The 55,200-nt window shown below is 63.5% G+C and carries 56 protein-coding genes and 1 tRNA gene (2 of these 57 only partly in view); 31 read left to right on the top strand and 26 right to left on the bottom strand.

Annotation, left to right across the window (positions count from 1 at the left end; translation table 11 throughout):
- Positions 1–101, top strand: the end of a protein-coding gene (locus AAFG13_RS33455; protein WP_342713444.1) for a heavy metal translocating P-type ATPase. It extends 2,200 nt beyond the left edge of the window; 101 of the gene's 2,301 nt are visible here — the last part of the coding sequence; its start codon lies beyond the left edge, outside the window; the stop codon is at positions 99–101.
- A 174-nt stretch (positions 102–275) separates the two neighbouring features.
- Here AAFG13_RS33455 and AAFG13_RS33460 read toward each other — a convergent pair whose 3' ends face one another.
- The gene (locus AAFG13_RS33460; RefSeq protein ID WP_212313384.1) at positions 276–1,190 is read right to left on the bottom strand and encodes a 4-hydroxy-tetrahydrodipicolinate synthase; all 915 of its coding nucleotides are present in this window, start codon (positions 1,188–1,190) and stop codon (positions 276–278) included.
- A 178-nt stretch (positions 1,191–1,368) separates the two neighbouring features.
- Between AAFG13_RS33460 and AAFG13_RS33465 the strand changes: the two genes are divergently transcribed.
- On the top strand, positions 1,369–1,536 hold the full coding sequence (locus AAFG13_RS33465; protein ID WP_342709423.1) for a hypothetical protein: 168 nt from the start codon (positions 1,369–1,371) through the stop codon (positions 1,534–1,536).
- Positions 1,537–1,768: 232 nt separating this feature from the next.
- On the opposite strand, the gene AAFG13_RS33470 is transcribed toward AAFG13_RS33465, so the two are convergent.
- Both AAFG13_RS33470 and trxB read right to left on the bottom strand, forming a co-directional pair.
- Complete coding sequence (locus AAFG13_RS33470) at positions 1,769–2,689, bottom strand: LysR family transcriptional regulator (protein ID WP_029081982.1); 921 nt, start codon at positions 2,687–2,689, stop codon at positions 1,769–1,771.
- 2 nt (positions 2,690–2,691) lie between these two features.
- Positions 2,692–3,657, bottom strand: coding sequence for a thioredoxin-disulfide reductase (gene trxB / locus AAFG13_RS33475; protein WP_342709424.1), 966 nt, complete (start codon positions 3,655–3,657; stop codon positions 2,692–2,694).
- A gap of 283 nt (positions 3,658–3,940) precedes the next feature.
- Here trxB and AAFG13_RS33480 point away from each other — a divergent pair, with 283 nt between their 5' ends.
- A complete protein-coding gene (locus AAFG13_RS33480; RefSeq protein WP_029081984.1) occupies positions 3,941–4,420 on the top strand; it encodes an Lrp/AsnC family transcriptional regulator in 480 nt (159 codons plus the stop codon).
- 71 nt (positions 4,421–4,491) lie between these two features.
- On the opposite strand, the gene AAFG13_RS33485 is transcribed toward AAFG13_RS33480, so the two are convergent.
- On the bottom strand, positions 4,492–5,691 hold the full coding sequence (locus tag AAFG13_RS33485) for an alpha/beta hydrolase (RefSeq protein WP_212313376.1): 1,200 nt from the start codon (positions 5,689–5,691) through the stop codon (positions 4,492–4,494).
- A gap of 281 nt (positions 5,692–5,972) precedes the next feature.
- Between AAFG13_RS33485 and AAFG13_RS33490 the strand changes: the two genes are divergently transcribed.
- The 4 genes from AAFG13_RS33490 (at position 5,973) to AAFG13_RS33505 (ending at position 8,654) form a co-directional block, all read left to right on the top strand.
- Positions 5,973–6,515, top strand: coding sequence for a GDSL-type esterase/lipase family protein (locus AAFG13_RS33490; protein WP_342709425.1), 543 nt, complete (start codon positions 5,973–5,975; stop codon positions 6,513–6,515).
- A gap of 375 nt (positions 6,516–6,890) precedes the next feature.
- The gene (locus AAFG13_RS33495) at positions 6,891–7,475 is read left to right on the top strand and encodes a protein-S-isoprenylcysteine O-methyltransferase (protein WP_212313374.1); all 585 of its coding nucleotides are present in this window, start codon (positions 6,891–6,893) and stop codon (positions 7,473–7,475) included.
- Positions 7,476–7,661: 186 nt separating this feature from the next.
- Positions 7,662–7,862 (top strand): hypothetical protein, encoded by a 201-nt coding sequence (locus AAFG13_RS33500; RefSeq protein ID WP_212313372.1) that lies wholly within the window; start codon positions 7,662–7,664, stop codon positions 7,860–7,862.
- Positions 7,863–7,943: 81 nt separating this feature from the next.
- A complete protein-coding gene (locus tag AAFG13_RS33505; RefSeq protein WP_249131892.1) occupies positions 7,944–8,654 on the top strand; it encodes a hypothetical protein in 711 nt (236 codons plus the stop codon).
- 386 nt (positions 8,655–9,040) lie between these two features.
- On the opposite strand, the gene AAFG13_RS33510 is transcribed toward AAFG13_RS33505, so the two are convergent.
- From AAFG13_RS33510 to AAFG13_RS33530, 5 genes are all read right to left on the bottom strand, one after another.
- Positions 9,041–9,445, bottom strand: a complete 405-nt coding sequence (locus AAFG13_RS33510) for a DoxX family protein (RefSeq protein ID WP_212313370.1) — start codon at positions 9,443–9,445, stop codon at positions 9,041–9,043.
- A 343-nt stretch (positions 9,446–9,788) separates the two neighbouring features.
- Positions 9,789–10,262 carry a transcription elongation factor GreA gene (gene greA / locus AAFG13_RS33515; protein WP_092124135.1) on the bottom strand — a complete coding sequence of 158 codons (474 nt, stop codon included), beginning with the start codon at positions 10,260–10,262 and terminating at the stop codon, positions 9,789–9,791.
- 197 nt (positions 10,263–10,459) lie between these two features.
- On the bottom strand, positions 10,460–13,924 hold the full coding sequence (carB, locus tag AAFG13_RS33520) for a carbamoyl-phosphate synthase large subunit (RefSeq protein WP_212313368.1): 3,465 nt from the start codon (positions 13,922–13,924) through the stop codon (positions 10,460–10,462).
- A gap of 338 nt (positions 13,925–14,262) precedes the next feature.
- Positions 14,263–14,338 (bottom strand) — tRNA-OTHER (locus tag AAFG13_RS33525).
- Positions 14,339–14,415: 77 nt separating this feature from the next.
- Complete coding sequence (locus tag AAFG13_RS33530) at positions 14,416–15,105, bottom strand: class I SAM-dependent methyltransferase (protein WP_212313361.1); 690 nt, start codon at positions 15,103–15,105, stop codon at positions 14,416–14,418.
- A 125-nt stretch (positions 15,106–15,230) separates the two neighbouring features.
- Between AAFG13_RS33530 and AAFG13_RS33535 the strand changes: the two genes are divergently transcribed.
- A complete protein-coding gene (locus AAFG13_RS33535; protein ID WP_212313359.1) occupies positions 15,231–15,770 on the top strand; it encodes a DNA starvation/stationary phase protection protein in 540 nt (179 codons plus the stop codon).
- Between the two features lie 170 nt (positions 15,771–15,940).
- Here AAFG13_RS33535 and AAFG13_RS33540 read toward each other — a convergent pair whose 3' ends face one another.
- From AAFG13_RS33540 to carA, 4 genes are all read right to left on the bottom strand, one after another.
- Complete coding sequence (locus tag AAFG13_RS33540; RefSeq protein ID WP_342709427.1) at positions 15,941–16,462, bottom strand: hypothetical protein; 522 nt, start codon at positions 16,460–16,462, stop codon at positions 15,941–15,943.
- Between the two features lie 62 nt (positions 16,463–16,524).
- The gene (locus tag AAFG13_RS33545) at positions 16,525–17,625 is read right to left on the bottom strand and encodes a mandelate racemase/muconate lactonizing enzyme family protein (RefSeq protein WP_342709428.1); all 1,101 of its coding nucleotides are present in this window, start codon (positions 17,623–17,625) and stop codon (positions 16,525–16,527) included.
- Positions 17,626–17,765: 140 nt separating this feature from the next.
- On the bottom strand, positions 17,766–18,263 hold the full coding sequence (locus tag AAFG13_RS33550) for a PaaI family thioesterase (protein WP_212313353.1): 498 nt from the start codon (positions 18,261–18,263) through the stop codon (positions 17,766–17,768).
- Positions 18,264–18,430: 167 nt separating this feature from the next.
- Positions 18,431–19,624 carry a glutamine-hydrolyzing carbamoyl-phosphate synthase small subunit gene (gene carA / locus AAFG13_RS33555; protein ID WP_212313351.1) on the bottom strand — a complete coding sequence of 398 codons (1,194 nt, stop codon included), beginning with the start codon at positions 19,622–19,624 and terminating at the stop codon, positions 18,431–18,433.
- 161 nt (positions 19,625–19,785) lie between these two features.
- Between carA and AAFG13_RS33560 the strand changes: the two genes are divergently transcribed.
- From AAFG13_RS33560 to AAFG13_RS33585, 6 genes are all read left to right on the top strand, one after another.
- Complete coding sequence (locus AAFG13_RS33560; RefSeq protein ID WP_342709429.1) at positions 19,786–20,487, top strand: alpha/beta hydrolase; 702 nt, start codon at positions 19,786–19,788, stop codon at positions 20,485–20,487.
- Positions 20,488–20,545: 58 nt separating this feature from the next.
- Positions 20,546–21,001, top strand: coding sequence for a GatB/YqeY domain-containing protein (locus tag AAFG13_RS33565; RefSeq protein WP_092124143.1), 456 nt, complete (start codon positions 20,546–20,548; stop codon positions 20,999–21,001).
- Between the two features lie 15 nt (positions 21,002–21,016).
- On the top strand, positions 21,017–21,484 hold the full coding sequence (locus AAFG13_RS33570; protein ID WP_212313347.1) for a hypothetical protein: 468 nt from the start codon (positions 21,017–21,019) through the stop codon (positions 21,482–21,484).
- A gap of 83 nt (positions 21,485–21,567) precedes the next feature.
- A complete protein-coding gene (locus tag AAFG13_RS33575) occupies positions 21,568–23,088 on the top strand; it encodes an FAD-dependent oxidoreductase (protein ID WP_342709430.1) in 1,521 nt (506 codons plus the stop codon).
- A gap of 57 nt (positions 23,089–23,145) precedes the next feature.
- Positions 23,146–24,756, top strand: coding sequence for an acyl-CoA synthetase (locus tag AAFG13_RS33580; RefSeq protein ID WP_342713445.1), 1,611 nt, complete (start codon positions 23,146–23,148; stop codon positions 24,754–24,756).
- An 84-nt stretch (positions 24,757–24,840) separates the two neighbouring features.
- Positions 24,841–25,644 carry a DUF2189 domain-containing protein gene (locus tag AAFG13_RS33585; RefSeq protein ID WP_212313337.1) on the top strand — a complete coding sequence of 268 codons (804 nt, stop codon included), beginning with the start codon at positions 24,841–24,843 and terminating at the stop codon, positions 25,642–25,644.
- 1 nt (position 25,645) lies between these two features.
- On the opposite strand, the gene AAFG13_RS33590 is transcribed toward AAFG13_RS33585, so the two are convergent.
- The 4 genes from AAFG13_RS33590 to AAFG13_RS33605 are packed head-to-tail and all read right to left on the bottom strand — an operon-like array spanning position 25,646 to position 27,425.
- Positions 25,646–26,161 carry an SRPBCC family protein gene (locus AAFG13_RS33590; RefSeq protein ID WP_212313335.1) on the bottom strand — a complete coding sequence of 172 codons (516 nt, stop codon included), beginning with the start codon at positions 26,159–26,161 and terminating at the stop codon, positions 25,646–25,648.
- A 32-nt stretch (positions 26,162–26,193) separates the two neighbouring features.
- Complete coding sequence (locus AAFG13_RS33595) at positions 26,194–26,661, bottom strand: SRPBCC family protein (RefSeq protein WP_342709431.1); 468 nt, start codon at positions 26,659–26,661, stop codon at positions 26,194–26,196.
- On the bottom strand, positions 26,654–27,118 hold the full coding sequence (locus AAFG13_RS33600) for an SRPBCC family protein (RefSeq protein ID WP_342709432.1): 465 nt from the start codon (positions 27,116–27,118) through the stop codon (positions 26,654–26,656). The genes AAFG13_RS33595 and AAFG13_RS33600 overlap by 8 nt, the downstream gene beginning before the upstream one ends.
- On the bottom strand, positions 27,111–27,425 hold the full coding sequence (locus AAFG13_RS33605) for a metalloregulator ArsR/SmtB family transcription factor (protein ID WP_028333124.1): 315 nt from the start codon (positions 27,423–27,425) through the stop codon (positions 27,111–27,113). The genes AAFG13_RS33600 and AAFG13_RS33605 overlap by 8 nt, the downstream gene beginning before the upstream one ends.
- Positions 27,426–27,545: 120 nt before the next feature.
- On the opposite strand from AAFG13_RS33605, the gene AAFG13_RS33610 reads away from it, so the two are divergent.
- The 3 genes from AAFG13_RS33610 to AAFG13_RS33620 all read left to right on the top strand — a co-directional run bounded on the left by AAFG13_RS33610 (position 27,546) and on the right by AAFG13_RS33620 (position 30,368).
- Positions 27,546–28,985, top strand: coding sequence for a hypothetical protein (locus AAFG13_RS33610; RefSeq protein WP_342709433.1), 1,440 nt, complete (start codon positions 27,546–27,548; stop codon positions 28,983–28,985).
- Positions 28,986–28,992: 7 nt separating this feature from the next.
- Positions 28,993–29,535, top strand: coding sequence for a hypothetical protein (locus AAFG13_RS33615; RefSeq protein ID WP_342709434.1), 543 nt, complete (start codon positions 28,993–28,995; stop codon positions 29,533–29,535).
- 215 nt (positions 29,536–29,750) lie between these two features.
- Positions 29,751–30,368 (top strand): LysE family translocator, encoded by a 618-nt coding sequence (locus AAFG13_RS33620; RefSeq protein ID WP_092126760.1) that lies wholly within the window; start codon positions 29,751–29,753, stop codon positions 30,366–30,368.
- A 9-nt stretch (positions 30,369–30,377) separates the two neighbouring features.
- Here AAFG13_RS33620 and AAFG13_RS33625 read toward each other — a convergent pair whose 3' ends face one another.
- Genes AAFG13_RS33625 through AAFG13_RS33635 form a run of 3 tightly spaced genes read right to left on the bottom strand, consistent with a single transcriptional unit; the run spans position 30,378 to position 34,662 of the window.
- The gene (locus tag AAFG13_RS33625; protein WP_342709435.1) at positions 30,378–31,301 is read right to left on the bottom strand and encodes an FAD binding domain-containing protein; all 924 of its coding nucleotides are present in this window, start codon (positions 31,299–31,301) and stop codon (positions 30,378–30,380) included.
- Positions 31,298–33,979 (bottom strand): molybdopterin-dependent oxidoreductase, encoded by a 2,682-nt coding sequence (locus AAFG13_RS33630; protein ID WP_342709436.1) that lies wholly within the window; start codon positions 33,977–33,979, stop codon positions 31,298–31,300. Before AAFG13_RS33630 ends, AAFG13_RS33625 begins: the two co-directional genes overlap by 4 nt.
- Entirely contained in the window at positions 33,976–34,662 is a 687-nt protein-coding gene (locus AAFG13_RS33635; protein WP_342709437.1) for a helix-turn-helix domain-containing protein, read from the bottom strand. Before AAFG13_RS33635 ends, AAFG13_RS33630 begins: the two co-directional genes overlap by 4 nt.
- A gap of 179 nt (positions 34,663–34,841) precedes the next feature.
- On the opposite strand from AAFG13_RS33635, the gene AAFG13_RS33640 reads away from it, so the two are divergent.
- The 5 genes from AAFG13_RS33640 to AAFG13_RS33660 all read left to right on the top strand — a co-directional run bounded on the left by AAFG13_RS33640 (position 34,842) and on the right by AAFG13_RS33660 (position 37,539).
- Entirely contained in the window at positions 34,842–35,075 is a 234-nt protein-coding gene (locus AAFG13_RS33640) for a hypothetical protein (RefSeq protein WP_097671814.1), read from the top strand.
- A gap of 9 nt (positions 35,076–35,084) precedes the next feature.
- Positions 35,085–35,264: a hypothetical protein gene (locus AAFG13_RS33645; RefSeq protein WP_212313319.1), complete on the top strand. Its 180-nt coding sequence runs from the start codon at positions 35,085–35,087 to the stop codon at positions 35,262–35,264.
- Positions 35,265–35,544: 280 nt separating this feature from the next.
- A complete protein-coding gene (locus AAFG13_RS33650; protein ID WP_342713446.1) occupies positions 35,545–36,633 on the top strand; it encodes a PepSY-associated TM helix domain-containing protein in 1,089 nt (362 codons plus the stop codon).
- A 7-nt stretch (positions 36,634–36,640) separates the two neighbouring features.
- On the top strand, positions 36,641–36,823 hold the full coding sequence (locus AAFG13_RS33655; protein WP_176529339.1) for a hypothetical protein: 183 nt from the start codon (positions 36,641–36,643) through the stop codon (positions 36,821–36,823).
- A 587-nt stretch (positions 36,824–37,410) separates the two neighbouring features.
- Positions 37,411–37,539, top strand: coding sequence for a hypothetical protein (locus AAFG13_RS33660; protein WP_342709438.1), 129 nt, complete (start codon positions 37,411–37,413; stop codon positions 37,537–37,539).
- 66 nt (positions 37,540–37,605) lie between these two features.
- Here the strand turns inward: AAFG13_RS33660 and AAFG13_RS33665 are convergent, their stop codons facing one another.
- The 3 genes from AAFG13_RS33665 to AAFG13_RS33675 all read right to left on the bottom strand — a co-directional run bounded on the left by AAFG13_RS33665 (position 37,606) and on the right by AAFG13_RS33675 (position 41,647).
- Positions 37,606–39,015, bottom strand: a complete 1,410-nt coding sequence (locus AAFG13_RS33665; protein ID WP_342709440.1) for a DUF1254 domain-containing protein — start codon at positions 39,013–39,015, stop codon at positions 37,606–37,608.
- 39 nt (positions 39,016–39,054) lie between these two features.
- Complete coding sequence (locus AAFG13_RS33670) at positions 39,055–40,491, bottom strand: DUF1254 domain-containing protein (RefSeq protein ID WP_342709441.1); 1,437 nt, start codon at positions 40,489–40,491, stop codon at positions 39,055–39,057.
- A 358-nt stretch (positions 40,492–40,849) separates the two neighbouring features.
- Complete coding sequence (locus tag AAFG13_RS33675) at positions 40,850–41,647, bottom strand: N-formylglutamate amidohydrolase (RefSeq protein WP_342709442.1); 798 nt, start codon at positions 41,645–41,647, stop codon at positions 40,850–40,852.
- A 102-nt stretch (positions 41,648–41,749) separates the two neighbouring features.
- Here AAFG13_RS33675 and AAFG13_RS33680 point away from each other — a divergent pair, with 102 nt between their 5' ends.
- The 3 genes from AAFG13_RS33680 (at position 41,750) to AAFG13_RS33690 (ending at position 43,973) form a co-directional block, all read left to right on the top strand.
- On the top strand, positions 41,750–42,652 hold the full coding sequence (locus tag AAFG13_RS33680; RefSeq protein WP_342709443.1) for a transglutaminase family protein: 903 nt from the start codon (positions 41,750–41,752) through the stop codon (positions 42,650–42,652).
- Positions 42,653–42,654: 2 nt separating this feature from the next.
- Positions 42,655–43,464: a transglutaminase family protein gene (locus tag AAFG13_RS33685; RefSeq protein ID WP_212313305.1), complete on the top strand. Its 810-nt coding sequence runs from the start codon at positions 42,655–42,657 to the stop codon at positions 43,462–43,464.
- 110 nt (positions 43,465–43,574) lie between these two features.
- Positions 43,575–43,973 (top strand): gamma-glutamylcyclotransferase family protein, encoded by a 399-nt coding sequence (locus AAFG13_RS33690; protein WP_342709444.1) that lies wholly within the window; start codon positions 43,575–43,577, stop codon positions 43,971–43,973.
- Positions 43,974–44,025: 52 nt separating this feature from the next.
- Here the strand turns inward: AAFG13_RS33690 and AAFG13_RS33695 are convergent, their stop codons facing one another.
- Positions 44,026–44,580, bottom strand: coding sequence for a chlorite dismutase family protein (locus tag AAFG13_RS33695; RefSeq protein WP_342709445.1), 555 nt, complete (start codon positions 44,578–44,580; stop codon positions 44,026–44,028).
- Between the two features lie 209 nt (positions 44,581–44,789).
- Between AAFG13_RS33695 and dnaG the strand changes: the two genes are divergently transcribed.
- Both dnaG and rpoD read left to right on the top strand, forming a co-directional pair.
- Positions 44,790–46,802, top strand: a complete 2,013-nt coding sequence (gene dnaG, locus AAFG13_RS33700; RefSeq protein WP_342709446.1) for a DNA primase — start codon at positions 44,790–44,792, stop codon at positions 46,800–46,802.
- A gap of 253 nt (positions 46,803–47,055) precedes the next feature.
- On the top strand, positions 47,056–49,188 hold the full coding sequence (gene rpoD / locus AAFG13_RS33705; protein ID WP_092124161.1) for an RNA polymerase sigma factor RpoD: 2,133 nt from the start codon (positions 47,056–47,058) through the stop codon (positions 49,186–49,188).
- Positions 49,189–49,461: 273 nt separating this feature from the next.
- On the opposite strand, the gene AAFG13_RS33710 is transcribed toward rpoD, so the two are convergent.
- A complete protein-coding gene (locus AAFG13_RS33710) occupies positions 49,462–49,698 on the bottom strand; it encodes a hypothetical protein (RefSeq protein ID WP_212313298.1) in 237 nt (78 codons plus the stop codon).
- Positions 49,699–50,063: 365 nt separating this feature from the next.
- Here AAFG13_RS33710 and AAFG13_RS33715 point away from each other — a divergent pair, with 365 nt between their 5' ends.
- Positions 50,064–50,933 (top strand): DUF4268 domain-containing protein, encoded by an 870-nt coding sequence (locus AAFG13_RS33715; RefSeq protein ID WP_342709447.1) that lies wholly within the window; start codon positions 50,064–50,066, stop codon positions 50,931–50,933.
- 157 nt (positions 50,934–51,090) lie between these two features.
- On the opposite strand, the gene AAFG13_RS33720 is transcribed toward AAFG13_RS33715, so the two are convergent.
- Positions 51,091–53,832, bottom strand: a complete 2,742-nt coding sequence (locus tag AAFG13_RS33720; protein WP_342709448.1) for a CHAT domain-containing tetratricopeptide repeat protein — start codon at positions 53,830–53,832, stop codon at positions 51,091–51,093.
- 157 nt (positions 53,833–53,989) lie between these two features.
- On the opposite strand from AAFG13_RS33720, the gene AAFG13_RS33725 reads away from it, so the two are divergent.
- The 3 genes from AAFG13_RS33725 to AAFG13_RS33735 form a co-directional block, all read left to right on the top strand.
- Positions 53,990–54,268 (top strand): hypothetical protein, encoded by a 279-nt coding sequence (locus AAFG13_RS33725; RefSeq protein WP_212313294.1) that lies wholly within the window; start codon positions 53,990–53,992, stop codon positions 54,266–54,268.
- A 91-nt stretch (positions 54,269–54,359) separates the two neighbouring features.
- On the top strand, positions 54,360–54,770 hold the full coding sequence (locus tag AAFG13_RS33730; RefSeq protein ID WP_342709449.1) for an ester cyclase: 411 nt from the start codon (positions 54,360–54,362) through the stop codon (positions 54,768–54,770).
- A 271-nt stretch (positions 54,771–55,041) separates the two neighbouring features.
- Positions 55,042–55,200 carry the start of a DUF4231 domain-containing protein gene (locus AAFG13_RS33735; RefSeq protein ID WP_212313290.1) on the top strand. 735 nt of this gene lie beyond the right edge of the window, so only the first 159 of its 894 coding nucleotides appear in the window; it begins with the start codon at positions 55,042–55,044; its stop codon lies off the right edge, out of view.

Below are 55,200 nucleotides of genomic sequence, written 5' to 3' on the forward strand. Positions count from 1 at the left end.
GCATCCTGCTGTCGCCGATGGTCGGCGCCGCCGCGATGGCGCTGTCCTCGGTCAGCGTGATCGGCAACGCGCTGCGGCTGTCGAGGGTGCAGCTGGACTAGGCGTCTCTTACCTCGCCCCGCCTGCGGGGAGAGGTCGGATCGCATCGTAAGATGCGATCCGGGTGAGGGGGACTCTCAGCGAATCCATCTCCCTCCGATATTGCGGAAGCGGCCCCTCACCCCAACCCTCTCCCCGCAAGAGCGCGGCGAGGGAGCAGAGTGTGGCCGCGGCCTTCACGCCGGCAGCAGAAGCTGTGCGCGCCGCTCCATCTCGGCATCGAGCCAGGTTGCGAGATCCTCGCTGACTTCGACCATCGGCAGCCGCACCTCGGGGCTGTCGATTAGCCCCTGCCGCCACAACCAGTGCTTGGCCGGCGCGGGGCTTGGTTCCGCGAACAGCAGCCGGGTCAGGCCGACGACGCTCTGCCAGGCCGCCAGCGCCGCGTCGCGCTTACCCTGCCGCAGCAGCGTGCGGATCGAAGCGAAGGTGTTGGTTTCCAGATGCGCGGACAGCAGGATCGCGCCGTCGGCGCCGTCCGAGAGCGCATCGAATGTCTGCGCGTCCTCACCGGTCAGCACGCGGAAGCCGGCGGGCCGGCGGTTGAGGAAGTCGATCGACTGCGCGCGGTCGGCACAGCAATCCTTCATGCCGACGATGTTGGGATGTTCCGCGAGCGTCAGCAGCGTCTCGTTCGTCAGGTTCACCGCTGTGCGATACGGAATGTTGTAGAGCACGACCGGCCACGACGCGTGATCGGCCAGCGCGTTGAAGTGCTGCACGAGCCCGCGTTGCGAGGGCCTGATGTAATAGGGGCTCGCGATCAGGTAGCCGTTGATCGGCCAGTCGGCCGTATCATCCAGCGCATCCTTCATCCTGGCCGTAGAGGCGCCGGAGAGCCCGAGGCAGACCGGCAAATGGCGGGAGTTGGCACTGAGCTCGTCGAGCACGACGCTGACCAGGCCCTCCAGCTCATCGGTGCTGAGCGCCATGCCTTCACCGGAGGTTGCACCGAGGATGAAGCCGTCGACGGGGCCGTCGGCATAGTGCCGCACGAGGCGGCGCAGCGAGGTGACGTCGAGTTCGCCGTCGCGGAACGGCGTGATCAGGGGCAGCCAGAGGCCCTGCAATTGCTGGTGTAGTTCAGTCATGTTCCATCTCCTCAGGGGGCAAAGCCGGAGACGGGACCAACAAAAAAACCCCGTCCAGGCGGCGGGGTTTCGGGATCGGTTGAATGCGAAGGTGATCTTATCGCGCGCGATCTCGTGTCCCCGGGAGGGGAGCTTTTTTCGACGACAGAACGGCGCACGAAGTCGTGATCATTGGACAATGATGCTGCGCTGCGAGGTTGTTGTCAATCCGCTGACCGTGACGTGCGGCACGTTCGAGCATGACATCAAGGTGAGAGACGTAGAGGTGAAAGACATGCAGGTGAAAGACATGCAGGTGAAAGACTTGGAGATGAAAAAAAGCCGGGCTCGCGTGAGCCCGGCTTAAGGTATTGGCCACGTGAGGCCGACACAATCACCTTCCAAGAGGGATTACTGAACTTCCGCGCCACTGGAGGAGGGGGACATATGCGCGACGCGACCGCTCAGCGTGTAAGCACTATGATCCCCATCGACGCCCTGCAGCAACTATCCAGGTCGCATGTCAGTCATGCGGAGATTCAGGGGCCTCTTCGGGCAGCGCGGAAGGCCTATAAACCAGCCCTATAAGGGCGGCTTAATCAGGACGGCCAGCGCTGCGCCTTGCTGACCACGAAATCGCGGAACACCTGCACCCGGGCCACTGTCTTCAGCTCTTCCGGATAGACGAAGTAGGTGTCGAGTGCGATCGAGTCGGACTCGCCGAACAGCTGTACGAGGTTGTTCTGTTCGACCAGATAGTCCGGCAACGCTGCGATGCCGAGGCCCTGCTGGCAGGCGCGCACCAGGCCAAGGATGTTGTTGACCTTGAAGTAGGGTTCGCGCGGACCGGAGCCGTTGCGGCCGGCATCGATCAGCCAGCTGCGGTTCTGCAGATGCGGCGGCACCTGCGAGTCGCCGAGCATGATGATGCGGTGCGAGTCGAGATCATCCAGCGTCCGCGGCGTGCCGAAGCGCTTGATGTATTCCGGCGAGCAATAGGCATGGAAGCCGATCGAGAACAGCTTGCGCTGGATCAGGTCCGGCTGGGTCGGCTTGCGGGTGCGGATCGCAACGTCGGCCTCGCGCATCGACAGGTCGAGATCCTCGTCGGTGACGATCAGCGAGATCCGGATGTCCGGATAGAGCGCGACGAACTCGTCGAGCCGCGGGATCAGCCAGTTGATGCCGAGCGCCGGCGGCGTCGTGATCTTGAGATCGCCGCTCGGCCGCTCGCGGCTGTCGGTGAGCTTTGCGCGCGCCGCCTGCAGCTGCATGAAGACGTCATGCGCGGTGCGGAACAGCAGGTCGCCCTGCTCGGTGAGGATCAGGCCGCGCGCATGGCGGTGAAACAGCGAGACCGAGAGCTCCTGCTCCAGTGCGCTGACCTGGCGGGAGACCGCCGATTGCGACAGGCCGAGCTGCTCGCCGGCATGCGTGAAGCTGCCAGCCTCCGCCGCCGCGTGAAAGACCTTCAGCTTGTCCCAATCCATATCCGTAAATCCGTCGCGAGAGCGTGCCATGATTATTCCGCCGCTGCGCGATCGCTCGCGCGAAGAGCAATGAAGCGTTCCGCCTCGAGCGCCGCCATGCAGCCGAGGCCGGCGGCGGTGACCGCCTGCCGAAAGGTTTCATCCGCCACGTCGCCCGCGGCGAACAGGCCGGGCATCGAGGTCGCCGTGGAGTTCGGCGCCACCTCGACATAGCCCGACGGTTTCAGCTTGATCTGGCCTTTGACGAGCTCCGTCGCCGGCGCATGGCCGATTGCGACGAAGACGCCGTCGGTCTTGAGGTCGGTCAGCGCACCGGTCTTGACGTTCTTCAGCCGCACATGGGTGACCTTGTTCGGGTTCTCCGTGCCGCAGATCTCGTCGATCGCGGAATCCCACACCACCTTGATCTTGGGATGCTTGAACAGCCGCTCCTGCAGGATGCGCTCGGCGCGGAAATGATTGCGGCGATGCACGATGGTGACTTGCGAGGCATGATTGGTCAGATACAGCGCTTCCTCGACCGCGGTGTTGCCGCCGCCGACCACCACGACCTCCTTGCCGCGGTAGAAGAAGCCGTCGCAGGTCGCGCAGGCCGACACGCCGCCGCCCTGGAACTTCTCTTCCGAGGGCAGTCCGAGCCAGCGCGCCTGGGCGCCGGTGGCGAGGATGACCGTCTCGGCGAGATAGACGTCGCCGGAATCGCAAGTCAGACGAAACGGGCGGTGGCCGAGCTCCAGCTTGTTGACGAGATCGGTGACGATCTTGGTGCCGACGTGGGCCGCCTGCTTCTCCATCTGCTCCATCAGCCAGGGGCCCTGGATCACATCGGCGAAGCCGGGGTAGTTCTCGACGTCGGTGGTGATGGTGAGCTGCCCGCCCGGCTGAATGCCCTGGATCAGGATCGGTTCGAGCATCGCGCGCGCCGCGTAGATCGCTGCGGTGTAACCGGCGGGGCCGGACCCGATGATGACGACCTTGGCATGGGTAGGCGCGGGCATTGTGAGATCCCTCTGTTTTGGGGATTTTGATCAAGGACTTGTGCGGGAAGCGCCCCGGAAACGCGTCACGGCGGCGCCAAAAGTGTCAAATCCAAGTCTAGGATATCTGGGAAGCTATGCAAGATTTGCAATCCATGGCAGCGATTTTTCCCCGGAACTGAAGTCACATTCGCGAAATCGTGCGCTGCACGCGCAATAAAATTGCGCAATGCCGGCTGCCTGCGCTATGAGAGTTGCCGGCAGACCTGCCAAACCTTCCGAACCCTGAGGGAACCCAAGTCGCGTGTCGAAGAACCTTGACGAGATCGACCTCAAAATCCTCGCCGAGATCCAGGCCGATGGCCGAATCACCAATGTGGAACTCGCCAAACGCGTCGGGATCTCGCCGCCGCCCTGCCTGCGCAGGGTCCGGGCGCTGGAGGAGGAGGGCTACATCCAGGGCTACCGCGGCCTGCTCGATCCGCGCCGCCTCGGCTACGACGTCACGGTGTTCGCTTCTGTGCATCTGTCGAGCCAGGCCGACGCCGACCTCCGCGCGTTCGAGAATTTCGTGCGCGCCGAGCCGTTGGTGCGGGAATGCTGGATGCTGTCGGGCGAAGTCGATTTCATCCTCAAATGCGTCGCTCCCGACATGGCGACCTTCCAGGATTTCGTCACCCACCTGACGGCCGCGCCGCATGTGCGCAACGTCAGGACGTCGCTGGTGCTGCACAATTCGAAATACGAAGCGGCGGTGCCGTTGGGGCTGAAGGCGGCGGGGTAGCGCGCCGTGGCGCGTCATTTCGGGCGATGCGCTGGCATCCGATGTTTGAGCTGGGGTGAAGAGGCTCCTCGTCAACTTCGGGCAGTCATCGCCGAACCGTCTGCCTCGAATAGTTCAACTGCCCCGGATGGTGAGGTCGCGACGTCGAACTCGAGCGGCCCGCAAGTAATCATGCAATAGTCGTAAACCGAGCGCTGATCGTTCCCCATCAAGAACTGATAGTGGATCTGCATGAAGTCGAATCGATGACGTCTGAAGCGGATCGGACTTATCATCGAGTGTATTTGGACGCGCCGAATCTTGGGGTGCACTCCTGAGTAGTCCCGGCTGGTACGTTTCAGCGTGACGGGGTCGAAGCGATAGAAGCTGATCGCGTCATCTCGTGCCTGGTATTCGACCCAGTCGATGGCAGACGTTCCGGCCACAAGTTGTGCCGCTTCCCGAATTTGGCCGCCCATCGGATGCAATGCGAATTTGGGAATAGTGGCGCCCACTGTGAGAACGCACAGCTTCGGTCCGCGCGTTTCAAGCAGGGGATCCAATTTTAGCGCGCGCGCGACCGCCGCTATTGTGAGTGCGGCGCCAAGAGAATGGCCAACAACGAGAATTTCATCAACTTTTGCAGCCTGAGCTGTCTTTGCGATCAGCTCCGCAAAGTCGTCGAGTCGCGCATCAAGTTCGCTTCTGCGCCCGTAAAGGAACTCGTGGGAGAAAATGGCATCATCGAGAATGTGGTTTATGCGACCCTTCGGTCCGATCCAGAGTACAGCGCTGACGAAGATGGCAAGCGACAAAAAACTGCCAAGCAGCAGTTCCACCCAAAGTGTAGCGTGTAAGGGCCCGATCACCAGATACGATAGCCCAGCGCTGCACAATGCGATCAGCAGCAAACAACAATATGGAAAGACGAAAAAGAGGGCGTACTTCCAACTCGCCATCGCATATCTGAACAGTGTTCCCGTTATCATGAAGTCGAACAGCGCTTTCGCGGACTGTACAAGACGAGGCACGAGCCCGACTTTCGAATCGCACCGAATGAGATCATCCCAGCGCAGCATCTCGAAGGTAATGCTGGTTTTCCAGTTTGGACCCCACGCCTCCACGTTGCATGAAGCATCGATTGCAGATGTGTTCGAGGTTTCCGACAGCCGTGAAGAAGCGCCCCAAATCCTATCGAAGCTCGATAGCGAGCGGCGCAGGCGTTCGACCTGCTGTTCCGGAGTGACGGGATCGTAACCGCCAACGTGGAAGACGTGCCGTCGTCGAATCATCTAGCAACTCGAAATCTGCATGGACTGGTTGCCACTCATTCTGGGAAATCGAATAGACACTGTACTAGGGAACTCGGACCACGTTGATCCCGAATCCTTGGTGGACCTGACATGGATGAGGCCGATATACCTTATTAAATTACCACTCTGCCGTGATGGTCGCACTCATTGAGATTGGCTTTGATCAACAAAATGCGGAGGACAGGTCCAGGGCTCTGGGCTGCGCCTTGGGGCCCGGTGTCCGTGTTATTCTTGTTCGCACTTCAGTCCGGAGGGCGCTGGTGACGACGTTTAGAAAATTCTCAATCACTATAGCGATGTGTATCTTTGCGACCGTGTGCGCCGCCTTTACAAAGCCGATTCATATCGTCGCGGTCGGCGCAAGCAACACGCAAGGTTGGTACCTTGGGAAGCAAGGCGCTTACCCAGCTAAGTTGGAAGTCCTGTTGAGAGAGAAGGGCGTCAATGCGAACGTCGTCAACGCCGGCGTTCCCTTCGATACCACGGCCGGCATGCTCAAGCGCATTGATAGCGACGTGCCAAAGGGAACCGACATCGTGATCTTGCAGCCTGGAGGCAATGATAGGCGTTTCTTTGTGACGAAGGAGCAGCGGGCGGCCAACATCGCGGCGATGGAGCGGCGGTTGCGTGACCGCGCCATCAAAAGCATCGTGTACGACGAAGAGATTCCTCCGCGCTATTACGCTTTTGACTTCATTCACCTCACGGCTGACGGTCATGCTTTCATAGCGTCGCAGTTACTCCCGCGAGTGTTGGCGATGATAGACCAGAGAGCCATCGTGACTTCGCCGCGTGCGAGATAGAAAAAGCCTTGCTATGGCAACCGGTCGGCGCTCGCAATCCTGTCGATCGCAGACTATGGCCGGACACGGGGAAGAATGTCTCGTCAATGTCTTTCTCAGCGGGTGCTATTTGAGACAGTTCCAGCAAGAGTACGGCCAATGCGATTACACCCGCCCACGCGTTGTGCCATCCTCTCACAAGAGCGCCCAGCCACGCAGCCACCTTGGATTCTGCCGGTCGCACTGCCAATTTATCAGTGGAAACGATCCGCACGCCTTGTATCATTGATTCATGCTGATCTGTGGATCAGTCTAGTCTCTAACGCTCGCTAAGGTTGGCGCTCTTTCAATGTTCGGCAAAGATGACGCGCCAGCGAAACTAGCGTTTGGCCCACGATGACACCTGACATTGCCAAGTTCGTATTTGTCATGATGGCGGTCGGTTGGTACCTCATCCGCTACCGATACGCACGTCGTGCTCGCCGTGAAAAGGTCTTGAGGAGCGCGCGAGGTCCTCGCGAAAACACCCTGCTGCTAATATCGCTCACGGGTCTCGGTGTTGTGCCATTCATCTACATTGTAACGACCCTGCCTCATTTCGCATCGTACGTGTTCCGGCCGGTTCAAGCCTGGCTGGGCGTTTTCGTGGCGGTTGCGGCGCTGGTCATGTTCCGGCTAACCCATCGGGCCCTGGGTCGGAATTGGTCGTTAAGTCTCGACGTGCGGGAAAATCACCGCCTGATCACGGATGGAATCTATCAAAAAATCCGGCACCCCATGTATTCCGCATTCTGGCTTTGGGCTGTCGCTCAAGCATTGCTCTTGCCGAATTTGGTAGCCGGTTTCGCTGGACTGATCGGATTTGGAACGTTGTTTTTCGGCCGGGTTGCCAGAGAAGAACAGATGATGCTGGAAACGTTCGGCGACGAGTATCGCGAATATATGGCGCGGACCGGACGCATTATACCGGGGCCGTTCTGAGCCGGCTGTACGAGATCGGTCTCGCCGTCCATATCCAACACCACGCAAAGCAATCGCTCCGTGTCGTTTTTGTCACATCCGGCAAAGAAACGATGGCAGGAGCACCAGCTTAGATACAGCGTTAATTGCGTCGCAGCCATTAGAGGGTAAGCTGTTCGTGCTCAGCTACCCATATCGGAGATCACTATGTTGAAGTTTCTGGTTGTTGGAGTTGCGACTTTCGGGTTCATGGCCGCTGCCAGCGCCGCCGACCTTCCTCATCCGCAGCCGGTCGCTGAAACTGCTCCGATTGGCAAGATGCCAATCGGCAAGTATCCGGTTGGCAAGTACCCGGTCGGCAAGTACCCGGTTGGAAAGGCGCCTGCTCCGATCGTAACGAAGGGTTAGCTCAAGGATCGCCTAGAGCGCGCCCCCTTCAGTTTTCGCTGAAGGCGCTGCTTGGGGCTGACGTCTTGCCCTGGTGAGGGTTTGAAGGTGCCTGAAGTGAATCGGAAACGGAGCGGCCTGAGGCTGCTTGCCGGAGTTGGTGTTATTGTGGCTTCCGTGACTCTGGAAGCCGGCATCAGTCATGCGCAGCAATTGGCTGCGCAGACCGATCAAGCCCCGCTGCAACAGGATAAGCCGCTTAAGCCGTCGTCAAGGTCGGTTATGGCAGCGGCCGCTGCTGGACCGAGCGCTTCCGCTTCTGGAGCAGACGTGAAACCGGTTCGAAGGTCCATGGCCAAAGGGCCGTATTACGTGGACTTTCGTGCCCGCACAGCAGCTTCTTATGGGCATGCGTTTGTCTGGTACGGCAAGTCAAGCCAGAAGCAGGTCGAAGTTGCGGGGTTGCACCCGGCAGGCGACGTCCTGCCTTACGTGCTTGGCCATCTTACGTGGGTACCTTCCGAGACGGGCGCCAGCTACGGCGATCTTGACGAGCAGTACTTAACGGCCAGCTATCGCGTGTACTTGAGTGAGGCCGACGCGAAGAAGGTCTTTGCATATATCAAGGAGCTTCAGGCGAGTTCACCTGTTTGGAACGCGGAAACGACCAATTGTACGGCTTTTATTGGTCGTATTGCCAACTTCATGGGTTTGAAGGCTCCGTTCCATTTGCTGAAGCCTGAGGAATACGTAAATCAGTTGAGAGACATGAACGGCGGGCGCCAAACGGTGCAACTCGCTTCGGATCGTTAGTTTTCCCACCAAGGACCACCTAGCGGCTGCACTTGGGCAAAGCCGCTATCGGGAACGCTTCCGAGATTTCTTCAGATGAAGGGGCAGATGGTTGCATTGGCATCCAATGCGAACAGGTACGGAATACAAGTTCGAGCCCACCAAAACGTATTTAAACTGGGCTGATGCTGGACTTTCTCGCAAAGCAGCCAGAAACTGCGAGCAGCAACTGACCTTCAGTATGTAGCGGGCTTCAGATGCCTTTTTTGGACCGCTAGGAAGATCGTCCACCGGACCCGCGCCTCTTCCATCTTTGCAACGCTCTTCGGGTTTGTCCCATCGCGCTCGGACAGCGTCCCCATGCTCTCCGACTATCCTCCCGGTTGAACGGGACGGGCTCAGCGTTGTTACTTCTTGCCCATCGCCGCGTCGACGCTGATCGGGCCGGGGCCCGAGGTCGCGAGGTAGAGGCAGGCGAAGCAGAACAGGATCGCTGCGGTGCCGTTGTTGAGCAGCGGCAGCAACACCGGCTCGGCCGGGTTCTTCAACATGTGGCCGAGGAAATAGGCGAACGCCATCTCGCCCGACAGGATGAACGCGGCCAGCCGCGAGAACAGGCCGAGCATCAACAGCGCGCCGAGCACCAGTTCAAGCCAGCCCGCGGCCTGGATCAACGGCGGGATATTGGCGAAGTAGGCGAGCACGGGAAACTTGAAGATCTTCGCGACGCCGTACTGAAACAGCAGCAGTCCAGTGATGAACCGGAACAGGCTCAGCGCCGTCGGCTGCCATTTGGAAAACATCTGGTCCATTGTCATTAACCCCCTGTTTGACACGCTGGAACATTGCACAACACACGGTGTTCGCCACCCGAGTGTGATGTCAACACCTTGCGCCTGGAATCATTCCTCGCTCCACGGAAGTTGCGAGAGAACGCGGCAGCGACACGGTGACACGCCACGATGCGTGTTGCGACGCAATCATCGGCTCCGCCCCCGGTCCTCGACATGATTATACTGCATAAACATGTCACGGCCTCACTAGTATGCCGCCTACCCGCTCTCCACTCACATTGCTGTCAGACGGGGGGAAACGCGGGCACAAAAAAAGCCGCGTGCAACACGCGGCCTTTTTGCACCAGTCACGTCAAGGTAACTACCGCCACTCGACCTTGGTGATCTCGTAGGCCTTGGCGCCGCCCGGTGCCATCACTTCGACGGTGGCGCCTTTCTTCTTGCCGATCAGCGCGCGCGCAAGCGGCGAGGTGATGGAGATGCGGCCCTTCTTGGCATCGGCTTCGACCTCGCCGACGAGCTGCCACACCGCCTTCTTCTCGGTGTCCTCGTCGATCAGCGTGACGGTGGCGCCGAACTTGATGGTGTCGCCGGACAGTTTCGAGATGTCGATGATGTCGGCGCGCGCGAGCTTGTCTTCGAGCTCGGCAATGCGGCCTTCGTTGTGCGACTGCTCTTCCTTGGCGGCGTGATACTCGGCGTTCTCAGAGAGGTCGCCGTGCGAGCGCGCTTCCGCAATGTGTTCGATGATGCGCGGACGATCCACCGATTGGCGATGCTTCAACTCGTTCGTCAGCGCGGCGTATCCGCCCGCGGTCATCGGAACCTTATCCATCATCTTCGTCCTTCATCGTGCGCGCCCGGCGGCCGTGCACGAATATCCAGTTCAGCTAACGCAGGAATCAGGACGCGAACGCGCCCGGAAGCCCAGTGATTTTCGGCCCCGCTAAGGGCCGTGACAACATCCAATCGCGCGGTGAGTTCCAGCCATTCGGCTAATTGACCGCTTCGGGCCGTCAGCCCGGGCAGCGGTCAGCTTTCGGAAAAGTAACTCTGAAGCGTGCGGACCTCAAGGTCCCCGTCCCGATAGGCCCGGATCCCCCGCGCGGCCGCCACCGCGCCTGAAAGAGTGGTGTAATATGGCACTTTATGCAAGAGGGCAGCCCGCCGCAGCGAGCGGCTGTCCGCCAGGGCCTGCGGACCTTCGGTGGTATTGAAGACCAGCTGGACGTCGCCATTGGTGATGGCGTCGACGATGTGTGGACGCCCTTCGAGCACCTTGTTCACCTTTTCCGTCGGCACGCCGTGATCGCTGAGATAGCGTTGCGTGCCCGAGGTTGCCATCACCTTGAAGCCGAGCGAGTGCAACAGCCGCACCGCATCCGCAATGCGCATCTTGTCGTCGCCACGCACCGAGACGAACACCGTGCCCTGCCGCGGCACACGCGTGCCGCCGCCGAGCTGGCTCTTCGCGAATGCCACCTCGAACGAGCGGTCGATGCCCATCACTTCGCCGGTCGAACGCATCTCCGGTCCGAGCACGGTGTCGACGCCGGGGAAGCGCGCGAACGGGAACACCGATTCCTTCACGCCGACATGGTCGAGCTTCTTCTTCTTCAGCTTGAAGTCGGCGAGCTTCTCGCCGGCCATGATCCGCGCCGCGATCTTGGCGACCGGCATGCCGATCACCTTGGCGACGAACGGCACGGTGCGGGACGCGCGCGGGTTGACCTCAAGCACGTAGATCTCGCCGTCCTTGATGGCGTATTGCACGTTCATCAGGCCGACCACGTCGAGGCCGAGCGCGAGCTCGCGGGTCTGCCGCTCCAGCTCCTCGATGGTGTTCGCATCGAGCGAATGCGGCGGCAGCGAGCAGGCGGAGTCGCCGGAATGGATGCCGGCTTCCTCGATGTGCTCCATGATGCCGACGATGAAGGTGTCCTTGCCGTCGCAGAGGCAGTCGACATCGACTTCGGTCGCATCAGACAGATAGCGGTCGAACAGCAGCGGGTTCTTGCCGAGCACGGTGTTGATCTGCCCGGTCTTGTCGTTCGGGTAGCGTGCCTTGACGTCGGCGGGAACCAGCTCGGGCAGGGTGCCGAGCAGGTAATCGTTGAGCTGGGTCTCCTCGCGGATGATCTGCATCGCGCGGCCGCCGAGCACGTAGGACGGGCGCACCACCAGCGGCAGATCGAGATCGGCGGCCACCAGGCGTGCCTGCTCGACCGAATAGGCGATGCCGTTCTTCGGCTGCTTGAGGCGCAGCTTGTCGAGCACGCGCTTGAAGCGGTCGCGGTCCTCGGCGAGGTCGATCGCATCCGGCGAGGTGCCGAGGATCGGCACTTCGGCGGCTTCGAGCGCGCGGGCAAGCTTCAGCGGGGTCTGGCCGCCGAACTGCACGATCACGCCGTGCAGTGTGCCGTTCTTGCGCTCGGTCGCGACGATCTCCAGCACGTCTTCGGCGGTGAGCGGCTCGAAATACAGCCGGTTCGCAGTGTCGTAGTCGGTCGACACCGTTTCCGGATTGCAGTTGACCATGATGGTCTCGTAGCCGGCGTCCTCGAGCGCGAAGCAGGCGTGGCAGCAGCAATAGTCGAACTCGATGCCCTGGCCGATGCGGTTCGGCCCGCCGCCGAGAATGATCACCTTCTTGCGGTCGGACGGCGCGCTCTCGTCGGCAAGCTCGCCCGCGAACGGCCGCTCATAGGTCGAATACATGTAGGCGGTGGGCGAAGCGAACTCGGCCGCGCAGGTGTCGATGCGCTTGAACACCGGGCGCACCCCGAGCGCGTGGCGCTTGGCGGTGACGTCGGCTTCGGTGGTTTCCGTGAGCACGGCGAGCCGCGCATCGGAGAAGCCCATTGCTTTCAGGGTTCGCATTGCGAACGCGTTCGGCGGCAGGCCGTTGCGGCGGACCTTGTCCTCCATCTCGACGATGGCGCGCATCTCCGCCAGGAACCAGGGGTCGATCTTGCAGGAGTTGAAGATCTCCTCGTCGGTCCAGCCGAGCCGCATCGCTTGCGCGACCTGCAGGATGCGGTTCGGCGTCGGGGTGCCGAGCGCGGCGCGGATCGCGTTCTTGTCGTCGCCGCGGCCGAGCCCGTCGATCTCGATTTCGTCGAGGCCGGTCAGGCCGGTCTCGAGCCCGCGCAGGGCCTTCTGCAGGCTCTCCTGGAAGGTGCGGCCGATCGCCATCACCTCGCCGACCGACTTCATCGACGTGGTCAGCGTCGAGGAGGCGCCGGGGAATTTCTCGAACGCAAAGCGCGGAATTTTCGTGACGACGTAGTCGATCGTCGGCTCGAACGAGGCGGGGGTGGCGCCGCCGGTGATGTCGTTGGCGATTTCGTCGAGCGTGTAGCCGACCGCGAGCTTGGCTGCGACCTTTGCGATCGGGAAGCCGGTGGCTTTGGAAGCCAGCGCCGACGAGCGCGACACGCGCGGATTCATCTCGATCACGACCATGCGGCCGTCGACGGGGTTGATGCCGAACTGGACGTTGGAGCCGCCGGTCTCGACCCCGATCTCGCGCAGCACCGCCAGCGAGGCGTCGCGCATGACCTGGTATTCCTTGTCGGTCAACGTCAGGGCGGGCGCGATGGTGATGGAATCGCCGGTATGCACGCCCATCGGATCGAGGTTCTCGATCGAGCAGATGATGATGCAATTGTCCTTTTTATCGCGCACCACCTCCATCTCGTACTCTTTCCAGCCGAGCACGCTTTCCTCGATCAGAACCTCGTTGGTCGGCGAGGCGTCGAGCCCGCGCTCAATGATGTCGAGGAATTCTTCCTTGTTGTAGGCAATGCCGCCGCCGGTGCCGCCCATGGTGAAGGAGGGCCGGATGATCGCGGGCAAGCCGATTTCCGACAGCGCCATCAAGGCCTCGCCGAACGCGTGCTCCTGATAGCGTTTGCGGCGTTCGTTCTCGCCAAGCGTCCACTGCCGCTCGAGTTCTTCCAGCGCCTCGCCGGACAGCTTCTCCCGCTCGGCAAGGTATTTGTCGCGGTAGGACTTCTTCAGCGCCGAGGCGTTGGCGAGCCGCGATTTTGGCGTCTCCAGCCCGATCTTGGTCATGGCCTCGCGGAACAGCTGGCGGTCCTCGGCCTTGTCGATGGCGTCAGCGGTGGCGCCGATCATCTCGACGTCGAACTTGTCGAGCGTGCCCTGCCGGCGCAACGAGAGTGCGCAGTTCAGCGCGGTCTGGCCGCCCATGGTCGGCAACAGCGCGAAGCCGCCCGGGATGACGTTGCGCTCCTTCTCGATGATCTTGCCGACGATCTCGGGGGTGATCGGTTCGATATAGGTCGCGTCCGCCAGTTCCGGATCGGTCATGATGGTGGCCGGATTGGAATTGACGAGGACGACGCGGTAACCCTCTTCCTTCAGAGCCTTCACCGCCTGCGTGCCGGAATAGTCGAATTCGCAGGCTTGGCCGATCACGATGGGACCGGCGCCGATGATCAGGATGGTGGAGATGTCGGTTCTTTTGGGCATCAGCTCTCGCGGACTGGAATTTGGGCACAAAAAAAGGGCGCGCGTCCCGCGCGTCCCTCGAGCCATGCGCCACATCTTGTAGCGCCGGAAGCGCGATCCCTCGCGCGCGGGTGGTCTTTAGACCAGTTTCCGCACCTGCGAAACCCCCAAAAATGCCCAATCAACTGCGATTCTGGGGGAAATTCCGTATTCGACCCATACCCGGCTGGGGTGCTCAGGACGCGGGGGGCCAACTGCCCAGTCCGTCTACGCTTTCGCTACGCTCAAGCTACGCCGGACACGCTTTGCCCCGCCGGTCCTGCGTGGCTGCGCCACGCGTAGCCCGTCAGGGCGAAGCGTGGAGGCCCGGCCTGGAGTTGAACCAGGATAAACAGTGTTGCACCACTGCCGCGTCGACGCTTCCGCCACCGGGCCGAGTGGATCATTGCTGATTATTTCAGCGGCCGCTACGTTTACTTTTGGTTAACCCTAATATGTTGTTCAACCTCTGATCAGTGGTGGGCCACGAACGTCATCCGCCACGGATTGTGCCCGATGTTGCGCGGCGCGCGCGTGGCGTCAAAGCCCGCGGCGCCGAGCTTCGCGATCATCTCGTCCTCGCGGTAGCGCTGCAGCCCGATCCTGGTGCGCAGCTGCCGGTAATCGGACAGTGCGGTCGAGGCGAGCCCGACCAGGGCATCGCGCAGGAAGCCATGGGTCGCCGCGAAGCGCAGCAGCGCGATGACGTCCCTGGCCATGCCGACTTCGGGCCGCAGGATATCGCCGAGCACGAAACGGCCCGAGGGTTTCAGCAGGCGGTGGATCACGTCGAACGCGGAGTCGAGCTCCTGCGGCGTCATGTATTGCGCCACCGAGTTCATCACCACGAGGTCGATCGAATCCGCCGCCATGTTCTTCAGCTCATCGAGCGAGCGGACGCGGATCCTGGTGTCGTATGCGAAGCGCGCGACCAGGCGGCCGCGCACGCCGGGCGCCGGCTCCGCCAGATAGAGCTGGGCGCAGGCATTGGCGACCTTGGCCGCCGACAGCGCCTCACCGCAGGCATAGTCCAGCACCACGGCGTCGGGCGAGGTGATGTAGCCGATGATGTCGTTTGCGATGACCTGGAAATGCAGGTCGCGGTGCAGTCGGCTGGCATAGATCGTATGCGTGGAATCGTAATAGTCGATCCATTCATCCATCGCGTTTGGTATCCGGCAGAACGGGTTCCTGACTTCCAGGAACAGGTGGGCTGATGATGCGTTAGCGGTCCGGCGGCCAATGTTCAATGCGCCGAAATACGGGGTTCCTAACAGGAAGGTCCAACGTGAGCAAAGCCAAGAGTGACGCTAAGACTGACAAGATATCGCCCGATCTCGACACGCCGAACGATCTCCCGCAAGCCGCGGTGGATACGATCTCGGCCTCGCTCAACACGCTTCTGGCGGACGCCTTCGCGCTCTACCTGAAGACCAAGAATTTTCACTGGCACGTCAGCGGCCGGCATTTCCATGATTACCATTTATTGCTGGACGAGCAGTCGGACGCGATCTTCGCGACCACCGACCAGCTCGCCGAGCGGGTACGCAAGCTCGGCGGTGCGACGCTGAGGTCGATCGGCGATATCGCCAAGCATCAGACCATCAAGGACAATGACGAGAACTTTGTCCCGCCGCGCGAAATGCTGCGCGAGTTGATGGAAGACAACAAGCACATGGCGGCAGCGATGCGCAAGGCGCACAAGCTCGCCGACGACCATGAGGATTCCGGCACCGCCGGCCTGCTCGAAACCTTCATCGACGAGACCGAGCGCCGCACCTGGTTCCTGTTCGAGGCAAGCCGCCAGGAAGGCAGCAACGCAGCCTGAGTTTCACCCTCTCCCCTTGTGGGAGAGGGTGGCGCAATCGAGCGGAGCGAGATGAAGCCGGGTGAGGGGTCTCTATCCGCGGATGCAGACCCCTCATCCGTCGCGGGTTTCATCCGCGCCACCTTCTCCCACCTGGGGAGAAGGGAAGGGAGCAGCGCTCGCTGGAAGCATCACCGTCTCCACAGCCGCACCAGCGGCCCGTTCCTGCCCATCACCGGATCGGTCGTGGGGATCGCCACCAGCGGGATCGTCTTCAGCGCCCGGGCGTGGTTCTCCGGTGTCAGCCGTTGCAGGTCCATCGGCGGGCCCGGCGGATAGGCGCCGACCACGCTGAAGTCGCTGCTCGCCGACAGGCATTGATGCCCGGTGCCGGCCGGCAGGATCGCGACGTCGCCGGCCGCAATCTCGAGCGCGCGCCCGTGCTCGCCGCCGAACCGCACGCGCGCGCTGCCACGGGCGACGCCCAGTACCTCGTGCACGGTGGCGTGGTAATGCGCGAAGTCGTAGACGCCATTCCGCCACATCGCGCCCCAGCCATTGTCGCCGAACAGCTGCTCGATCGTGGCCTCGGGATTTTTGCCAACGTTGACCGCGGCCTTGTAGACCAGGAACGGCATCGGATTGTTCGGCACCAGGCCGTCGTCTTGAAAGACGAAGGTCTGGGGTTCGGCATCCTTACTCACCACCGGCATGGCGGCTCTCCAGCGTTGCGAGGGGCGGTGATATCAAACCGTCGGTCCGGAAACCGTTCCCGCTAGATCTTGAACTTCAGCACCTCGTCCTTGAATTTGAGCCCATGCCCCGGCCGCTCCGGCGCGGTGATCATGCCATTGGCAATCTCCGGCGGATCGACCCAGAGGTCGTCGATCAGGGCCATGTTCTCGCACCAGATGCCGTTCGGGATAGACGCCAGCAAGTGCACATTGAGTTCGGGGAACAGATGCGGCGCGATGGTGATGCCGAAGGTGTCCGCGAGCGCCGCGATCTTGCGCAGGTCGGTCATGCCGCCGCGCATCGGGTCGGGCTGCAGGATCGGCAGGCACGGATTGAGGAAGAACGGCCGCAGATCGTAGCGCGTGAAATGCGTCTCGCCGCCGACGACGCGCATGTCGAGCGCCGCCGCGATGCGCTGATAGCCGGCGAAATCATCGGCCGGCACCGGCTCCTCCAGCCAGTAGATATCGTATTTCTCGAACTTGCGTCCCATCTCGATGGCGACATCGGCGCTCCAGCCCATGTTGACATCGATCATGATGTCGATGTCGAGCCCGAGCGCCTCGCGCATGCGGCGCACATTGTCGAGGTCCTGCGCAGGCGTGTGAACATGCGCGACCTGCATCTTGATCGCCTTGTAGCCCTGCTTGACGAAATGCAGCGCTTTCTCGATCATCCCGTCGCCGCCGGCGCCGCGGAAGCAGCCCGAACCATAGATCGGGATTTCCGAGCGATAGTGCCCCCACAGCCGGTGCAGTGGCAGGCCGGCGCGTTTCCCCACCGCATCCCACAGCGCGATGTCGAGCGCCGACATCGCCATCGCGGCGATGCCGCCGCGGCCATAGGTCATCGTCGCCGTCCACAGATCGCGCCAGATCGCCTCGATCGCGGTGGCATCCTTGTCGATCACGCGCGGGATGATGCACTCGTCGAGACAGGCCGCGATCGACTGCATCGCCGGGCGGAACACGAACAGATAGCCCATGCCGGTGATGCCGCCGGACGTCTCGACGTCGCAGATCAGGATGTCGCGCGTCGCGCCCAGCGCTGCGCCCTTCAGCCAGCGATCGTCGGCCCAGGGCAGCCGCAGCATTGTGACGCGGATGTCGCGGATGGTCATGTCCGGATTGGTTGAGGTCATCGGGCGTTTCCTTCCTTCCAGGCCGGATCATGTGGCCTGATCTCGGTCAGGGAAACTCAATCACAGAGCACTGCCGCCAATCCAGCGCGCTTCGTCATGCCTCCATTGCGCCAGGACCTTACGCCAAGACGCGATTGCCTTCAGGCGTTTTTGGGAAGCTCGAACACCATGCAGGTCGTGGTGGCGTGCGCGATCAGCTTGCCGTTCTGATCGGTGATGCGGCCTTCGGCGGTCGCGGCGCGCCGGCCGGCATTGAGCACCCGGCCCTCGGTGCGGATCTTGCCGGTGTCCTGGCTCATGCCGCGGACGAAGGAGATCTTGAACTCCAGCGTGGTGTAGCCCGAACCCTTCGGCAATGTTGTCTGCACCGCGAGCGCCATTGCGGAATCGAGCAGAATCGCCACATAGCCGCCATGCACCGAGCCGATCGGGTTGTAGTGGCGCAGCCCGGGGATGCTGTGGATCACCACATGACCCGGCTCGGCGGTGCAGTCGAACGGCTCGACGTTCTCCATGATCGGCGGCTCCGGCAGGGTGCGGGCGAAGATGCCGCGCACGAAGTCGAGCCCCGGCATCGACGCCATCAGCTCGATCGAGGTCACGCCATATGCGGGCTTTGGGGTGGCGCTATCGGTCATGTCGGGCAATCCTGCTGCTCGATGATCGTCATCATATGACGAGTAGCTTGGCAGAGACCGCTCACGCAAGGTGTGACAAAAGATCATGCCCGGACCAGGTGGTCCGGGCATCCAACTTTCTTTAAGGGATGGATTGCCGGGTCAAGCCCGGCAATGACGATCGAACTCTAGGCAGCGCTCTTCTTCTTCCGCATCAAATCGGCAAACCGCTGGAACAGATAGTGCGAGTCGCGCGGGCCGGGCGAGGCCTCGGGGTGGTACTGCACCGAGAACACCGGCTTGCCCTCGAGCGCGATGCCGCAATTGGAGCCGTCGAACAGCGAGATATGGGTCTGGGTCGCGCCTTTGGGCAGCGTCGCCTGGTCCACCGCGAAGCCGTGGTTCATCGAGGTGATCTCGACCTTGCCGGTGGTCTCGTCCTTGACCGGATGGTTGGCGCCGTGATGGCCCTGGTGCATCTTCATGGTCTTGGCGCCGACGGCGAGGCCGAGCATCTGATGGCCGAGGCAGATGCCGAAGGTCGGCGTCCCCGAAGCGATCACCTTCTGGATGACCGGCACGGCATATTTGCCGGTCGCGGCGGGATCGCCGGGGCCGTTCGACAGGAACACGCCGTCCGGCTTCATCGCCAGGATATCCTCGGCCGCCGTCGTCGCCGGCACCACGGTCACCTTGGCGCCGACACCGGCGAGCAGGCGCAGGATGTTGCGCTTGATGCCGTAGTCGATCGCAACCACGTTGAACTCCGGCGCGGTCTGCTGGCCAAAACCCTTGCCCCACTCCCAGGGGGTCTCATCCCAGGTGAAGCGCTGGCCGGAGGTGACCATCGGCACCAGGTCCATGCCCTCGAGGCCCGGCCATTCGCGGGCCTCTTCCTTCAGGCCGTGCAGGTCGAACTCGCCGTTCCTGGCGTGCGCGATCACGGCGTTGGGCATGCCCTTGGAGCGGATCAGCGCGGTCAGCGCCCTCGTGTCGATGCCGGAGAGGCCGATGATGCCGCGCGCCTTCAACCACTGATCGAGATGCTTGGTGGCGCGGTAGTTCGAGGGATCCGTGATCGCCGAGCGCAGGATCACGCCGCGCGCGCCGGGTGTCGCGGCCATGTTCACCGTCTCGATGTCTTCCTCATTGGTGCCGACATTGCCGATATGCGGGAAGGTGAAGGTGATGATCTGCCCGGCATAGGACGGATCGGTGAGGATCTCCTCATAGCCGGTCATCGCGGTGTTGAAGCAGACCTCGCCGACGGCGTGGCCTTCCGCGCCGAGACCGAAGCCTTCCAGCACGGTACCATCGGCGAGCACAAGGAGCGCGGTCGGTTTGTGGTCCGGCCAGGCGGGAGCGTTTTCGGGGGTTGTCATGAGCCCTTTAAATAGTCGCCGCACCCTGCGGCGTCAAAGCGAAAGGGCACGGATTCACACGGCAATACCCGCCGATTTGACAGGCCTGAACGGCCTTTTAATCTAAAGTTCCTTGAAGCGGCCGTTTGCTTGCCGAAAATGACCCGGTCCGGAGCTCCCGCATGGACAATACGATGCCGATCCTGCTCGTCCCGGGCCTCATCTGCTCACCGCGGATCTTTGCCCCGGTCATCCCGGCGCTGTGGCGGTGCGGGCCGGTCACGGTCGCCAACCATGTCAGGGACGACAATATGGGCGCGATCGCCCGCCGGATCCTGGCCGAGGCACCGCCGCGCTTTGCGCTCGCCGGGCATTCGATGGGCGGCTACATCGCCTTCGAGATCATGCGCCAGGCGCCCGAGCGGGTGGCGAAACTGGCGCTGATGAGCACCCAGGCGAGGGCTGACACGCCGGAAGCAACCGCACGCCGCCGCGGCATGATCGAGCGTGCCAAAACCGGTCAGTACCGGAGCGTGGTCGACGAGCTGTTTCCGGGCCTCGTGCATCCGTCGCGGCAGGGCGATGCAAACCTGCGCCGAATCGTCGAGGACATGAGCGAGGATGTCGGCGCGGAAGCCTTCATCCGCCAGCAGAACGCGGTGCTCAGCCGGCCGGATTCGCGGCCGAGCATGGCCTGGATCAAGTGCCCGACCCTGGTGCTGACGTCGGATACCGACAACACCGTTCCGAACTTATTGTCGGACGAGATGGCCAATGGCATTCCCGGGGCAAAGCTCGTGGTGCTCGCCAATTGCGGTCACCTGCCGCAGCTGGAACAGCCGCAGGCCTGCGCGGACGCGCTGGTTGAGTGGTTGCGGAACTAGGTTGTCCAGTCGCTGCAAACTGCCTACATGAGGGGATTGCCAGTTTAAGGACACCAGGATGCTGCGCGACGATATCAACACTGCGGTCAAGGAAGCGATGAAGGCTAAGGATGAGCGCAAGCTCTCCACGCTGCGCATGGTCAATTCGACCATCAAGAACGCGGACATCGACGCGCGCGGGCAGGGCAAGCCGCCACTGTCCGATGCCGACCTTCTGAGCGTCCTGCAGAAGATGATCAAGCAGCGCCAGGAATCGGTCGAGCTCTACGACAAGGGCGGCCGCGCCGAGCTCGCCGCCCAGGAGCGCGAGGAGATCGCCGTGATCTCCGCCTACCTGCCGAAGCAGATGTCCGATGACGACGTGAAGGCCGCGATCGCGGCTGTTATCGCCGAGACCAATGCGGCCGGCATCAAGGACATGGGCAAGGTGATCGGGGCGCTGAAGGCGAAATACGCCGGCCAGATGGATTTCGGCAAGGCCAGCGGCCTGGTGAAGGCGGCGCTCGCGGGATAGCGGCGGAGGCTTCCGATGTTTCGTGTCGCGGCGGACAGCCTGGAAGCCTACCTCGCCTTTGATCCCGGCCGCACCGCGGATCTCGAACAACTGCATGCGGTGATGCGAAAGGCCGCGCCTTCGCTCAAGCGGCACTTTCATGCGGGCACGCCGGCCGGTGAGGCCGGCATGCGCATGAACATGATCGGCTACGGTCAGTTTCGCTATGCGATCAAGTCCGGCAAGACGGCTGTCTGGCCGGTGATCGGGGTGGCGCTGCAGAAGAACTACATCAGCGTCTATGTCGCCGTGACCCGCGGCGGCAAGCCGCTGGTGTCCTGCTACGCCGGCAAGCTCGGCGAATTACGGGCGGGTGGCAACAATTTCAGTTTCGAGGCGTTTGTTGATCTGAAGGCGGCTGCCGTTGCGGCGCTGTTCGCCGAGGCCGCCGAGATCTTCAAGGCGGATCAGGAGAACCCGGTCCGCTACATGCAGGGAAGCTGAGATCGGCTTGCCGCAAAGGGGCACCAAGGCCCGGTGAAGGCGGCGCCCTCGAGGTGAGGTTCTGGAAAAACTGGAGACAGGCCATGGCCGATCAGCAAGCTCCTTCCGGTCCGGATCTGACAGAAGGCGTGGCACTCGCCGAATTCCCGGGCAAGATGTTGCTCGGCCATGTCGGCGACGACGACGTGCTGCTGGTGCGTTCGGGGGCGGATATCTTCGCCATCGACGCGCATTGCAGCCATTATCATGGCCCGCTCGCCGACGGCCTAGTGGAGGGCGAGACCGTGCATTGCCCCTGGCATCACGCCTGTTTCGACATTCGCACCGGTGAAGCGACCGCGGCGCCCGCCTTCAACGCGCTCGCGGTCTGGAAGGTCGAGCGCGACGGCGATCGCATCATCGTGCGCGAGAAGCGCGAGCAGCCGAAGCCCCGCCTCAAGGGCCCGGTCGATGCGCCCGGCAGGATCGTGATCGTCGGCGGAGGCGCGGCGGGCTTTGCCGCCGCCGAGATGCTGCGACGGCAGGACTATCGCGGCAGCATCGTCATGCTGAGCGGCGAGGCTACGCCGCCGGTGGATCGGCCGAACCTGTCGAAGGATTTTCTCGCCGGCAGCGCGCCGGAAGACTGGCTGCCGCTGAAGCCGGACAATTTCTATGCCGACGCGGCGATCGATCTCAGGCTCAGGACCGAGGTCCAGTCGATCGACGCCGGCCGCCGCAACGTCGTGCTCGCCGGCGGCGAAACAATTCCCTATGACCGGCTGCTGCTGGCGACCGGCGCGGAGCCGGTGCGGCTGCCGATCCCGGGCGCGGACCAGCCCCACGTTCATGTGTTGCGCACCCTCGACGATTGCCGGGCGATCATCGCTTCGGCCAGCGGAGCGCGCCGCGCGGTTGTGATCGGCGCAAGCTTCATCGGGCTCGAGGTTGCGGCCTCGTTGCGCGCGCGGGATATCGAAGTTCACGTGGTCGGGCTGGAACAGCGGCCGCTGGAGCGCGTGCTCGGGCCTGAGATGGGCGATTTCGTCCGCGCGCTGCACGAGGAGCATGGCGTCGTCTTCCACCTCGGCGACACCGTGACCGCGATCGACGGCAAGCGCGCGCGCCTGAAGAGCGGGCCGGTGCTCGATGCCGACCTCGTCGTGCTCGGTGTCGGCGTGAAGCCGCGGCTGGCGCTGGCGGAGGGAGCCGGGCTCGCGATCGATCGCGGCGTGACAGTGGACGCCTGTCTCGAGACCAGCGTCCCCGGCATCTACGCGGCCGGCGATATCGCGCGCTGGCCCGATCCGCACAGCGGCGAGAACATCCGGGTCGAGCACTGGGTGGTGGCTGAGCGCCAGGGCCAGACCGCCGCGCGGAATATGCTTGGGCAGCGCGAGGTGTTCGATGCGGTGCCGTTCTTCTGGAGCCAGCATTACGACGTGCCGATCAACTATGTCGGCCACGCCGAGCAGTGGGACGAGATCGCGGTGAACGGCAGCATCGCCGGCAGGGATTGCATGCTCCGCTACAAGCGCGGCGGGCGCGTGCTCGCGGTCGCGTCGATCTATCGCGACCGCGAAAGCCTTGAGGCCGAGATCACAATGGAGCGGGCGGCAGCCTGACCGCTTTCCCCGCAAGGAGGGGTTTGTGGTCCGACGGCGATGGTCTACTCTGTAGCCATGCTTCAGGAAGCCAAAACCTACGACGAGCTCTATCGCAACTTCCGCTGGGATGTCCCCGCGCGCTTCAACATGGCGACCGCCTGCTGCGACCGCCATGCCGACGGTACGGGCCGGCTTGCGCTGATCTATGTTGACGAGGATGGCGGCACCACGCGCACCTCGTTCGATGAGGTCGCGGACGCCTCGCGCCGCTTCGCCAATGTCCTGAACGCCGACGGCCTGGTGCGCGGCGACCGCGTCGCGGTGTTCCTGTCGCAATCGCTCGAATTGCCGGTCGCGCATCTTGCGGCGTTCCGCGCGGCGCTGATCTCGATCCCGCTGTTTGCGCTGTTCGGCGAGGATGCGCTCGAATTCCGCCTGTCGAACTCGGCGGCGAAGGCCGTCATCACCGATGAGGCCGGCTGGGAGAAGATCGCAAAGATCCGCGATCGCCTGCCCGAGCTGAAGAGCGTCTACATCGTCGGCGATAAGACGCCGGCCGGTACGAAGTCATTCTGGAACGCGATCAAGTCGGCATCACCGGAATTTGCCACCGTCGACACCTCGGCCGACGATCCCGCATTGATCATCTACACGTCCGGCACCACGGGCAATCCGAAGGGCGCGCTGCATGCGCACCGCGTCGTGCTCGGCCATCTGCCCAATGTCGAGATGTGCCACAACTTCCTGCCCAAGCCCGGCGACCTGATGTGGACGCCGGCCGACTGGGCGTGGATCGGCGGCCTGATCAACGGCCTGTTCGCGTTCTGGTACCATGGCATTCCGATGGTCGGTCACCGCGCCCGCAAGTTCGAGCCGCAGGCCGCGATGCAGATGATGGCCGAGCTCGGCATCCGCAACGTGTTCCTGCCGCCGACCGCGCTGAAGCTGATGCGGCAGGCCAATGTGAAAAATTCCGGCGTCAGGCTGCGCAGCATCTTCACCGGCGGCGAGTCGCTCGGCGGCGAGCTTCTGGGCTGGGTGCGCGAGACCTTCGGCATCGATGCCCATGAGGTGTTCGGGCAGACCGAATGCAATCTCGTGATCGGCAGCAACTCCAACCTGTTTCCGATCCGGCCGGGCTCGATGGGCCGCGCCACGCCGGGCTTCGACGTCCGCATCGTCAACGACAGGGGCGAGGAGCTGCCGCGGGGACAGCGCGGCATCATCGGTGTGCGCCAGCCTTGCCCCTGCACCATGATCGAGTACTGGCGCAATCCGGAAGCGACAGCGAAGAAGTATGCCGGCGAATTCCTGCTGACCGGCGATCTCGGCGTGCAGGATGAGGACGGCTATTTCTGGTACGTCAGCCGCGAGGACGACGTCATCACCACGGCCGGCTATCGCGTCGGCCCGTCCGAGATCGAGCACACGCTGATGAAGCATCCGGCGGTCGCGATGTCGGCGGTGGTCGGCATTCCCGATCCGATCCGCACCGAATCGATCAAGGCCTGGATTGTGCTGCGGCCCGGCCATGCGCCGAGCGATGCGCTGGCGCGCGAGATCCAGGAATTCGTCAAGGTCCAGCTCGCCGCCCACGAATATCCGCGCTTCGTGCAGTTCGCCGACAGCCTGCCGATGACGGCGACGGGCAAGGTGCTGCGGCGGGAGTTGCGGGCGCTGGGGTAGGCCGCGACACAATATTGATCGGCGTCAATGCAGTTCTCGCCGTCGCCTGCATCGATGCCCGCTCAATCATTTGCGGCAAGGCTGATGTCGATATCTGGCAAGCTCGATCCGGTGGTGCGCAAGATCCGCGTGGCTGACATCGCGGAGGCGCTCGGGCAGGGGCTGCGCGATTTCCAGGCCGTGCCGCTCTACGGACTGATGTTCGGTGCGATCTACATGATTGGAGGCAACGCGATCCTGCTGTGCCTGACCGCGCTCGGCATGGTCTATCTGGCCTATCCGCTCGCGGCGGGGTTTGCGCTGATCGGCCCGTTCGTTGCGATCGGTCTGTACGAGATCAGCAGGCGCCGCGAAACGGGCGAGCCGATTTCGCTCAGCGTGATCTGGTCGAAGCTGCGCTCGCGTGGCGAAATCGGCTGGATGGCGTTCGTCACGCTGTTTGTGTTCGTGATCTGGATGTATCAGGTGAGGCTGTTGCTCGCGCTCCTGCTCGGGCTCAACGTTTCCTTTTCCAGCTTCCGCGAATTCCTGACGGTGGTGCTCACCACCAATGAGGGCCTGTTGTTCCTTGTCATCGGCAATGCCGACGGGGCGGCGCTGTCGCTGATCCTGTTCTCGCTGACCGTAATATCGTTCCCGCTGCTGCTGGATCGCGAAGTCGATTTCGTGACCGCGATGATCACGAGCGTGCGTGCGGTCGTGACGAGCCCGCTGCCCATGATTGGGTGGGCGGCGGTGATCGTCGTGCTGCTGATCGTCTCGGCGATTCCGTATTTCCTGGGCCTGCTCGTGACGATTCCGGTGCTCGGGCACACCACATGGCATCTCTACCGCCGCGTCGTCGTTCCCATAGGTTCCTTTGCCGACCCGATCCTGCGGCGGGAGTGAGTTACGACGGCATCGGAACCCCCAGTTCCTTCAGCGCGGCCAGCATGCGCTGCGGCGGCTGCATCGGGATCACCATGGCCTTGCCGGTCTCCACGAGGCTCTTCAGGCTGGAGAGGATCGCCGGCCAGCCGGTGCGGCCGCCGGACAGGATGTCGTCGCTGATCGGGCGGTCATGCGATTGCAGCAAGGTCAGCTTCACGCCGTCGCCGGCTGGCTCGATCTCGTAGGTGACGAGCGTCGGCCCGAGTTTTTCGACGAGCAGCGGCCAGTTGACGTTGAAGGTGACGGTCAGCCGCTTCAGCGGATCGCACTCGATCACCTCGCCGGAGATATGCAGCGCGCCGTCGGGCGTGCGCACGATGTAGGCGCCGCCGACCCGAAGATCGACCTCGACCGCGTTGCCGGAGAAATATTGCCGGCTCAACTCGGCCTGGGTCAATGCCTGCCATACCTTCTCGGGTGTGGCTGCGATGTAGATCGCATAGACGATCGCCGGCTTGAATTTCCCGATGTTCATGTCTGTACGCACCCGTCGATAGATTTTCATCGTCATTCGAAGCCGTCGATCCCGAGCGCGGCAGGCGGGATTGTGACCGCCTTGCCGGTCTCGAGCAGGCTCTTGAGCGCGGACAGGATCGCCGGCCAGCCCCTGGAAATGCCGTCGAGCAGCTTGCTGCCGGCGCCGAAGCCCTCATGGGTCACGGTCAGCTTTACGATCTTGCCATGGGGTTCGAGCGTGAAGACCACTTTGGTCGCCGGCTCCTTGCGCATGTCCTCGTCGAGCACGTGCTTGAAGGTGTAGGCGAGACGCCGCGGCGGATCGGCCTCGAGGATCTCGCCGGTGTCGGTGGTCTTGCCGTCCATCACCAGCGCCAGCGGCGAGCCGACCTTCCAGTCCGATTTCAGCTCGGTGTCGAACCGGTACTGCCGCGTGAATCTGCTGTTGGTCAGCGCGTCCCACAATCTGTCCGGCGTGGTTTCGATATAGGTGACGTAGACGAATTCGGGCTTAGGCATGGTAGGCCTCCTTGGCGCCGCTCGTGAGCAGGTCGGCCGGCAATTCGCGTCCGGTCTCCAGGAAGCTCTTCAGGCTTGCAATCACCATCGGCCAGCCGCCTGAGATGTCGCGCAGCGTCTTCGGACCGAGATTGTCGTGCGTCACGGTCAGCTTGACCACGCTGCCGTGCGGCTCGATGTCGAAGGTCACGCGCGAGGCCTGTTCGCGTGCGGCGCCCTCCTTCACCACGTCCCAGCTATAGGCGAGCTTGTTCGGCGGATCGGCGATCAGCACCTCGCCCTGCACGGCGCGGCGGCTATCCTTGGTTAGATGGTAGAGCGAGCCGACTTTCCAGTCCGAGCTGACCCGATAGCCGAACCAGAACTGTTCGGTGAAGTCGCTCGATGTCAGCGCGTGCCACAGCTTCTCGGCGGTGGTCTCGATATAGGTGACGTAGACGTAATCCGGCTTACTCATCACGCTTCTCCAATTGCCGTTTCAATTCGCTGAGCGCGGCGAGCTTCCCGCGCTCGAACTTCCTGATCCACCGCTCGCCGATCTGATGGATCGGAACCGGGTTGAGGTAGTGCAGCTTCTCGCGGCCATGCCTGATCGTGGTGACGAGGTTGGCCTCCTCGAGAATCACAAGGTGCTTGGTGACGGCCTGACGCGTCATGTCGAGGCCGTCGCAGAGCTCGCCGAGCGTCTGCCCGTTCTGATCGTGAAGTCGGTCAAGCAGCGTCCGCCGTGAGGCATCCGCGAGGGCTTTGAAGACTTCGTCCATGGGTCAGATAATAGGCAACCAAATGGTTGCATGTCAAGAGCGTGTGTTTGGGCGTTGGTATCGCCGTGCTAGCGTTCCGCGCAGCCAACGCAGATTGGCGTGGAACTCGGGGTGATGCGCATGGGTGGTCGCGTTACGGCAGTTTGCTGCACGTCTCTTCTTGTCCTGCTCGCGAATGCTGCGAGCGCCCAGCAGAAGATCGGCGACCCGCCCGAAGCCTCCAACATGCGGCTGGTTGGAACCAGCGACCTGCAGGCACGCGGCGCCTATCAGCCGACCATCCATCGCCAGGGCGACAGATGGATCGCCTATATCGGCCATCACGGCGGCACCGACGACGTTCCCGATCCAATCAATCCGATGACCGGCAAGGCCGAGCCGAACGGCACCTCGATCGTCGACGTCACCGATCCTGCGCATCCGAAATATCTGCGGCACATTCCGGGACAGGAAGGCAAATACGAATCCGGCGGCGCGCAGATGGTGCGGATCTGCGACGGCAAGGATCTGCCGAAGGGTGATCGCAGCGCGGTCTACATGCTGCGCACCTTCGGCAGCGAGGCGCATGAGATCTGGAACGTCGCCGATCCCGCCAATCCCGTGCTCGTCACCCGGATCGGAGGGCTCAAGGACACGCACAAGAATTTCTGGGAATGCGAGACAGGCATCGCGTTCCTGGTGTCGGGCGCGCCGGACTGGCGCACGCGGCGCATGACGCAAATCTATGATCTCTCCGATCCCGCGCAGCCAAAGAAGATCAGGGATTTCGGCCTGCCCGGGCAGGAGCCGGGTGCGACCGGCGCGGTGCCGACCGAACTGCACGGGCCGATCTCGACCGGGCCGCAGGGCAATCGCGTCTATTTCGGCTACGGCACCGACAAGGGCGGCTTCCTGCAGATCGTCGATCGCGAGAAGCTGTTGAACGGGCCGAAGCAGCCGACGCCGGACAATCTGAAATTCCCGGAGATCGCGCGGATGCCGCTGTCCGCGCTGAACGGCGCGCACACGGTGTTTCCGATGCCGGACATGCCGATCGCGGAATTCGCCCATGACAAGGACGGCAAGAGCCGCGACATCGTGATGATCGTCGATGAGGCGATCCAGAACGAGTGCGGCGAGGCGCGGCAGATGGTGTGGTTCGCCGACGTCACCACGGAAGCGCGGCCGATGATGATCTCGAGCTACACCGTGCCCGAGGCCTCCGGCGCATTCTGCGAGCGCGGCGGCCGGTTCGGTTCGCATTCTTCGAACGAGAGCATGGCGCCGGTCTATTACAAGAAGCTGGCCTTCATCGCCTTCTTCAACGCGGGCGTCCGCGCGCTCGATATCCGCGATCCTTATCACCCCAGGGAAGTCGGGTACTTCATTCCCGCCATCACCGCGGCGACCGACAAGCGCTGCGTCACGATCGACGGCAAGGACCGCTGCAAGGTCGCAATCCAGACCAACAATGTCGAGACCGACGAGCGCGGCTACATTTACGCGGTCGACCGCGCCAACACCGGCCTGCACACCCTCGAACTGACCGGCGCGGCGCGGGCCGTCGCCGGTCTGCCGTGAGCGGGCGATGATACGCTCGTGGCCGGTCATCGCGGCGATGTTCCTGGCGCTCGGCGGCCTCTCGGCCGTGGCCGGCTACGAGATGGCGCCGCCGCACCCCGCGCAATGGCGCGAGATCGCCTGGCCGTTTCCGCGTGACGGCTGGCCCGCTGGCCGCGCCTTTCGGTGCGGCGCGGCCGAGTGCGGCGCCGAGGTCGAGGTCTATCTCCGGCCGAAGCTCGGCTTCTGCAACTGCGACAGCGGCGTCGCCGATGACGACGAGGTCGATCGCGTTTCCGATGTCGACATGATCAGCCCGCTCTTTGTGCCGCTGAAGGCCGGCGATGTCGTCGATGTCGCCGATATGCCCGGACGGATCAGGGCGTATGATATCGAGATGCCCACGGGAAAGCGCATCGCGATCGGCATCGCGGCCTCGCATCGCTGCGATCTCATGGCGGTGGCGGCGCAGGGCGGGGGAGATACGGCGCGCGTACAGGGCGCGACGTTAAAGTTTCTGGAGGGGCGAGAGATCAGAGCGTGGATGATTGGGGCCATGGAGGGGCGTTGAGTTAGAACTGGCTCTTCACCTCTCCCCGCCTGCGGGGAGAGGTCGGATCGCGCTTGCGATCCGGGTTAAGGGGGTACAGGTCTAACGACTCGCACCGCCTGGCGGAGAGAGCCCCTCACCCCGACCCTCTCCCCGCAAGAGCGAGGCGAGGGAGCAGACCGCTTCCATGTTCGGCTCTTGCATGCATAATGACGCAAGCAACAAACGGGCCCCCAATGTCCCTGCAAGCCTATTTCGCCTTCGTCGCCGCCTGCATCGCGCTGGCGCTGTTGCCCGGTCCGATCGTCACGATGGTGATCGCCAACGGGCTGCGCTACGGCACGCGCGCCGCGCTCACCAATGTGCTGGGCGCGCAGGTCGGGCTCGCGATCGTGATCGGCATCGTCGCGGTCGGGCTGACCTCGCTGATGGCGACGATGGGCTACTGGTTCGACTGGGTGCGCTTTGCCGGCGCCGCCTATCTGGTCTGGCTCGGCATCAAGCTGATCCGTTCGCCGGTCGAGGGCGTCGGCACCGACGATCGGCCGCCGCCGCCACGCGGCGGCTTCTTCCTGCAGGGCTTTCTGGTGCTGCTCTCGAACCCGAAGGTCTTGGTGTTCTTCGGCGCCTTCATCCCGCAGTTCATGGACATGGACAAGCCGCACATTCCGCAGGTGGCGCTGCTCGGCGTCACCTTCATGGCGACCGCCGTGCTGACCGACGCCGCCTACGCCCTGGCGGCCGGCCGCGCCCGAAAGTTTTTCTCCAAGGAGCGGACGCGGCTGATGTCGCGGATATCCGGCGGCTTCATGATCGGCGGCGGCATCTGGCTGGCGCTCACCCGCGCGCGCTGAGCCCGCGCGCTACGCCACAATTCGCTCGACCACGTCGCGCACCAGGCCCGTCAGCAGATCGAGCTTGTATCCCGTCATCGTCAGCGGCTTGGCGCCCGCTGTTGCCGGTTCGGCGGCTTGCGCCGCACTGGCTGCGTTGGCCGGCTTTCCCTGCAGCGCCGCAGCGCTTGCCGCAAGACGCACCGGGACCGGGGCGATGCCGCCGGCGGTGATGTGGACCTCGCGGAATACGCCGCCTTCTATCACGGCCCGCACGCAGACCTCGACCAGCGGCCATTCCGCATGCGTCCGGCTGATCGCGCGCTTGTAGAGCGCGCGCTCGCCGGCCAGCGGGGCAGGGAGCTCGATCCGCTCGATCCGTTCGCCCGATGCGAGCAGATTGTCGGCCGTGCCGTCGCTGCCGTCGCCGAGCAGATCGATGATCGACAGTCCGCTGCGCCGGTCGGTGACGATCTTCGCGTCATAGGCCAGCAGCGCCATCGCCATGGTCGAGGGATGCGGCGCCACGCAGGGGCCGAGATCGAACGCGACGTGATAGAGATGGTTGCCCGCTCGCGCCGGACAGTCGGAGCCGCCCTTCTTGAGACAGGCGATCTGCGGATTGCGGAAATACCAACAGCGTGAACGCTGCGCGAGGTTGCCGCCAAGCGTCGCCATGTGCCGGATCTGCGGCGTAGCAAGGCCCTGCGCGGCAGCAGTGATGCCGGGATAGGCCTGCGCGAGCCGCGCGTCGGATGCGATCGCCGCGATCGCGGTGAGGGCGCCGATGCGTGCCGCGCCGTCCGCGCCCCATGCGATACCGATCGTATCGGGACTGGCGGTGAGATCGATGATCGATCCGCACGACAGGCCGCTGCGACGACGCTCCGACAGATCGGTGCCGGCGGCACGGAATTCGGGCGCGGACAGTGCCTCTGCGATTGCGCCACTCATGCGGCATCCCTCCCTTTCAGCGCGGCGACGATGCGGTCGGGCCGGATCGGAATCTCGGTGAGGCGGACGCCGATCGCGTCGTGGATCGCGTTCGCGACCGCGGCCGAGGTCGGCACCGTCGATGCCTCGCCGATGCCGACGCTGTTGCCGAGCACATGGTCGAAGCCGGCTTCGTCGAAATGCACATCGATCTCGGGCGTGTCGGCAATCCCCGGGATGCGATAATCCTCCATCCCCGCGGTGAGCACGTCACCGCTGGTCGGATCGAGCTCGCGCGCTTCGTAGAGCGCGTAGCCGAGGCCCTGGATCACCGCACCGCAGGCCTGGCTGCGCGCCAGTGCGGGCGCTGCGATCTTGCCGACCGCGATGCCGGTATGCACGTTGAGCACGCGGACATGGCCGAGCCAGGTGTCGACCTCCACCTCGATCACCTGCACCGAGCTCGGCACACCGGCGCCGACCGCGATGTTCGAGAAGCGGCGCATCATCCAACCGAACACCATGCCCATCAGGCCGACTTCGCGCAGCGGCGACCGGATGCCGGGCGCGGTGTTCTTGCCGTCCTCGCCGCGCGTCTCCGTCACGGCGATGTCGGGCGAGCGCGCGATCAGCTCGCGCCAGGGCGCGTTCGAGCCGGGCACGGGCTTTCGTGTCGCCTGCTTGAGGATCGCGGCCTTCAGTTTCCGCACCGCCTGCAGCGTCGGCGGCATCACCGAGGCGGTGACGCGGCTGCCGCCGGAGCCCGGCCCTTCGGGCAGCGATGAATCGCCGATCCGCACGTCGATGTCAGCCGGTTCGAGATCGAACTCGCGCGCGATCGTGTCGGCAAGCACGCTGCGGGTGCCGGTACCGATGTCCTGCGTCGCGGTACTGGCGACGATCCGGCCGCCCTTGACCGCGACCTCGACCTTCACGTTGGGTTGCCAGAGATAGAGCCAGTAGCCGGTCGCCATGCCGATGCCGCGGCGATAGCGCCCGTTCTGCGCGGGCTTCCGGTTGCGCCAGATCTCGAGCCCGGATGCCCAGTCGTAGAGTCGCTGGCGGTTGGGATCGGGATCCCAGCGCTTGCGCAAGGCAATCGGATCGACCTTGAGCCGCAGCGCGGCCTCATCGATCGCCTGCTCCACCGCGAACGCCATCGGCGGACCGCCGGGGCCGCGGAAGGCCGCGCCGGGCGGCAAATTGCTGATGACGTCGAAATCCGAAAGGTCCTTCGCCTCGGCCGGATAGATCAGCCGCGCCAGGCCCGCGATCGTCGAATTGGTCGCGGCCCCCGTATCGGCATGCGCGGTGACGGAGAGCGCTTTCAGGCCGCCCCTGTCGGAGGGCAGCAGCGCGACCTTCAGTTCCGCGGCCGGCCGATAGCCGGCGACGGAGAGCTCTTCCTGCCGATCGTAGGCAACTCTCACAGGCGCCTTCGCCTCGCGCGCGAGCTCGATCGCGGCGATGGTCTCGGTGCCGAGGCTCGCCTTCGAGCCGAAGCCGCCGCCGACATGATCGGCGATGACGCGGACCTTGTCGTGATCGAGCTTGTAGCGCTTTGCGATCTGCTCCTTCAGATGAAACACCTGCTGGGTCGAGGCGTGCAGGGTCAGGCGGTCGCCGTCGAAGCGCGCCACCGCGGCATGCGGCTCGAGGCATGCATGCTGCTGCGTGGCAGTGCGGAAGGTCGCTTCGACGAGCAGGCGGTTGTTGGCCTGGCGCGCCTCCTCGACCCAGTTGCGGGCCTTCTTGGCGCGCGTCGAGAACACCGCGGTCGGCCCGCGGATGTTCTGCTTCCATGGCGCCGGCCCGCCGGCCGCCTCCGAGACGTTGCCGGCCCGCTTGCGGCTCGCTTTGTCGAACACCACAGGCGCGCCGTCCTTGCGCCCGGCGTCGAGCCCGACCACAGCGGGCAGCCGTTCGCTGGTCAGCTTGATCGCAGCGAGCGCGGCCAGCGCGGTCTTGCGGTCCCGCGCTGCGACCGCCGCAATCGGCTCGCCGACATAGCGCACGATGCGATCGTCGCCGATCAGCGATACCGCGGCGACGCCGGCGATCGCGCGCGCCGGAGCCAGATCGAGCGCGGTGATGCGGGCATGCGCCTCGCGCGAGCGCAGGATCAGGCCTTCGAGCTGGCCGTCATGATTGATGTCGACGGTGTACTTTGCCGCGCCCGTCACCTTGTCGCGCGCCTCGATGCGGGGCGCCGTGACATTGTCGCCGTCGAAACGGCCGGCGCAGGCATCCGCCACCGCACGGAAGATCCCGTCATAGGCGCCGCAACGGCAGAGATGGCCCGACAGCGCCGCGCCGATCTCCTCGCGTGACGGCACAGCCGTTCCCTTGGTCGCGCGCCAGCGGTCGCAGAACGCGGTCGCCTCCACGATGAAGCCCGGCGTGCAGAAGCCGCACTGCAGGGCATCATGCGCCATGAACGCCTTCTGCACCGGATGCAGCCCGGCGGCGCCGATGGCCTCCACCGTCGTCACCGCTTTGCCGGCCGCGGCGTGCGCCGGCATCAGGCAGCTTGCCACCGGCGCGCCATCGACCAGCACCGTGCAGGCGCCGCAGACACCGGCGCCGCAGACGAGCTTGGTGCCGGTGAGTTTGAGCTGGTCGCGCACGATGTCGATCAAGAGCGAATCGGGATCATCGGGCAGCGATTCAACGCGGCCGTTGATGGTCGTCGTGCTCATGGACATCCTCCTGTCTTGCGGCGTGTCGGCTTTGCCCTGATCGCCGCCTTCCTGACGGGCGGCTTCCCGGATTTCGGCAAAGATCTTGGCAAGGATTTCGGCACCGCGCCCGCGCAGAGCGTTCGTACCATCATGGCCATGTCCTTCAGGAACGCATCCGCCGGCTGCATCGCCGGATACTGCGACTTCGATGCGTACACCGACATTTCGACCAGCCGAGCGAATTCGGCCGGCGAGAGCTCCTGCGGCAGCGCAAGCTGACGCTTGCGCACGGTCCGCGAGATGGTGGCCACCATGCGCTCCGCATAGCGTGCGGCATAGGTCTGGTAGAGGTCGCGCGCGTGCACGAGATGCTCCGAATACAATTCCTCGAGATGCGGCGAGCCGTCCAGCGACGCGATCATGGTCGACATCCGCGCGGTCATGCCTGCGGCAAGGATGTCGCCGAGACTGCCGCCCGCCGTCTCTGTCTCGGCAACGGCAACCTCCTCGGCCCCGATCGCGGACTCGTGCACGCGCTCGATCACGGCGCGGAACAGCGCTTCCTTGGATTCGAAATGATGATAGAGCGCCTGCCGCGTCAGGCCGGCCGCTTCGGCGACCTGCTCGATCGAGGAGCGGCGAAAGCCGTGCCGGCGGAAAACCAGCATGGTGGCGTCGAGAATGCGGGTTTTCGGTCCCATTTGACGATTTTGACAAATATAGGAGAACTGTCAAATCGCGATTTGGTGAGGGCGGCGCGGCCGCCTGGCGGCCGTCCCGCGCCTGTGTGAGCCGCATCACTGATCGTCGCGCGCCGGCTGCGTAAAGTTTCGTCGTGCAAGGGCGAGCCCGATCGCCCGGAGCTTGCGAGGATACGGACATGACGCAGGTCTATTTCCACTGCTCGAACACGCGCGGCGTGTTGATGGATCGCCGCGGCACCTCGGTGACGAGCCTCGCCGAGGCCTGCGAGGCGGCGACCCGCATGATGCGCTCGCTGGTCGCAACGGTCAGTCTGGAAGACTGGCGCGACTGGGCCGTGCATGTCAGCGACGAGGACGGCGAGGAGATCGTCATCCTGCCCTTCGCATTCGTTCTCGGCAAACCGCACTGAGAGCGAGCCATGCTGTCGCTGCAGTCATCATTGACGTCTCTGCGCCGCGGCCTGAACGCGATCACGACCGGCTGGCAGAACTTGATCGAGCGTATGCGCGATCCCTACCGGCCCGAGTTGCACTACATGCGCGGGCCGGGCCCCAGATGGCGTGCGAAGCATCCCGTCCGCGCGGCGTCGGCCGGTTGAACGCCGCGATCCAATTTAGAACGATCCCAGGAAATCGCGCTGACAGCCGGGACGCATCGTCGCAGGTCCCGGACGCGCTCGTTGCGAGAGCGCAACACGATCAACGATAAGTCCAACACTGGACGGGTTCTAATCGCCGCGTGGCTGCGTGCATCCTTCATCGTGTTAGTGACGACAGGAATGGAGACTGGAATAGGTAGCGAAGTTGACTGCGACGACCAAATCCCTGCGGCGATGGGGCGCCGTCCACAAATGGACCAGCCTGATCTGCACCTTGTTCATGCTGCTGTTGTGCATCACCGGCCTGCCGCTGATCTTCCATGACGAGATCGACGATCTCCTGCACAGCCAGGTCAAGCCGGCCGAGGCGGCGGCGGGCACGCCGCCGGCCAATCTGGATCATCTGCTCGCCAACGCGCTCGCGCAGGCGCCGGGCAAGGTGCCCCATTTCCTGATCTGGGATCGCGACGAGCCCGGCGCGATCTGGGTCAGCGTCGGCCCGACGATCGACGCCGATCCGACCAACAACCTCCTGGTCCGGATGGACACGCATACCGGCGCCTATCTCGATTCCCCCGACGTGACCGGCCGCTTCACCTACATCATGCTGAAGCTGCACACCGACATGTTCGCGGGCCTGCCCGGAAAACTGTTCCTTGGATTGATGGGGATCCTGTTCTGCGTCGCGATCATTTCCGGCATCGTCGTCTACGCGCCGTCGATGCGAAAGCTGCGCTTCGGCGCCTACCGCGCGCAGCGGAGGCGCGTCGTGCGCTGGCTCGACATCCATAATCTCGCCGGCATCCTGCTGGTCGCCTGGACGCTGGTGGTTGGCTTCACCGGCGTCATCAACACCTGGGCCGACCTCGTGCTCAAGATGTGGCAGTCCGGCCAGCTCGCTGAAATGACCGCGCAGTATCGCGACCGTCCGGTGCCGTCGAAGCTGACCTCGCTGAATGGGGCCGTCGAGGTTGCCAGGCATGCGGTGCCGGGAATGACGCCGAGCTTCGTCGCGTTCCCGGGAACCCTGTTCAGCAGCAAGAGCCACTACGCGGTGTTCCTGCACGGCGATACGCCGCTGACCTCGCGGCTGCTGAAGCCCGCGCTGATCGATGCGGAAACCGGTGATCTGACCGACAGCCGCGACATGCCCTGGTATGTGTCGACGCTTTACGTCTCACAGCCGCTGCATTTCGGCGACTACGGCGGCATGCCGCTCAAGATCGTCTGGGCGCTGCTCGACATCCTCACCATCTTCATCCTCGTCACCGGCGTGTATCTGTGGCTGCGCCGGCGCAAGGCCGGCGTGAGCCAGGACCGCGCCATCGCCAACGCCGCCTCCATCGACAACCCCGCGCTCACGTCGTGACATCAGCATGGTCGCACATCGTTCGTTGAGCCAGATCTTCGCCGCTCCGCTCGTCATTGCGATCGTGAGCACGGTGGGATTGATCAGCGCGCTGGTCGGAGACGGCTGGTGGGATGCCGTCTCCTGGGTGGCGCTCGGCCTGCCCGTGCTGCTCTATCTGCTGTTCATCTGGCGGCGCCGGCCGAATTGATCGGAATATGCGCATCCCTGCGGTGTCTCAACCGCGGAGATGCGCGGCAAGTCGACCAGGAAATCGAGCGGGAAATCGAGCAGGCAATCGCCGCCACGCAAATGCCTGGCGTGCGGCATCGCGCCGGTGCGAGCACCGCAGATCATCTGCCACGGCTGCGTCGGTTCGGCGACGGCGATCGAGGTCGTTCGCAAATCCAGAGTCGCGCCGGCGCCGGTCAAGAAGCGCGAGGCGGCATCGATCCGACGCTCGCCGAAGAAGCGGCGGCTTCGTCCCCGCCGTCCGAGCGACTAGGGCGAGAAGCGCGGGCGGCCTTCGCGATCAATTACGACGAAAACCCCGGCCGAGACGGTCGACCAGCGTGACCAGCATTACAATTGTAGCGGGTGCAATCCTGGTAAATGCCCCGACACTCGGAGGATGGTATTTGCTTCAAGGACAGGCAGTCGCGATATCGCGCACGACAGGTATTTGTGCATTGCCGTTTAGCGGTCTGCGCCGCAGCGAAGGTGAGTGAGGCGAGATCGGCGTCGCGCGCGTTGAGTGTTCCCGTGCTCGATGACAGAAACACTGCGAAGAGTACGCAGATGAAGGCAACCGACCGCTTGGTACATTTCATGGCCCAGCACCCTTTAGGTCGAAAAACACAGGAGTTTGGAGTGACGCCGCAGTTCGTCATTGAAGTACAGGCTTTATTCATCCGCAACAGCTTCTAACGGTTTTGCCATGTCTCGAAGTCGCCAGTTACCTAAAACGCCGCGCTACTAAATTTCCGCAAAATCTCACCCGGTCTGCTGCAGCGGCGGTTGCGTCCACTTGCCTTCCGTTGCTGCTTCTTTCGGCCAGTAGAGACGCATGATCATGGAGAAGGGCCCCTTTGGCGCGGGCAGCCAGTTGGCTTCCTTGTCCTTGCCGGGGGATTGGTTTTGGACAATCAGCGTCAACCCGCCATCGGCGTCGCGTTTGAGCTGCGGCAGCATCGGTGAATTAATCAGATAGCGATTGAGCGGATTGGCGACGAGCAGGCTCTGAGGTTCATCATACATCGTCAGCGACCAAAACGCGTTGACGGGTGGCAACTGGCCCGGCGCAAAGCGCAAGGTGTAACGATTGGCACCGTTCAGCTTCTGCTTCGCTGCATCCACGTAATAGGTCGGATACATCGCCTCCTGCTTCGAATTGCCGTAGATGCCGAGTGCGGCCGCCCCCATGCGGTAGAGATAATTCCCTTTCAGATACTGCCGCGTACCGAAGACATCGCCGGAGGACACCTTCCCTTCCTCAACATCTTTCTTCAGGCCAGCGAGGGCAGCCCAAGCGTCGGCCATGCCCTGCTCGATGGCCGTCTTGATCTCGGGCGAGAGCTTGCTCGCGTCAAAGGTCTTGCCCGCGCCGACGCCGATCTTGGCGAAGCGCGCCATGAGTTCCTCCTCGGACGGGACCGTCGGGCAGAACTGCAGGACGAAGTTCAGGATATTGAAGAACTGTGGCGAGGTCTTCTCTTCTGCGGGCGTGAGCGGCTTGATGAAATCAATTGCCGGCGCCGCCTTGGGTGCCGGTTGCCCGAGAAACGCGGAGAGCGTCTGTACCTTGTAGCCGGCCTGGACCTTCTTCACGTTCTCGATATCGGCCGGATCGAAGAGCTGTGTGCGATACGTTGGGAACGCCAGTTCGGTCTCGCAGTGAAAGACCTTCTCGACGCCCTTGGGCGCATCACCCTTCCATCCCGGTCCTGCGAGCAGGAAGCTGCCGCCTCCGTTGCCGCTCGTTCGGGTTCCGATGTAGTCGAAGTTGAAGGTGTAGTAATCGATGAGCTGGACGCTGAAATAGCGCTCCTTTCCCATCGCCGGCACGGTAAGTACGAGAGGTTCGGAACGCAGGTCCGCGCCGACAAAGGAGTAAGGCGTGTCCGAGTTGGGTGTCTGGATCGCCGTGTCAGCGGGCGTGAAGACACGAGCGCTGTTCCAGATCTGATTCCAGGGCCCCTTGTATTCCGGGGTCGTCTTATCGACCCAATAGGCATGCTGGATTCGGTAGTTGTCAACGATCGGGAAGCCGTAAACGTAGGCTTCCTTGGCAATGGCACGCGCCTCCGCAGGATTGACGCTAACTTGTGCGTTGGCTGCCGTGAAGTGGACCACCGGGAGCACGGCAACCGCGCCCATAAAGCCTCTTCGAGTAATGGCTTTCATGTCTGACCCCTCCATCTCGCTGTTCGGCGCTGGATGCGCCTAGTTGGCTGCCACCGCGATTGCCGGCGGCTTCCAGGTGCCGTTACCGGGAGGCAGAACCGACGGGGCTTCGGTCTTCGGCCAGTACAGGCGCATGACAAGATAGATGTCCCCGTTCGGCGCGGGTAGCCAATTGGATTCCTTGTCGGCGCCGGGCGATTTGTTCTGGATGTATAGCGTCAACGAACCGTCGGCATTCTTCTTCATGCCCGGCAGCATCGGCGAATTGATCAGGTACCGGTTGATCGGATTCTCGATCAGCAATTGCGTCTTGCCGTCGTACATGGTCACCGACCAGAAGGCGTCCACTGGCGGCAACTGCCCGGCGGGGAAAGTGAGTGTGTATTGGTGCTTTGATCCGTCGAGGACCTCGCCGTCAGCAAGCGTCTTCGCCATTGGATAGACGGCCTCGGCCGCGTCGTTGCCATAGATGCCGCCCTTGGCGGCGGCAGCGCGCTTCAGCCAGTCGCCGCTGTAGAATTGCCTGTCTCCGAACAGCGACCCGATTTTCCATCCGTTGACGTCCTTCTCACCGCTGGCGAGATACTTCTCGACCCTCTCTTCGCCGTCCTTCATCCCTAGCCCGATTTCGATCTTGTGGGTCAGCGGAAGGTCCTTGAAGTCAAAGGTCTTGCCGGCCCCGACCCCAATGCGCGCGAGCTTGGCGCGGATTTCTCTTTCTTCCGGTCCCGCCGGCGCGAATTGGAGAGCAAAGTCGAGATACTCAAAGAAATTTTTCTTCACCATCTCCTTGTCGATCTTGGGAAAGTCCACTGCGGCTGCGGCGACCGTAGCCGGTTGCTTCAAATAGGCCGACAGCCGCTGCACCTTGTAGCCGGCCTGGACCTTCTCGACATTCGGCATGTCTGCAGCATTGAAAAGCTGCGTACGGTAGGCAGCGGCAGAAAACTGCGTCGTGGACCGGAATACCTTCTTGATACCGGGGGGCGTTGCACCCTGCCAGTCTGGTCCAACGACCATGTAGTCACCGGCCTCGCTGCCGGTCGCGCGGCTGCCGATATATCCGTAATTGAACGTGTTGCCGTCGCACAGCATCACTGAATAATAGCGCGTCGTCTCGACGGCCGGGACGGACAACACGATCGGCTCAGCACGCAAATCCATGAATAACAAGGAATACGGCGTATCGCTATTGGGAGTGACGACCGCCGTGTCCTTGTATGTATAGACACGCGCCTCGTTTTTGATCTGATTGAACGGCGCCTTGTATTGCCCCGAGTTCTTGTCCACGGAATACTCGTACATCACCGCGTAGTTCATCACGATGGGTAGCCCGTAGATGAAGCCTTCCTCGGCGATGGCCTTGGCCTCACGGATGTCGGGCCATTGCGCCAGCGACACGTTCGGCGTCAATGTGCATATCGAGCCCGTCAGGGCGGCCACTAACACTCTCAGGGCGCGGGCGAATGTGTTCATGAATTCCCTCCCTTGTTATCCGACGTTGCCATATGACCAAGGATCGGCGTGAACGATAGCGATCACTCCCAGAAAAGTAGCTTCTATTGATTATTGATCGTCCGAACGCTTGGCTGCCAACGTGCTACGCAGCCGCCAAAAACCAGGCGCAGTTTGCCGCTTTGGAGCTTCAGGTTACATCGGAGTTTTAGGTTACATCGCGGTACACGCCTCTACAAGGGGTTGCGGCGGGCTCCGGTTGCGGCAGCGTTATCTGAAACGGGTCAAAGGCCGTCGACGGCGGCCGAGCCGAGTAGCATCCGCTTCACCTTCAGAAGCGGGCCTTTATGAATACACACCCTAGCTGCCCGTTCGACGCCTAGATCAACGCTTCCGCGCGCAGCGTCGTTTCGATCTCGCCGAGCACGCGCGCCAGCCGTTCGGCCCATGCCGTCTCGCCGGCCTGGTCGGAGATAAGGTCCTGGCGGATCTCGATGCCGGAATTCATCAGGCCGCGCTTCTCGCCATGCACGGGGATCGTGTAGTCGGTCTCGTCGCTGACTGCATAGGGCTCGTTGTCGCCGACCACGAGATCGCCCTCGCTGCGCAGATGCTTCAGCAGCAGCGGCGGCAGCGCCTTGTCGCGGTGATAGAGCGTGCCGATGTGCCAGGGACGCGCGATGCCGGCGTAGACCGGCGTGAAGCTGTGCAACGACACCAGCACCGTCGGAATGCCCTGACGCGTACGTTCGTCGATGATCTCGTCGATGCGTTGGTGATAGGGATCGAAGATCTGCGCGCGGCGCATCTCGGCGGCTTCGCGCGACAGGCCTTCATTGCCGGGAACGGTGGTGGCTTCGCTGATCAGCGGGACCGCGCTTGCGACATGCGGCGGACGATTGCAGTCGATCACGAGCCGCGAGTAGCGCTGCGCGATCAGGTGCGCGCCGAGCAGGTCGGAGAGCTGGGTCGCGACGCCGGCGATGCCGATGTCCCAGGCAATGTGCCGGACGAGCTCGCTTTCAGGCAGGCCGAGGTCGCCGAGCGGGGAGGGAATCAGCCTGCCATAATGATCGCAAGTCAGAAGGAACGGCGAGCGGCCGCCAGGATTATGTTCAAGAACCGGTGAAACATCGGTGTTTGTCAGCAGAAAGAACGGGCCACCGGCGTGATTCAAGGGCTTTTTCCTCAACTTTGCCTATTCAAGGGGCATGCTGGTTTGGAATCAAGCAGCATTCTCTATAGATTTAGCGGCCCAGATCACGATGATTGTTTGAAGATGCCGCTCCTGACTATCCATCACAAGACCGTTTATCGCTATGCGCGCCCGGTGGCGTTCGGCGAACACCGCATCATGCTGCGCCCCCGCGACGGCCATGATCTGCGCGTGCTCGACAGCGCACTTGTGATCGACCCGCAGCCGATGTCGCTGCGCTGGATCCACGACGTGTTCGGCAACAGCGTCGCGATCGCCACCTTCGACGAGCGCGCCGACACGCTGTCGTTTGTCTCGACCGCGACGGTGGATCACAATCCGGCCGACAGGTTCGCGCTGACGCCGGACGACGCCGCCTACTTCTATCCATTCCTCTACGACGACGAGGAATTCCCCGATCTGCAGCAGTTCATCACGCCGCAATATGGCGACCCCAACGGCGAAGTGTCGGCCTGGGCGCGGCGTTTCCTCGATGTCGAGGCGCCGACGCTGACGTTCAAGATTTTGAGCGACATGACGCATGGCATTCGCGAGGCGTTCAGCTATCGCAAGCGCTACGAGCAGGGCACCCAGCATCCGCTCGATACGCTGCGGACGAAGTCCGGCACCTGCCGCGACTATGCGCTGTTCATGATCGAGGCGCTGCGCCGGCTCGGCATCGCCGCGCGGTTCGTCTCCGGCTATCTCGCAATGCCCCCGGGCAGCGCGCACGGCTATGTCGGCGGCGGCTCGACCCACGCCTGGGTGCAGGTCTATCTGCCGAGCGCCGGCTGGATCGAGTTCGATCCGACCAACGGCATCGTCGGCACGCGCGACCTGATCCGCGTCGCGGTGGCGCGCGATCCGCGCCAGGCGGTGCCGCTGCATGGCGTCTATCTCGGCGCCGCGGATGCCTTTCTCGGCCTGGACGTCGACATCAAGGTCGTCTCGGTCGGTGAGAATGCGGCGGAGCGGGAGACGGCCTGACGATGCAGATCAAGGTCGGCTTCGAGATCACGTACACGGCTCCGCAGCCGACCCCGATGGTGATCATGCTGTCGATCCATCCATCGCGCTACGCCGACATCGTCGGCACCGAGAGCATTGCGACCGAGCCGGATGTCCCGATCGGCCTCTATCGCGACGGCTTCGGCAATGTCTGCGGCCGGCTGGTCGCCCCTGGCGGTGGCGTCACCTTCCGCGGCAGCGCGCTGGTGCGGGATTCCGGGCTGGCTGACATCGTCAATCCGGCGGCACAGCAGGTTCCGATCGAGCAATTGCCTGACGACATGCTGCTCTATCTGATGCCGAGCCGCTATTGCGAGACCGACAAGCTGACCGATGTCGCCTGGTCGCTGTTCGGCAACACGCCGCAGGGCTGGGCGCGGGTGCAGGCGATCACCGATTTCGTGCACCACCATGTGACGTTCGGCTACGAGCACGCCCATCACATGAAGTCGGCGCATGACGTCTACGAAGGCCGCGCCGGCGTCTGCCGCGACTTCGCGCATCTGGCGCTCACCTTCTGCCGCTGCATGGGCATTCCGGCGCGCTACTGCACCGGTTATCTCGGCGACATCGGCGTGCCGCCTGATCCGGCGCCGATGGATTTTTCCGGCTGGTTCGAGGTCTATCTGTCCGGCCAGTGGTACACTTTCGATGCCCGCCACAACACGCCGCGGATCGGCCGCATCCTGATGGCGACCGGCCGCGACGCCGCCGACGTCGCGCTCACCACGAGCTTCGGCCGCATGACGCTGACGAAGTTCGTCGTGGTGACCGATGAGGTGGTGGCCTAGCGTCCCCCGGGTTTTTCTGTCATTCCGGGATGGTGCGTCAGCACCAGACCCGGAATCTCGAGATTCCGGGTTCGATACTTCGTATCGCCCCGGAATGACTCGTTAAACACATGACCTCCGACCTTCTCTTCGTCTACGGCACGCTGATGCGCGGCTTCGACCATCCGATGGCCAAGCTGCTCGCCGGCAATGCCGAATTCCTCGGGCCGGCGCAGTGCCGCGGCCGGCTCTATCTGGTGAAGCATTATCCGGGCCTCGTCGTATCGGACGATCCCGCCGACATCGTGCACGGCCAATTGTTTCGCCTCCGCGAGCGCGAGCCCATGCTGCGCGAATTCGACATGTACGAAGCCTGCGGCGAAGGCTTTCCGCCGCCGACTGAATATGTTCGCGAGATGCTCAAGGTCACGCGCGCCGATGGCAGCGTGAGCGAGGCGTGGACCTATCTCTACAACTGGCCTGTCACCGAACTGCCGCGGATCACGTCAGGGAAGTTTCTGGAGCACTAGCGCTCGTGTCCCGGGCGCACTGCGTGCTGCGCAGCGTCCGGGGCACAAGATCTCAGATTTCCCGCTCGACGCGGATGTCGACCTCGCGCTCGACATAGCTCCACTCCTCGGTCGCGCGCAGCATGCCGACCAGCTCGTCGAACAGGCTCGCGTGCTCAGGCGCGAATTCGAACCAGGTCAGAAAGTCGAAGGGCATGCCGAGGTCGCGGGCGTGAAACAGCTGGCGGGCGATCGCGGGGAGGAATTTCAAGGTGCCGGCGATGTGGTGCGACTTGTCCTCAAAGATCTCGCGGCGCTCCGGCTGCGTCAGCTCCCACCACGCCGCGGATTTCCTGATCGGGATCAGCGCCGCGTGCGTCGCCTCGCTGCGGCCGAGCCCGGCCTGCACGGCGGCGAGCTTCTCGCGCTCTTCCTTCTCGGTGTAGCGCAAATAGCTGGCGACGCCGGCGAGCCGCCAGGAGGTCTGCGCCGGCAACAGCGGCAGCGCGATCGAGTCGCTCGCAACGATCGAAAGCGCCGGGACCTTCGGCAGCGTCTCGCCCTTCACCCGCGTGATGGACGTGACCTGCCAGCCGCCGCTCTGTCCGCCTCTGAATGTCGTGAACATGGCCTATCCAATCCCGGAAGCGGGGAGGGGGCAAGCTTGCCGTGCAAGCTCTCCACCGTGGATTCGGGGGTAGCCCGCTCGACGGAGCCGTGACAGACCAGGCCTGTGAATAGCCCGGAAAAGCCCCACATTGTTCGGCATGCCCGATCGTGCCGCTATATGGCTAACCGGTTGTCCGCGATTCGTCGCCCGAGCCCAGAATCACCCTGATGCGTTTCACGCCCGAATTCCTCGATGAGCTGCGCGCCCGGCTTCCGGTTTCGGAAGTCGTGGGCAGGCGCGTCAAGCTCAAGAAGGCTGGGCGGGAGTGGAAGGGGCTGTCGCCGTTCCAGCAGGAGAAGACGCCCTCGTTCTTCGTCAACGACCAGAAGCAGGCCTGGTTCGACTTCTCGTCCGGGCTGAACGGCAACATCTTCGATTTCCTGATGAAGACGGAGGGCGTGACTTTCCCCGAGGCGGTGGAACGTCTCGCCGCGATGGCGGGTGTCCCGCTGCCGGCCGTGACGCCCGATGCGGCGCGGCACGAGCAGCACCGCCGCACCCTGCACGACGTGATGGAACTGGCGACAAAGTTCTTTGCCGACACGCTGGCCTCACGCAACGGTGCCAAGGCGCGCGGCTATCTCGCCGACCGCAGCATCTCGCCGGCGACCCAGCTCCAGTTCCGGATGGGCTATGCGCCGCCGGATCGTTTTGCGCTGAAGGAGCATCTCGGCGCGCAGGGTATCTCGACCGAGGACATGGTGGAGGCCGGGCTGCTGGTGTCCGGCGAGGACAAGCCGGTGCCGTTCGATCGCTTCCGCGACCGCGTCATGTTCCCGATCACGGATGCCCGCGGCCGCGTCATCGCATTCGGCGGCCGCGCGCTGGAGAAGGACGTTCCGGCAAAGTACCTGAATTCGCCGGAAACCCCGCTGTTTCACAAGGGTGACAATCTCTACAATCTGTTCACCGCGCGCCAGGCCGCGCACGATGGCGCGCAGCTGATCGTCGTCGAGGGCTATGTCGACGTCATCGCGATGGTCACCTCGGGCTTTCCCGGCGCCGTCGCGCCGCTCGGCACCGCGCTGACCGAGAACCAGCTGGCGATGCTCTGGAAGATGGTGGACGAGCCGATCCTCTGCTTCGATGGCGACCGCGCCGGCCAGAAGGCTGCCTATCGCGCCGCCGACCTTGCCTTGCCCCAGCTCAGGCCGGGAAAGAGCCTGCGTATTGCGCTGCTGCCGGAAGGGCAGGACCCCGACGATCTCGCGCGCTCGGGCGGCCGCGGCGCGATCGAGGATGTGATCGGCGCCGCGAGGCCGCTCGCCGAAATGATCTGGTCGCGCGAGATCGAGGGCGGCAATTTCGACACGCCCGAGCGCCGCGCAGCACTCGAGGCACGGATCGGCGAGCTCACCAATGGCATCCGCGACGAGGTCGTGCGCCGCTATTACCGGCAGGATTTGCAGGAGCGGCTGCAACGCAACTTTGCTCCGGAGGGGGGACGCGGTGGTTATGGCCGCGGCGGCTACGGCAACAGGGGCAATTTCGGCGGTGGCCGCGGCGGCGAATCACCCCGCCAGTTTGCCCCCCGCGGCCCGGGTCAGGGCGGCCGGTTCGGCGCCAAGGGCGGCGGCACCCCCGGGTTTTCACGGGGCCCCTATCAGGCCGCGAGCCAGCAACTGGCCAACAGCCCGATCATGCGCGGCCAGCGCAGCGCGATCTCGAGCCGCGAGGCCCTGATCCTGCAATCCCTGATCAATCACCCTTGGCTGCTGCACGACCATCTCGAGGAGGTGGCGGCCCTCGAGCTCGCCCATCCCGAGGCCCACAAGCTGCGGGCCGCGATTATCGCCGCCTTTGCCCACGACCATCACCACTCTCCGGACGTCGAGGAGCAGGCCGAGAAGATGCGCTCCGACCTCGAGGCAGGCGGATTATCGCAGATTCTTCAAAGGGTTGAGCGGGCGATCACAACCCAGGCGGTGTGGGCGGCGCAGATCGGCGCCGCGCGCGAGGATGTTTTATCGACCTGGCGTCAACTCGTTGCCTTGCATCAGAAAACCCACGCCTTACTTAGGGAAAGAAAAGATGCGGAAGCCGCCTTGGCTGAAGACTCCAGCGAGGCCAATCTGGCATGGTTGCAGGATATCCAGGCCCGGATGGCAGAAGCCGATGGGACCGAAGCCCTGATTGAAGGGTTCGGCGAATTATCGGGCCGGTTCCAGCGTAATGTCTGATAACAAAAATGCTGCGGACGGCGCTGGCCGCACCCGCAAAAAGACTCGCCAAATCCATGGTTTGGCTGCAAAAACAGGGTTAAGCGAAACTTAATAGCCTCGCGGCTATTTCAAGATGGAAACCGTCGAGACGGATCAGAGGGGTGGCGAGATTATGCGCCGCCCTTTGTGCGTCGAGAGAGTAAATCTAGATTTCGTGCGGATGCGCGTGCGTGGCGCCATTTTGCATGACCGCGTTTCGGGAGCTTAGTGAATGGCCACCAAGGCAAAGACGCTGCAGGTTAAGGACAAGGAAAAAGACGACAAGGCAGCGGATGCTCCTGAGAAGGATGCCGCTGACGCGCCGTCGCCGTTGCTCGACCTGTCGGATGCCGCGGTGAAGAAGATGATCAAGCAGGCCAAGAAGCGCGGCTTCGTGACCTTCGATCAGCTCAACGAAGTGCTGCCCTCCGACACGACCTCGCCCGAACAGATCGAAGACATCATGTCGATGCTCTCGGACATGGGCATCAACGTCACCGAGGCGGATGATAGCGAGGGCGAGGACGAGAAGGACGACGGCGACGACGAGACCGACAACGAGCTCGTCGAGGTCACGCAGAAGGCCGTCACCGAGGTCAAGAAGTCGGAGCCCGGCGAGCGCACCGACGATCCCGTGCGCATGTATCTGCGCGAGATGGGCACGGTGGAATTGCTCTCCCGCGAGGGCGAAATCGCCATTGCAAAACGCATCGAGGCCGGCCGCGAGGCGATGATCGCGGGCCTCTGCGAAAGCCCGCTGACCTTCCAGGCCATCATCATCTGGCGCGACGAGCTCAACGAAGGAAAGATCTTCCTTCGCGACATCATCGATCTCGAAGCCACCTATGCGGGCCCTGAGTCGAAGGGCGGCATCAATCCGAACCTGATCGGCAACAACGGTGCCGAGGGCGCCGCCGCTGAAGGCAATGGCGGCGACGTGCAGGCCGGCGCGCCGGCCCATGTCGCGCCGCCCGCAGCGCCGCCGGCGCCGACCCCGTTCCGCGCCGCGCCCGCCGGTGGCGAAGCCGGCGTTGAGGAGAAGGATCCGGCCGAAGCCGCCGCCGAGTCCGACATGGACGACGACGAGTTCGAGAACCAGATGTCGCTCGCCGCCATCGAGGCCGAGCTGAAGCCGAAGGTGGTCGAGACCTTCGACAAGATCGCATCCGAATACAAGAAGCTGCGCCGCCTGCAGGAGCAGGACATCGCCAACCAGCTGCAGAGCGAGTCGCTGTCGCCCTCGCAGGAGCGCAAGTACAAGAAGCTGAAGGACGAGATCATCGTCGAGGTGAAGTCGCTGCGCCTCAACCAGGCCCGCATCGATTCACTGGTCGAGCAGCTCTACGACATCAACAAGAAGCTGGTCTCGTTCGAGGGCCGCCTGCTGCGCCTCGGCGACAGCCACGGCGTCGCGCGCGAGGACTTCTTGCGCAACTACCAGGGCTCGGAGCTCGATCCGCGCTGGCTCAACCGTGTCTCCAAGCTGTCGGCCAAGGGCTGGAAGAACTTCGTTCATCACGAGAAGGACCGCATCAAGGACCTGCGCCACGAGATCCAGTCGCTGGCGGCGCTCACCGGGCTCGAGATCGGCGAATTCCGCAAGATCGTGCACGGCGTGCAGAAGGGCGAGCGCGAGGCCCGTCAGGCCAAGAAGGAGATGGTGGAAGCCAACCTCCGTCTCGTGATCTCGATCGCCAAGAAGTACACCAACCGCGGCCTGCAGTTCCTCGACCTGATCCAGGAAGGCAATATCGGCCTGATGAAGGCGGTCGATAAGTTCGAATATCGCCGCGGCTACAAGTTCTCGACCTACGCCACCTGGTGGATCCGGCAGGCGATCACCCGCTCGATCGCCGACCAGGCCCGCACCATCCGCATTCCCGTGCACATGATCGAGACGATCAACAAGATCGTCCGCACCTCGCGCCAGATGCTGAACGAGATCGGCCGCGAGCCGACCCCGGAAGAGCTCGCCGAGAAGCTCGGCATGCCCTTGGAGAAGGTCCGCAAGGTCCTCAAGATCGCCAAGGAGCCGCTGTCGCTCGAAACCCCGGTCGGTGACGAAGAGGATTCGCATCTCGGCGATTTCATCGAGGACAAGAACGCGATCCTGCCGATCGACGCCGCGATCCAGTCGAACCTGCGCGAAACCACGACGCGCGTGCTGGCCTCGCTCACCCCGCGCGAGGAGCGCGTGCTGCGCATGCGCTTCGGCATCGGCATGAACACCGACCACACGCTGGAAGAAGTCGGCCAGCAGTTCTCGGTGACGAGAGAGCGCATCCGCCAGATCGAAGCCAAGGCGTTGCGCAAGCTGAAGCACCCGTCGCGGTCGCGGAAGCTGCGGTCGTTCCTCGACAACTAATTCGGGTCGTCATGCCCGGGCTTGACCCGGGCATCCATCGAAACAAGAACGGCGGGCCCAGGCCCGCCGTTTTTTGTTTGTCCGGTCACCAACACCGTCGTCATTCCGGGGCGGCGCGTAGCGCCGAGCCCGGAATCCATCGGGCCGCAGGTTTCGTGGTGAAATGGATTCCGGGCTCGCGCTTCGCGCGCCTCAGGTACGCAATTGCGCACCGGTGAATGACGAGGGAGAGATGCGGCGTGGCGTCTGTCGCAAACGGCGGGACCCGCGCCGCTATTTCTTCTTCGCGCCGACGCGCTCGATGGTCTTGATCTCGAGCTGCGGGCGGCCGCCCTTTTCGGCGATCTCGCGGTCCTGCTCGCGCAGGAAGGCGCGCACCGGCTCGTCGCCGTCCAGCCCGCCCAGCAGCTCCGATGGCACGCGGCGGTTGGAGCGCTGCGAGCCGTCTTCATAGAAGACGTTGAAGAAGGCGAATTCGCCTTTGGGATTGGTTCCGGGTTTTTTCGGCATGGGCGGCTTGTCCCCGATCAGGCCGCCGCTGTCAAAGCAAATCGCACGGATCTCCGCGCCGATCTGCCCTGCGCTAGTGGAGAATAAAGGTTCTTGCAAAGCGGTCACGACGCAATTGCGCACCGATGCATCCGTGGGTTGCCACGACGCTTGTGTTAGATACTATGCTCTAATTCGCTATAACGAGATTTCGCAGTTGCCCGATAGCGACCTGCGAGCAAACGCTGAGAAAGTCTTTGGGGAGCAGTATGCTAGAGTTGGGAGTTATCAATTCGGTCCCGTTGAAGGACCTTTGGTCTGGAGAAGCCACGCATTTTACACCGTGGCTTTCTCAAAACTTGGATATCCTAGCGCAGAAGCTAGGGATGGACCTCGAACTTGAAAGGACTGAGGCTTCTGCTGGAGAGTTCGCGGCGGACATCGTTGCAAGAGATCTATCCACTAACCACCTAGTAGTTATTGAAAACCAATTCGGAAACACGGATCACCGTCATCTTGGGCAGCTGATAACCTACTCGTCAGTCCTCGGGGCCGGCGTGGTTGTTTGGATTGCGGAAAACATCCGCACAGAGCACAAGGCTGCGATTGATTTTCTCAATCAGAATCTGAAGGAGAGCTTACAGCTTTATGCTCTAGAGGCTTCTGTTATGCGTATCGACGATTCGAAGCCCGCGTTCGTTCTCAATATCGTCTCGCAACCTACAGAGCCGACGATCGCCGCGCGTGATAGCGGCCAGACGATATCTGAAACGCGTGAGCGATATCGTATCTACTTTCAGACTCTGATCGATGAGCTGCGGACCAAGTACGGATTCACCAACGCTCGTGCAGGGCAGCCGCAGAATTGGTATTTTTTTGCCTCCGATAACTCACGCATCTACAAGTACGGCACGAGCTTCGCCAATGGCGACCGAGTACGCGTAGAGGTCTATTTGGACTGCGGTGACAAGTCGAAAAACGAGCTGCTGTTCGATTGCTTGCGAGGTCAAGAAGAAGCAATTGAGAATGATTTCGGATCAAAGCTAACATGGGAGCGTCTCGACGAGCGGCGAGGCTGTCGGATTGCCACTTACCACGACGGGAATATCGACGCTGATTCTGAGCAGCTGGCAGAAATCAGAGAGTGGACGATCGGTTGCCTACTCAAATTGAAAGCGGTTTTTCCTCAGCGGATCGAACAATGCCTATCGCAGATTCCGGCCGATTCTGCCCAGGCGAGCGCTGCCATTGGGTAGTGCCAGCGATTTGTGTTGCGGCTCCGATCCTAAGCCGATACGGGCATGCCTCAGCCCTCGAACAGCACGAACGCCGCCCACACGCTCGCGTCCCTGGCGCCCGCGACCTTACCGTCGCGCGCATCGCGCCGGGTCTGGCGCAGCGCATCCGAATAGGTCAGGCCCTCGCCAGGTGCTCATAAAAGCGCACGGTGAAATTCGCGGTGCCCTCGTCGGCGACCGGCCACAGCGTCAGGAGCGCACGCCGTGCGCCGGCGATGCCGAGCGCGGTCGGCAGGCCGCGCAGGCCGCTCACAAAACTCTCGTCGCCGCGGCCGGTCTCGCAGGCCGAGAGCACCAGCAGGTCAAGGCCGGACAGGTCCCAGTCCATCACTTCGAAGGCATAGAGATAGCCGTCCTTCTCGTCGCGCAGCGGCCACCGGCTGTCGCCGGCGCCGGACAGCACGATGCCGCTCTGCCAGAGCGTATCGAGGCCGGACGCCGTGCTGTCGTGATAGAAGCCGTGCGTCGCCAGATGTGCGATACGGGCCTTGCTGATCGCCGCGCGCAGCGCGGCTTCGCTGACGCCGCGCCCGGTCAGAATCTCGACCGGCGCGCCGCGCGCGCGGGCGAGTTTTGCGATCGCATCGATCTCGGTCTTCGTGCCGGGCAGCGGCATCGGCCCCGGCTGGCCGTATTCGATGCCGCCGGCGAGCAGCATCGCGCCCGTCCGGTCGAGCGTCTCGCGCGCATGGATCGCGATCAGCGCGTCGGGGCTGGTCAGCATCCGGATCGTGGTGCGGTCCTCCAGCAGGCCGCCGTCGGCGCCGGGCAGCAGGGAGAACGGCACGGCAAACAGGAAGCCGTCCGGCACCACATAGAGCGTGGTCTTGTCCTTCAGGGCAGGCTCCAGCGGCGCGAACAGCCGCGCGCGCAGGGTCTGGAAGCGGCCTTTGTTGTCGAGCGCCTTGTCGTCGGGCGCCCTGGTGTCTGCTGTCTTGTCGTCCGCTGTCTTGGCGTCGTGATCCGGCGCGACGGCTTGCGTCGTACGCAACCGCGCGATCTCGGTGCGCACGCCGGTGTCGACCATGCGGCCGGGATCGCCGAGATCGACCACGCGCGGCTCGCTCGTTGCGGTCTCGACGATGGCGTAGAGCACGGTCGCGGCAAGCGGCTCCTTGGACTGGCGATCCGCCTTCCATTGCCGCGTGATGAAATAGTCGATGACCGCTTCCTGCGGCGCGAGCAGCTGTGACGGACGGATCGGGTCTTGCGGCAGCTTCACGCCGATCGCGTCGAGCCGCTTGCCCAGCGCCTTCTCGGCCGCGTCCTGCCGCTGCCACACGGACCTCGCCCAGTCGTCGATATTGCCCGATGAGAACAGCTCCTGCTTCTCGCCGTTGAGCCGCAACGCCGCGCGCAGCAGCGCCGCGGTCTCCTCGTCCTTGCCCGCCATTTGCGTCTCGAGCTGGCGCAGCGCCGTGGCGTCGCCGCCGCCGAGCGTCTTCCAGCGCAGCACGGCGGCGGCAAAGGCCGGCTGTGCCACCGACGATCCGGCGGAGGTGGCGAAACGGCCGAACGCGAACAGCAGATGGTCGGCATGGGCGCGGATCGCCTCCGCGACGGCGCGATCGCCTGATGTGCCGACCTCGCGCTTCATCCAGTCGAACATCTCGCGGTCGAGCGCGGTGAACGCGCGCACGGCGCGGTTCGGATCGATCGGGATCAGGGCAACCGCGATGCCGAGCTTGATCTCGAAGCTGAGCGGATGCTGCGCGGTGAAGGCGCGGGTCGAGATCGCCAGCGCGGCCTCGCGCAGCCGCATGCCCGCATCTCGTTCGCCGCGCTGCTCGCGCTTGCCGGCCGCCAGCACCGCGGCCTTGATGCGCAGGAAATCCGCGAAATTCGCCTCATTGGCGACGATCGCCTCCAGTCGCTCCAGGTCGGCTGGCGACATCGCGGCGTCGCCGGTGGCGAGCATGTCGGTGTAGAACAGCCACGCATCGGCCTGGCCGGCGAAGCTCGGATCCTTCGGCGCGAGCACGATCGCGATCGCGCGATGGCGGCGGAAATAGCGGCGGGCGTCGTCAAAGCGTCCGAGATTGAGGAAATCCTGTCCGGCGTTGTTGACCGTCACCAGCGTGTTGAGATGGTTCTCGCCGTAATGCTTGGCGCGCTTCTCGATCGCGAACAGATCGAGCTCGAGCGCCTTTGCCGGTGCGCCGATCTCGCGCAGCATGTCGGCATAGTTGTTGGCGAGCTTCCAGGTGGTGCGATGGTCGGGCCCCAGCGCCTTCTCGGAAAGCTCGAAATTGTGCCGGCCGAGGTTGGTCGCCGACGCCGCCGAGCCGTTGGCCGAAAGCGCGACCGCGAGCTTGTCGTTGGCGATCAGCGATTCCTCGGAGCCCTCGCCCCAATAGGCGTTGAACGCGGCGACCGCCTTCATGTAGAGCGGTACCGCCTCCGCGATCCTGGCGTGGTCGGATAGGAGAATGGCGTACATGAGGAGCACGTCGGCATTGCCGGGCGGCGATTGCGCGGCCGCCTTGCCCTGGAACGCCCGCACGAACAGCTTCTCGGCGAGGTCGTCGCGTTTCACCGCGCGCAGCGTGGCCGTCGCGTCGAAATATTGCTCCATGACGAACTGCGCGTCGTCGAGCCCGTCGGCGGCGTCGAGCGCGGCAAGCAGTTGCGCGTAGCCCGCGTCGAACTTGCCGCCGCGCGCCAGCGCGATCGCGTTCTTCATCTGCGCGGTGACCGCCTGCGTGCTCCCGGTGCCTTGCGCCGGCGCTCGCTTGGCGCGGGCATCCTGCGCGGTGGCAGTGCCGACTGTTCCGGTCAGTGCCGCGCCGAGCGCGAAGATGATACTAAGCGATGCGGCAGCCCTGCACGCGCGTACGAAACCCCCGGTGATCGTCATCGATGGCGCATCCTCATCGTGCCGTCCGTCATCCGATCGCATTCCCCGCAAATGATGGCCTCGTCGCATCAGGCTCACGACGCTTTAGCGGCGCGCCTTTGCATGAACAAGACACGGCGGCCGGTCGCGCGTGGCGCGGAACCGGCGAGCCGAATTCGTGCTTCTTGGTCGCCGCCAGCGCCTCCGGCGTTCACGCATCGCGCCTCGAATTGCTCCAGCGCAGGCGCCGCCGGATGCCGTGCGCCGCCGCTTGCATGCCACCGGCATGGTCAAGCCATCGGATGATGTTACCGCTGGCATGCCGGCTGGTTATGCCGTACGCATCGGCTGGCTTCGGGAGCGGCAGCCCTGCACGCAAGTCATCGCACTTTCCCGGCAACCGCCTTTCGCTTCGGAATTGAAACGCGCGCCGGTCGAAAGCGGCGGTTTTTTCTGACCATCGTCACTTGCACCGTCCGGTCCGATTCGCGTATGAGGCGCATCCTTCCTTTTCTGCAACTTTTCCATTGATCGAAGGCGCCCCGCCGATGTCCAACGCCACCCTCGACGCCAACAAGGCGCTGGTGCTCGCGCATTACGACGCCGTGACCAATCGGCTCGATCCCGATGCGATCCGCGCGCAGCTGGCGTCCGACTTCTTCGACCATGCCGCCGGCAAGCGGATGAGCGCGGAGGAGGTGATCGCGCATGCGACGGCCATGCACGAGACCTTTGCCGATCTGTCGGCGGTGGCGGAATGCCTGGTGGCCGAGCGCGACATCGTCGCCGGCCGCTTCGTCTGGCGCGGCCGGCACCGCAGCCCGTGGCGCGGCATTGCCCCGACCGGCCGCCATGTCGAATTCCGCGGCATGACGTTCTGGCGGATTTACGACGGCAAGATCTCCGAGCGCTGGGCGGAGATCGACTTCGTCGATCTGGAGCGGCAGCTCAAGGACTGAGCTTCCACCGCAATCCCTTTGTGCTGTTCCGATACACCGTGGCGCTTTCGACCGCCGCGGGCCGCCGATCGGTGTCTTCCGCGCGCCAGGATTTCGTGCTCCGGTTGTCTTGACCAAAGGTTGTTATTGGATGAGAATGATCTTTTGAATTGTTCGACGATATTTGGAAACGAGCATGGATATCGATTATTCCAAGACCTGTTTTGTGATCATGCTGCTGGAGCCGATGCTGTCCTGAAATAAATTTGCGCGTTGCTCGAGGATATTTGCGATGGCCATATTGGAAACGATTGCGAACCGCCAGGCGCAGTGGTCAGAGACCGCAAACCAGCTTAAATCGACCATCGACCGGGCGCGCTGGTCGGTGTTCGGGCTGTCGTCGCTCGGTGCGGTCCTGGCCGCGGTGGCCAGCCAGCTGCCGGACAACACG

The organism is Bradyrhizobium sp. B124, assembly GCF_038967635.1.
Taxonomy (GTDB): domain Bacteria; phylum Pseudomonadota; class Alphaproteobacteria; order Rhizobiales; family Xanthobacteraceae; genus Bradyrhizobium.

Coding starts and splice junctions, on each gene's coding strand:
- AAFG13_RS33460 (WP_212313384.1), bottom strand. CDS start 1,190: ATGACTGAACTACACCAGCAATTGCAGGGCCTCTGGCTGCCCCTGATC.
- AAFG13_RS33465 (WP_342709423.1), top strand. CDS start 1,369: ATGATGCTGCGCTGCGAGGTTGTTGTCAATCCGCTGACCGTGACGTGC.
- AAFG13_RS33470 (WP_029081982.1), bottom strand. CDS start 2,689: ATGGCACGCTCTCGCGACGGATTTACGGATATGGATTGGGACAAGCTG.
- trxB (WP_342709424.1), bottom strand. CDS start 3,657: ATGCCCGCGCCTACCCATGCCAAGGTCGTCATCATCGGGTCCGGCCCC.
- AAFG13_RS33485 (WP_212313376.1), bottom strand. CDS start 5,691: ATGATTCGACGACGGCACGTCTTCCACGTTGGCGGTTACGATCCCGTC.
- AAFG13_RS33495 (WP_212313374.1), top strand. CDS start 6,891: ATGACACCTGACATTGCCAAGTTCGTATTTGTCATGATGGCGGTCGGT.
- AAFG13_RS33500 (WP_212313372.1), top strand. CDS start 7,662: ATGTTGAAGTTTCTGGTTGTTGGAGTTGCGACTTTCGGGTTCATGGCC.
- AAFG13_RS33510 (WP_212313370.1), bottom strand. CDS start 9,445: ATGGACCAGATGTTTTCCAAATGGCAGCCGACGGCGCTGAGCCTGTTC.
- greA (WP_092124135.1), bottom strand. CDS start 10,262: ATGGATAAGGTTCCGATGACCGCGGGCGGATACGCCGCGCTGACGAAC.
- carB (WP_212313368.1), bottom strand. CDS start 13,924: ATGCCCAAAAGAACCGACATCTCCACCATCCTGATCATCGGCGCCGGT.
- AAFG13_RS33530 (WP_212313361.1), bottom strand. CDS start 15,105: ATGGATGAATGGATCGACTATTACGATTCCACGCATACGATCTATGCC.
- AAFG13_RS33540 (WP_342709427.1), bottom strand. CDS start 16,462: ATGCCGGTGGTGAGTAAGGATGCCGAACCCCAGACCTTCGTCTTTCAA.
- AAFG13_RS33545 (WP_342709428.1), bottom strand. CDS start 17,625: ATGACCTCAACCAATCCGGACATGACCATCCGCGACATCCGCGTCACA.
- AAFG13_RS33550 (WP_212313353.1), bottom strand. CDS start 18,263: ATGACCGATAGCGCCACCCCAAAGCCCGCATATGGCGTGACCTCGATC.
- carA (WP_212313351.1), bottom strand. CDS start 19,624: ATGACAACCCCCGAAAACGCTCCCGCCTGGCCGGACCACAAACCGACC.
- AAFG13_RS33560 (WP_342709429.1), top strand. CDS start 19,786: ATGGACAATACGATGCCGATCCTGCTCGTCCCGGGCCTCATCTGCTCA.
- AAFG13_RS33565 (WP_092124143.1), top strand. CDS start 20,546: ATGCTGCGCGACGATATCAACACTGCGGTCAAGGAAGCGATGAAGGCT.
- AAFG13_RS33570 (WP_212313347.1), top strand. CDS start 21,017: ATGTTTCGTGTCGCGGCGGACAGCCTGGAAGCCTACCTCGCCTTTGAT.
- AAFG13_RS33575 (WP_342709430.1), top strand. CDS start 21,568: ATGGCCGATCAGCAAGCTCCTTCCGGTCCGGATCTGACAGAAGGCGTG.
- AAFG13_RS33580 (WP_342713445.1), top strand. CDS start 23,146: ATGCTTCAGGAAGCCAAAACCTACGACGAGCTCTATCGCAACTTCCGC.
- AAFG13_RS33585 (WP_212313337.1), top strand. CDS start 24,841: ATGTCGATATCTGGCAAGCTCGATCCGGTGGTGCGCAAGATCCGCGTG.
- AAFG13_RS33590 (WP_212313335.1), bottom strand. CDS start 26,161: ATGAACATCGGGAAATTCAAGCCGGCGATCGTCTATGCGATCTACATC.
- AAFG13_RS33595 (WP_342709431.1), bottom strand. CDS start 26,661: ATGCCTAAGCCCGAATTCGTCTACGTCACCTATATCGAAACCACGCCG.
- AAFG13_RS33600 (WP_342709432.1), bottom strand. CDS start 27,118: ATGAGTAAGCCGGATTACGTCTACGTCACCTATATCGAGACCACCGCC.
- AAFG13_RS33605 (WP_028333124.1), bottom strand. CDS start 27,425: ATGGACGAAGTCTTCAAAGCCCTCGCGGATGCCTCACGGCGGACGCTG.
- AAFG13_RS33610 (WP_342709433.1), top strand. CDS start 27,546: ATGGGTGGTCGCGTTACGGCAGTTTGCTGCACGTCTCTTCTTGTCCTG.
- AAFG13_RS33615 (WP_342709434.1), top strand. CDS start 28,993: ATGATACGCTCGTGGCCGGTCATCGCGGCGATGTTCCTGGCGCTCGGC.
- AAFG13_RS33620 (WP_092126760.1), top strand. CDS start 29,751: ATGTCCCTGCAAGCCTATTTCGCCTTCGTCGCCGCCTGCATCGCGCTG.
- AAFG13_RS33625 (WP_342709435.1), bottom strand. CDS start 31,301: ATGAGTGGCGCAATCGCAGAGGCACTGTCCGCGCCCGAATTCCGTGCC.
- AAFG13_RS33630 (WP_342709436.1), bottom strand. CDS start 33,979: ATGAGCACGACGACCATCAACGGCCGCGTTGAATCGCTGCCCGATGAT.
- AAFG13_RS33635 (WP_342709437.1), bottom strand. CDS start 34,662: ATGGGACCGAAAACCCGCATTCTCGACGCCACCATGCTGGTTTTCCGC.
- AAFG13_RS33640 (WP_097671814.1), top strand. CDS start 34,842: ATGACGCAGGTCTATTTCCACTGCTCGAACACGCGCGGCGTGTTGATG.
- AAFG13_RS33645 (WP_212313319.1), top strand. CDS start 35,085: ATGCTGTCGCTGCAGTCATCATTGACGTCTCTGCGCCGCGGCCTGAAC.
- AAFG13_RS33650 (WP_342713446.1), top strand. CDS start 35,545: ATGCTGCTGTTGTGCATCACCGGCCTGCCGCTGATCTTCCATGACGAG.
- AAFG13_RS33655 (WP_176529339.1), top strand. CDS start 36,641: ATGGTCGCACATCGTTCGTTGAGCCAGATCTTCGCCGCTCCGCTCGTC.
- AAFG13_RS33660 (WP_342709438.1), top strand. CDS start 37,411: ATGAAGGCAACCGACCGCTTGGTACATTTCATGGCCCAGCACCCTTTA.
- AAFG13_RS33665 (WP_342709440.1), bottom strand. CDS start 39,015: ATGAAAGCCATTACTCGAAGAGGCTTTATGGGCGCGGTTGCCGTGCTC.
- AAFG13_RS33670 (WP_342709441.1), bottom strand. CDS start 40,491: ATGAACACATTCGCCCGCGCCCTGAGAGTGTTAGTGGCCGCCCTGACG.
- AAFG13_RS33680 (WP_342709443.1), top strand. CDS start 41,750: ATGCCGCTCCTGACTATCCATCACAAGACCGTTTATCGCTATGCGCGC.
- AAFG13_RS33685 (WP_212313305.1), top strand. CDS start 42,655: ATGCAGATCAAGGTCGGCTTCGAGATCACGTACACGGCTCCGCAGCCG.
- AAFG13_RS33690 (WP_342709444.1), top strand. CDS start 43,575: ATGACCTCCGACCTTCTCTTCGTCTACGGCACGCTGATGCGCGGCTTC.
- AAFG13_RS33695 (WP_342709445.1), bottom strand. CDS start 44,580: ATGTTCACGACATTCAGAGGCGGACAGAGCGGCGGCTGGCAGGTCACG.
- dnaG (WP_342709446.1), top strand. CDS start 44,790: ATGCGTTTCACGCCCGAATTCCTCGATGAGCTGCGCGCCCGGCTTCCG.
- rpoD (WP_092124161.1), top strand. CDS start 47,056: ATGGCCACCAAGGCAAAGACGCTGCAGGTTAAGGACAAGGAAAAAGAC.
- AAFG13_RS33710 (WP_212313298.1), bottom strand. CDS start 49,698: ATGCCGAAAAAACCCGGAACCAATCCCAAAGGCGAATTCGCCTTCTTC.
- AAFG13_RS33715 (WP_342709447.1), top strand. CDS start 50,064: ATGGACCTCGAACTTGAAAGGACTGAGGCTTCTGCTGGAGAGTTCGCG.
- AAFG13_RS33720 (WP_342709448.1), bottom strand. CDS start 53,832: ATGACGATCACCGGGGGTTTCGTACGCGCGTGCAGGGCTGCCGCATCG.
- AAFG13_RS33730 (WP_342709449.1), top strand. CDS start 54,360: ATGTCCAACGCCACCCTCGACGCCAACAAGGCGCTGGTGCTCGCGCAT.